Genomic DNA, 57,671 nt, shown 5'->3' on the forward strand with positions numbered 1-57,671 from the left:
GTAGGTAAACCCGGTCAATTGGCCGTCGTAGTCGTTCATGGCGCGTTCGACGAGCTCGGAAAGCGAGAGACGAGCCGTTCCGGATACGTACAGGAGGTCGTTGACGGTCTCCACCTCCGGCATGACCTCTGAAAGGTCGATGACCTGGTCGTCCTGGAAGATGCCCACGCCGGACTCCTGGCCGGGTTCGTAGAATTGAACCAGTTTCATTCGAGATTCCCCGTATTCAAGGAGTGTTTTACCGGATTCATAGATGAAAAAAGCACAGGTAAAGATAGGATTCCAGCGCCTTGTGTAAAGGGAAATCTGTCCCGCGTCCGGGGGTGTCGTTTGCGGTTAGTGCTTGATCGCAGGCCTGGCGAACATTACCATTGGAAGAGCTTTTTTGTTGAAGTGGGAAATGCTGTATGGTGTATACTATTCCGTTTGCAGTGTCGTATCTACAGTTGGTCGTAAACCACAACCCAGAAAGCACGCCGAGTGTCCTTTTTACTCCGGACCGCCGCCGTTCTGATCATGCTGACCTTCGTGCTTGGCGTGATTCTGCCCACGGCCCGCGGGCAACGCACCCCCGATTTTCAACGCACCCCCGATTCTCCCGTTACGAGTTGGCAGAAGCTTGAGACGCGGATGACCGACAACTGCGCCCTGTGCCACCAGCGTCTGGGTGAACCCCTCGCCAGGCAGGTCGCCGAGTGGCAGGGCAGCATACATGCCTGGCGCGGCGTCTTCTGCGACACGTGCCACGGGGGCGATCCCACCAGCACCATACTCACCGTGGCCATGGGCGAGCAGAACGGGTTCATGGACGCACCGCTGCCCGAAGCCATCCCGGAAGACTGCGGACGCTGCCACCCCGAGGCCCTGGAGAGCTTCTGGGAAAGTGCCCACGGGGATCTGTTCGAAGCCAATGACTTCGAACCCGAATGCGTCACCTGCCACAACAGCCACGACGTGACGGAAGTGCACATCGACATGGTGTCCATCACCGCGCCCTGCGGCGAATGCCACGACCAGGACTACATCGACGAGGTCCGCAATCCCCTGATCGACACGGACGGGAGAATCGAAAGGCTCTACGAAGAGATCCTGGCCATGCCCGGCGACAACCCCAATGTGCCTTATCTCCGCAACCGTCTCGTCCGCGTCCGCAAGGAGTTCCGCGGCCTGGCGCACTACCTGGCCACCAACACCATCGTCACCAAGCGGCAAGCCATCGACCGGGAACTCGACTACATCGAATTCATGCTGCATTTCGATGACAGCACGGTCGAAGGCAAGTAGCCGGAAGACCGTGTTCAGCCCCTCGGTTTCCCCCGAAGTTTCCCCCAAAACCGCCACACCGGATTTTCGCTTTTCCAGGGTTATTTCTGTTGACTTTCCCCGTGGTCGCCGCTAATTTTGACTGGCTTTGCCCGAGACGATTGCCGAGGTAGCTCAGGCGGTAGAGCAGTGGACTGAAAATCCATGTGTCGACAGTTCGACTCTGTCCCTCGGCATTTTCCAGAATACAACGAATATCCCGCTTCGAAACGGGCCTACTGGCTGGCGTGGCCCGCACCGGCATGGCCCGCGCCGGTGAGCCCCGTCCAGACCTGGACCGCGCCGGCGTGGTTCGTACTGGCCGGGTCCACAGACCACATCATCCAGCGTGCCGTACCCGGTGCGCTCCCCTGGCGGGACCGGCAAACCCCAGTTGCCACGCTCGCAAGCCCCGGATCCTGTTTCCACTGCAACCTTTCTTGAGCCGAACGAGTCGAAACGATCGACATCAGTCCGCATTAACGGCCGATCGAGTCGAAACGATCGACATCAGTCCGTATGAACGGCCGATCAAGCACGTCGAATGCGTACCGAAGCCGCGCTAACGCGCCGATTCACCCGAGTTCCCGCTCGAGACAGGATACCACGCGATCATGTTCCGCAACTACCTCACGATTGCCTATCGTAACGCCCTGCGCCACAAAGGATACGCCTTAATCAACGTCATGGGCCTCGCGGTCGGGATGACCTGTTGCATCCTGATCCTGCTATACGTCCAAAACGAACTCGGTTATGACCGGTACGCGTCCCGGCACGACCGCATCTACCGGCTCACCATGGCGATCGAGACGCCGGACAGGGCGGAAACCCGCACCGCGCGAAGTCCGACGGCCTGGGGGTGGATGCTGACCGACGCCTTCCCCGAAGTCGAAGGATTCACTCGCATCAAGGCGCCGCTGGTCTCCTGGCAGGTCACGTACGTGGAAGGCAACAGACGGTTCAATGAACCCGGTTTCTACTTCGCGGATCCCGGCATCCTGGATCTGTTCGACTTCAACCTGGTGCGCGGCGACGCGAACACGGCCCTGAACGCCCCCAATACGGTGGTCATGACCGAATCCACGGCGGCCAGGTACTTCGGAGACGAGGATGCCCTGGGCAAGGTGATCCGGATCGACAACACGTACGACCTGACCGTTACTGGCGTTATGGAGGACGTGCCGCGCAATTCCCATATGACCTTCGGCTTCCTGGGATCCTTCGAAACCCTGAACGTCAACCCCATCTACGGGGGAACGGATTACGGCAGGAATACGCAGAACTTCGGTCCGGACCTGTATACCTACCTTCTACTCGCCGAAGGTATCCCGCCCGAATCCCTCGATCCGAAACTGGCGGAGTTCATCGAATCGCGCTACGGACCGGCCCTGAACCAGTTCAACGCGCAGATCGAAGCCGAACTCCAACCGCTGACCAGCATACATTTGCATTCGAATCTAGACGGGGAACTCGGCGCTAACAGCGATATCGCCTACATCTACATCTTCTCGGCCGTTGCGTTCTTTCTCCTGTTGATCGCCTGCATCAACTTCATGAACCTGGCGACGGCCCGATCTGCCGGCCGCGCCCGGGAAGTCGGCATCCGCAAGGTGCTGGGGGCGTTCCGCGTTCAGTTGATCGGCCAGTTCATGGGCGAATCCACGATCATGGCGGTAATTTCACTGTTCCTTGCCGTGGGTCTGGTCTACGCGTTTCTTCCCGCGTTCAACGCCCTGGCCGGCAAGGTCCTGGTCTTTGCCTTCGACGATATGAGCATGGCATTCGGCCTGATCGGCATCGTGGTACTGGCCGGTGCGCTGGCCGGAAGCTACCCGGCGCTGTTCCTGTCGTCGTTCCAACCCGTCTCCGTGCTGAAGGGCTCCTCCAGGGCGGGTACGGTGAACACGAACCTGCGGAAGATACTGGTCGTGCTGCAATTCGTGATCTCCGTCGTGTTCATCATCGGCACGGGCGCGGTAGCGGACCAGATGCGGTTCGTGCAGGACAAACACCTGGGATTCGACAAAGAACAACTGGTGGTCATGCCGCTCGGAGATCCCAGACAGCGCCTGATATACAATGCCTACAAGGATCAAATCAGCAGTTATCCCAACGTATTGGGCGTTACGGTGGCAAACGAAATGCCGGGCGGCCTGGTGAACGACATCCTCTTCACGCCGGACGGCGCGCCGGAAGAGGAACTGGTCCGCATCAACAACATGTGGATCGATCACGATTTCATCCGCACGATGAACATCGAACTCACGGCGGGACGCGATTTTTCCAGATCCTTCCCCACGGATACGCTGCAGGCGTTCGTGATCAACGAGGCCGCCGTGAAATGGCTGGGTTGGGAAGGCGCTCCGCTCGACAAGAAAATCCGCCTGGGGAACTTCAAGGACGGCCGGGTCATCGGCGTCGTGCGGGACTTCCACGTGCGGTCGCTGCACAGCGGCATCGAACCGATGATGCTGCAGCTGGCGCCCGGCCCGGATCCGCTCCACTATCTCGCGATCAGGATCGCGCCGGATGACGTGGCCGAAACGATGGGATTCCTGGAAAACAGCTGGCGCGAGATCTATCCGGACGATTCGTTCACGTATTCGTTTCTCGACGAGGACTTCAACCGGCTGTACCAGAATGAAGTACGGCAGGGAAGCATCTTCCGCAGCTTTTCCTTACTGGCCGTCTTCATCGCGTGCCTGGGTCTGCTGGGACTCGCTTCCTTCACGGCGGAACAGCGAACCCGGGAAATCGGGGTGCGGAAAGTGCTGGGGGCATCCGCGTCCGGCATCGTCGCGCTGCTTTCGAAAGAATACGTCCGGCTGGTCGTATATGCCAACCTCATTGCCTGGCCCATCGCTTACTTCGTGATGAACGACTGGCTCGACGGCTTCGCGTACCGTACGGACCTTTCTCCCTGGATATTCGTGCTCGCCGCGGCACTGGCCATCGCCGTTACCATGCTTACCGTAAGCTACAGAGCCGTCAGCGTCGCCCATACCGATCCCGTGGACGCCCTGCAGCACGAGTGAACCGTGGACGCCCTGCAGCACGAGTGAACTGTCTGCGCCCCTGCGTCAATTTCAGGTTTGACGACCTCCCCGTTCGAATGTAGATTCCTTCGACCATGCGCTGGCCCTGCCGAGGCCCTGCCGAGCCCTACCGAGGCCCTGCCGAGGCCCTGCCAACGTGGCGCCCAGACTGGCGTTCAGGCAAGCACTATGGCAAGCGCTCCGGTATCAGGATCGCCCCAGGGCCTGTGCCTTCGGATCACCATGCGAACATGACGTCGCGCATCGCGGTACATCGCGCGAGCATGCCAAGCCGACCGGGAAAGACAGCGCTGATCGTGGCTACGAAAACCTATGATTCGCTGCCTTACACCGAACCGAACCACCTCGTCCGGGATTTCGCCAGCCGCGGCATCGTCGCCCTGCCGCCTGAAAGCCTCGGCATCCCCGAAGAGATCCACCAACGCATATACACGCTGGAGAAGCAGGCCTACCTGGCAAGAAAACCGGTGACGCCAGGCGGCATACCTGAAGTCCTTGAAGTCATCAATGCGCCGGGTGTCGTCGATGCCTGCAACCGGATCGTGGGCCGGAACTGGGCCATAGTCCCCTTTACTCACAATGCCTCCTTCGCGAGCGGCGCCCGGGACCAGCACTGGCACAAGGACGACAACGGCCCGTACAACGGCCGCAAGCAGCGCCATCACCAGGCTGTACAGATCGAGATGCTCTACTATCCCCAGGACGTGACCGAAGTCATGGGCCCTACGGCCACCGTTCCCTACTCGCACTACTGGACGTTCAACCACGAAGAAAACCACGACAATTTCGCGGGTGCCGACCACCTCGATTTCGAATATCAGATCAGCGGGATGGAGGGTGTCCCGGTGAGCGGTCCCGATTCCAAATACGACTGGGAGGACGTCGTTCACCGGCGCACGGCCCACGACGTCCGGATGCGGGAAGCCGTGTCGAACACGGGATGGCCCCTCGTGAAACCCCTCGAGGCGGCGCCGCTGCGGGCGGGAAGCGTGCTGCTTTATTCACACAACACGTTCCACAGGGGGAACCACCGGAGAGACGACTGGCGCCTGTGGGACGCCCATCCCCGTTTCATGTGGCGTTTCTGGATCTATCGGACGACGGAACCGGACGGCGATGACCGCGATGAGCCCGGCGAAATTGCCTGGCGCGATATCGGCGTAGATCCCCTGACCGCGGTCGATCTGCGGGAGGCGAACGACGACACGACCGTGGTCTGGAGACACCATGATCACTGGATGCGGACGGGGCGGACGCCGCCACCGCGACCCGAAGCCCGTGCACTGCCCCAAGCGGGACGCGAAGCGGAGGCCGCTGAACTGTACGAACAGCTGCACGCCATGGGCGACGAAGCGGAGCCCCAGCGTATCGGCGCGGCCTACCGACTGGCCTCGATCGGAGACGACGCACTGGCCGTCCAGCACCTCGGCGCAGCGCTCTACAGCCACCGGGAGAGTGTCCGCCGCGCCGCAACCTACGGCCTGATCGCCGTCGGGGAGCAGGCCACGAAGACCTTCGTCGAAGCGACGAAGTCGCCGGTCAAATGGGTCAGGAAGGCCGGTGTGTACGGATTAGGCGACTGTGCCCCACTCACCGGCGAAGTACTGGCAGCCGCCGCTTCGCTGCTGCATCACGACCCTTCCGTGTACGTTCGTGCCGTCGCCGCGGGAACGATGGGCTGCCTGGGTCGCCGCGCCGCCGGGACGGGCGTTGGACGGTCCCTGGCGCCCCGGTGCCTCGAAGCGCTGGTCCGCAGTCTCGAACGGGAAGAAAACCGGTTGAGCATGGACCTGGCCCAGCAGCGGAGCATCAAGTTCGCACGGCCCACCGACGAGTGCGACGTCTGCGAAGGCAACGGCGTCGACATGGGCCTCGAGCGATTCGAACCGGTGCGCTCCGCGGTGCGGGAGAACGCCCTGTGGTCCATGGTCATCCTCTGTTCCCACGGGGCCAGCCTGGCGGGCGATGCGCTGGATTCCACCATCGATGCCCTGACCGAGGTGGTGCACAGCGACCGCAACGTCATCTGCGTGGGGTTCGCCATGGACGCCCTCAGTCGCCTGGCCAACCTGGAATCCGGCGGGCCGGAAACGGATGAGCCCTCGCCGGCTGCTCTCGACCGGCTGCGCGCGGATCTTCTCGCGTTGCTTGGCGAGCCCCCTATCCGGTGCTGGGAAGCGCTCGTACGCGGCGGCCTGAGCACGGAACATCTTTCCACATTTTCCGATACCGGCTAGCCCGGCCTTACCCTTCCATTCCGCTATTCACGCAGCGCATCGTACGCCCCGGGCTGTACCGCGCCTAACACCATGTTTCCAGGTGACTGCCGTGCCCCACATCCTCGTCGACAACATCGTCAAGACCTTCCGGATCGCCCAGCGGCGCCCCGGCCTCTGGGGCGCGCTACACGGGGTAGTGCGCCGTGAATACCGGACGATCAAGGCCCTGGACCGCGTCTCCTTCGAACTGGATCCGGGAGAACTGGTGGGCTACATCGGTCCCAACGGGGCGGGCAAGTCCACGACCGTAAAAGTCCTCTCCGGCATCCTGGTGCCCGATTCGGGATGGTGCGAGATCGACGGCCGCATCCCGTGGCGCAACCGGATCTCCAACGCGGCCAACATCGGCGTGGTGTTCGGCCAGCGGACCCAGTTGTGGTGGGATTTGCCCGTTATCGAGTCCTTCGATCTGCTGAGGGATATCTACCGGATCGGGGGTGATGAATACCTCCGGGCCAGGAACGAGCTCGCGGCGCTCATGGACCTGGAACCGCTGTACGACGTCCCGGTGCGCCAGCTCAGTCTCGGCCAACGCATGCGGTGCGACCTGGCGGCGGCCCTGCTGCACGCGCCTTCGGTGCTCTTCCTGGACGAACCCACCATCGGACTGGACGCCGTTTCCAAGCTTGCCGTGCGGGATTTCATCAAGCGGCTGAACCGGGAACGGGGCGTCACCGTCGTGCTGACCACCCATGACATGGACGACATCGAGGCCCTGTGCGACCGGGTGATGGTGATCGGACACGGGAGGATCCTGTCCGACAGCACGCTGGACGACCTGCGCACCCGCGTCACCCGGGAGCGCCGCCTCATCATTGACCTGCTCGACGAAGGCCAGGCGATCGAGGATCCGGACGTTACCTTCATCTCGCGCAGCGGCAACCGTGTCCACCTGCAGTTCGATCCGGACCGCGTCCGGACGGCCGCCCTGATCAGCCGGATCACGGCGAAGTACGCCATCAAGGACCTGTTCGTCGAGAACCCGCCCATCGAAGAGATCATTTCACGGCTTTACGACGAACACGAACTCCGTTAAACCCGGACAGGCAGGATGCAATCGTTCGTTCTCCCCTACACCGCCGTGCTGTCCGCCCGGTTCCGGATGATCCTCCAGTACCGGGCCGCCGCCATTGCCGGGTTCGTCACCCAGATCGGCTGGGGCGCGATCCGCGTCATGGCCATGGAGGCGTTCTACCGGTCCACGAGCGCCCCCCAGCCCATGCACCTCGAGGACGTCGTGACCTACATCTGGCTGGGCCAGGCGCTGCTCGGCCTGCTTCCGTGGAATCCCGATACGGAAATCCGCGCCATGGTGCGGTCGGGCACCGTGGCCTATGAACTCGTCCGGCCCGTGAACCTCTATACCTACTGGTTTTCCCGGTCGATGGCATTCCGGCTCGCGCCGACCTTCATGCGTTCCATCCCGCTGGCGATCCTTGCGTTGCTGTTTTTCGGGATGGAGGCGCCCGCCTCGCCCGAAGCCCTCGTATTCTGGCTGGCGGCGACCCTCGGCGCGGTGCTGCTCAGTACAGCCCTCACCGTGATCCTGTCCATCACGCTGATGTGGACGATTTCCGGGGAGGGCGTGTCCTTTCTGGTCTCACCGGTCATCTATTTCCTGGCGGGGATGGTCATCCCCCTGCCCCTCTTCCCCGACTGGGCGCAACGCGTACTCGATCTCCTGCCGTTCCGCGGCATCTGCGACGCGCCGTTCAGGCTGTACATGGGCCATATCCCGGCCACGGAAGCCTGGGCCGTGCTGTTTCACCAGCTGATCTGGATCGTCATCCTGGTCGCCTTCGGCGCGTGGCTGCTCTCGAGAGCTACCCGCCGGCTCGTTGTACAAGGGGGTTGAAGGATGGCGGGCCCGCTTGCACTGTATACCCATTACGTGAGCATCTCCCTGCGAAGCCAGATGCAGTACAGGGTCTCGTTCCTGCTCGGTACCCTGGGCCAACTGTTCAGCACGGGGGTGGAATTCATAGGCATCCTCGCCCTGTTCGACCGCTTCGGCAGCCTGAACCAGTGGACGCTCGCCGAGGTCGCCTTCTTCTACGGAATCGTCAACGTGGCGTTCGCCGTGACCGACATGTTGTCCCGCGGCTTCGACCACGTGGGCCAACTGGTACGCACCGGCGAGTTCGACCGCATGCTGCTCCGGCCCCGGAGTACCGTGCTCCAGCTGATCGGGCAGGAATTCACCCTGAGGCGGCTTGGGCGTTTTGGCCAGGGCGCCGGCGTGCTGCTATGGGCGACGTTTTACCTGGACGTCGACTGGTCTCCATCGGTCGCGGTCCTTACCGTGGTCACCGTATGCTGCGGCGCCTGCTTCTTTCTGGGACTGTTCATCAATATCGGCACGGTGTCCTTCTGGACCACGGAAACGCTCGAGCTCATGAACGTGTTGACCTACGGCGGCATCGAGGCTTCGAAATACCCGCTGGCCATATACCGAACCTGGTTCCGCCGGTTCTTTACCATGGTGATCCCCATGGGATGTGTGACCTATTTTCCGGTCGTGGCTATCCTCGGCCGGTCCGATCCGCTGGGCACGTCTCTCGCGTTTCAGTACGCGGCTCCCTTGTTCGGCCTGCTCTATTTCGTCCTGTCACTGTTCATCTGGCGGCTCGGGCTCCGGCACTATCGTTCGACGGGCAGCTAGCGCGCGCCGTTCAGCGGGCAGCTAACGCGCACCGTTCGACGGCCCGATCGGCGCGCCGTCCTTCTTGACGATGTTCCGGAGCGCCTGTTTATTGGTCCGGTATGGCGAACAACAGGCAGTACCGATCCAGAACGATGTTCGTGGGTACACGCGGCGTCAAGGAGTACCGGGCCAGCATACCCCGCTGGGTGAACGGCTCCGATACCGTGCTCGAAATCGGCTGCGAATGGGGCACGACCACCACGATCATCGCCGAACACGCCGCGGCCGTCATCGGCACGGACGTCAGCCCGGTGGTCATCGAAAGGGCCCGGGAACGCCACCCCCACATCCGGTTTGAAACGCTGGACGCTTTCGACGTGCGGGCCGCGCTCGAATTGAACGAGGACTTCACCAAGATCTATATCGACATGTCGGGGATATCAGGATACCGGTCGCTGCTGGACCTGATCGCCCTGCTGAACAGCTACGCCGCCGTATTGCGACCGGAAGCGATCGTGGTCAAAAGCGGCGCCCTGAAGCACTTCGCCTCCCGTTGCATTCCCTTCGGAGATGATGGAGCCTGGCGTGAGCGAGGACATGACAACCCGTGAGTCCCGCGGTGCCCATCGACGAAAGACGGGCATCCTCGTCCACGGATACAATCTGCATGCCGGCCAGTGGGAGGACGTGACCTGGGGCACACCGCCGGAACGGATCGGCCGCGTGCCCATGGGCGTGCTTGTGGCCCAGAGCGAGCAGGCGGACGTGATGGTCTTCGGTTCGGGCGCTTCGGAAAAGGACGGGTTGCTCGAATCCGAGGCGGCAACCCGGTTGTTGTGGGAGCGGTTCGACGAACTCGCCGGATTCGCGGTTTTCAAGGGTTGGGAGACCGAATTGACCCGTCCTCCCGCGGCCAGCCGGTTCAGGCAGCGGATCGAATCCATACTGCACCTGGACCGGACGTCGAAGAACACCCGTGACGAAATCGCCCATGCCGGCCGGGTTTTTATCGATCGGGACGTGGAGCGGGTCATCCTGGTCTCTAGCCCGACCCATCTGCCGCGGTGCCTGAGGGACGCCTGTGCCATCTACGGGGAAGACGGGGACCTGTCGGGCCTGCTGCGGGAACTTTACGCCGCACCGAGCATCACCGGATACCCGGGGTACACGGCGGAGGACGTAGCCATATTCGAACCGCCCCATCGTCCGGACAGGCCGGGCGGCGTGGACAGCCGAGTCGGTGCGAACCGACGGACCGTGAAGGACCACCCGGACCGCCCGGTCCGCCCGGACCGCCCGGACCATCCTGGGGCTGACCTAAGCCGGGTGGTTGCCCGGGCGCACGATATTCCGGAGAACCAGCGGGAGCGTTTCATCCGGCGCCTGGATGACCTGCTGCAGGAGTTCGAGGCGTAAACGCCGGTCCGGCAATCACCGGTCGGGCAAACAGCGGCCCCTCGGCTGGATCAGTAAAGCGAGCGGTCCATAACGAGGAACCAGACATGATGACCCCGGAACAACGGTACCTGTTCGACGTGTTCGGCTACCTGCACATCGAGAACGCGCTGTCGAAGCAGGAGCTCGAGGCCTGCCAGCGCGCGTCGGCCCGGTACATGAACACGCCGGAGGACAAACTGCCGCCGGGATTCGGGTTCGACGGCAAGCGCCACCTCCACGGCTTCGCCTTCGACAAGTCGCTCGAGGCCCTGACCCGCCATCCGTCGATCTGGTCCATCGTGCGGGAACTCACCAACGACAAGCCCCGGCTGATCAGCGGCACGCTCCAGGTGGACCGCCCCGGGGAATCGGCCGTAGGGGGCCTGCATTGCGCCCGGGAGGGTTTCGGCTGGGAGAGCACCCGCTACGAGACCCATCATGGACGGGTCTACTGCGACGACATTATCGTGTTTCCCTACCTGGACGACGTTTTTCCCGGCGACGGCGGCCTTATCGTGCTGCCCGGATCCCACAAGGCGAATTTCCCCCGGCCGGACAGCCTGTTCAACGACGGACTCATGCACGGTGTGGAGGACCTCGCACCGGGCGTGGTCAACATCACGCCCCGGGCGGGCGACATCATCGTGACTTCCGAGCTCATGACCCACGGCATCCTCGAATGGCGGCCCGGTGACCGGATCCGGCGCATCCTGGTGCTGCGGTACAAGCCCCAGCACGCCGGACTGGCCATGCCGTTCCCGGATGAGATCAAGGCCGTACTGTCCCCCGAAACGCTGGAACTCATCGAGACCGCCCACTACAACCACGTCAAGGACATTGTCAAGGACGACATGGCCGGCGGCCCGGAGAGCGGCCCGGAGGACGACCAGGTGGGCGACCCGGAGGACGGACGGCAAGGGGCAGCCCCATGAATATCCGGAATATCCACGCCTTCACCGTGGATCTGTCCAAGGCCAGGAAGGCGGTAAAGACATCGCTGCAACGAAAGGGACGGCAGCCGTCAGGACCCATGGACCGGTACCCGGAGTACCGGGGTCGGCGCGGAGACGCGGGAGCCGCCTGGCCTTCGGCGGCGTGTATCGTGGAATCGGACGACGGTACTTTCGGCCTGGGACTGACCCAGCATAGCGGTCCCGTCCTCCCCATAGTCAACGAGCATTTCAGGCCGCTTTTGACGGGGCAGTCCGTCGTGGCCACGGAAAAGTGCTACGATCTCATGGTTCGAGCGAGCGCGGCCTACGGAAGTCTTGGCGCGACGAGCTACGCCATCAGCGCCGTGGACCTGGCCCTGTGGGATTTGAAAGGAAAGCTGCTGGGCCGGCCCGTGTACGAACTGCTTGGCGGTCCGCAGAAGGACCGCATCGTCTGCTACGCCACGGGGTTCGATTTCGACTGGTACCTCGAACTGGGGTTCAGGGCGGTGAAACTGCCCATGCCCTATGGACCGGAAGATGGTATCGACGGATTGAACAAAGCGGTGGAGATGGTGGAGGAGACCAGGTCCGCGATCGGAAACGATGTCGAGTTGATGCTGGACTGCTGGATGGCGCTGGACGTGGAATACGCCGTGCGCCTCGGCGAATCGCTGAAGCCCTACCAGCTGAAGTGGCTGGAAGACTACCTGATGCCCCACGACCTGGACGGGTTCGCCGCCGTCCGCCGGCGCTTGCCCGGGCAGGGCCTCGCGACCGGAGAACACTGGTACCTGGCCGAACCGTTCCTGTATGCCGCGGAGCACCGGCTAGTGGATATCTTCCAACCGGACGTCAAGTGGTGCGGTGGGCTCTCCGCCGCAGTCCGCATCTGCCACATCGCCGAAGCCGCGGGCCTGACCGTCGCCCCGCACGGCGCCATGAACGATCCCTACGGCCAGCACCTGGTCTTCGCCATGCCCGCGGCCCGTTGGGGAGAACGTTCCAGCGGGGTCTCTCCGCCCGGAGTACCCTTGTCGGATATGGTTGAATTGCCGGGAACGGCCGTGATCGAAGGCGGTTGCCTGGTCCCCAGCGATGCCCCCGGTTTCGGCATCGAAGCGGACCGGGCCTGGCTGGACCGCGTGGCCGTCTGAGCCCTAATCCCCGGTCTCCAGGTCTTCGGAGTCCGGCGAGAGATGAATTGTCCGGGTGGGGAAGGCCATCTCGAGACCGAGCGATTCGACGATCTCCATGATCTTCAGGTTGACGTCCTCCCTGATCCGCAGATAATCCGCCCATACCGTAGTCGCGGTAAAGTAGTAGACCATGATGTCGAGCGAGTTCTCGGAAATCTCGTTGAACCGCACGAGCATGGTCGATTCCTGGCTGACCTCGGGATGGGTGCGCAGCAGTTTTTCTATCCTTGAAACCGCCTCTCTCATCGAGTCGGACGGCGTATCGTAGGTGAGTCCCACCGTGATCCATACCCTCCGGTATGGACGGGACGAGATATTGTCGATCACGAATTCAGCCAGCCGGTTGTTGGGGATGGAGACGAGGGTCTGTTCAAAGGTCCGGATCCGGGTGCTGCGGAATCCAATGCTCTCCACCACGCCTTCGATTTCCCGGTCCGGCGAAACGATCCAGTCTCCCGCCACAAAGGGCCGGTCGACCAGCAGCATGATGGACCCGAAGACGTCGGCCAGGGTCTTCTGGGCGGCGAGGGCCACGGCCAGTCCGCCGATCCCCAGGCCGGCCAGCAGACCGGACACCGAGTAGCCCAGGTTCTGCAGGATCATGAGTGCGGCGAGGATCCATACCATGATCTGCAACGCCCGTTCTACGAGGGGCACGAGGTGGTCGTCCAGGGCCGTATCCGTCTTGCGCGCCCACTCCTTGAGCATCGACGTAAAGACATTGACGCATCGAAAGATCATCCAGGCCGTCAAGAGGGAAAAGGGCACCCAGAACCCGGCCCGCAACACTCCCATGACCATCTCGGGCGGACGCAGCGTATAGACAGTGAGATATAGCCCCAGCACGAGGATCACCCATTCGAGGGGTTTCTCGACCGCCATGATCAGCAGGTCGTCCAGGTGGGTCGTGGTGACGCGGGCCAGCCGTTTGGCGACGCGGGTCATCAGGTGCTTGAACACCCATTTTACGACAAAGGTTCCCAGGAGAATCGCGAAGGCGATGCCGATTTCCTGGCCCGACCACTGCCACGACAGCTCAAGGAGGTTGATGAGGGTATCCATAGTCCATTCCTTCCCGCCAGGGCCGGTACTTCCGGCATTTTTTTGTCGCATCGCCGGCGCCGATGCATATATTCAAGGGCTGTTATCTTAACGTATGGCCCGTGGACTGTCAAGTTGAGGTCCCCTGGCAGGGATGCCGGGAACGGGGAACATCAAGAAGGAGGAAGGGTGTGTCGACGCGCGCCATAGTCCTGTTTTTAACGGTCGTATTCATCGGTTTGACCGCTGTGCTTTGCGACGGCTCCGGTATTCCGGAACCGCCCAAATACACGGGGGATCTTTCGGAGCTTCAATCGCGCGGCGTCGTCCGCGTCATCGTCCGTCCGGACGCAGTCGACCATTTGCCCCGAAACGCGGAACCGGTCGAGCTCGACCATGACATCGCTCGGAGCATAGCCGAATCGCTGAACCTGAAGTTGCGGCTTGTCACTGTCGAGGACCATCAATCCATGGTCGACAAGCTTCTGCTGGGCGAAGGAGACCTCATCGCCGCGAATCTCACGGATACGCCGGATCGGATGGCAAAAACGGCCTTTTCCGTGCCCTATCATTTTGTCGATGAATACCTGATCGTCCCCGCAGGCGAGAGCGTCCCGGACAGTCTCGGTGATCTGAACGGTATGGCGATCAGCGTTCGTGCGTCCAGCTCGTACTACCAGACGCTGATGGAATTGCAGAAACAGGTGCCCGGCCTGCGTATAAACACCGTACCTGAAACCATGCTGACGGAAAGTATCATCGACGGGGTCGCCCGCGGCGAGTACGAGGCGACGGTCTGCGACAACAACCTGTGGTACGCCGTGGCGAGCGAGTACTACGAGCTGACCGCCCCGCTTGCGCTGTCGGTAAACCGCGAGGTCGTCCTGCTGATGCGACCCGGGGACGATGAGCTTAAAGAGAAAGTCGACGAGATCCTGCTTGCCCGGCAGATATCGCCCACCCGCGAGCGCGTTTACACCGATGACCTGGACGGATTGAAGAAACGCGGCCGGCTGCGCATGATCACGCGAAACAACGCGCTTACCTACTTCATTCACCGCGGTATGCAGGTCGGCTACGAATATGAACTCCTGAGAGAATTCGCCGGGCGGAACGACCTGCGGCTGGAAATCGTCATACCGGACGACCACGCCAAGCTGCTCGACTACCTGAACGAGGGCAAGGGAGACGTCGTCGCCGCGGCCATGACGATCAGTGATGAAAGGGCGGCCGCTGCATCATTCACGACGCCGTACAACGACGTGGACGAAGTGGTGGTCGTCCGCTCCGATGAAGAGGGCATTTCAGGCTTCGGGGATCTCGCCGGCCGAACGGTGCACGTCCGCGGCAGTTCATCGTTTCTCGTACCGCTCCGCGCCGCCGCCGATTCCGTGGAAGGCCTGGAGATCGTCGAGCTGCCCGGCGACGTCGAGACGGAGGAAATCATGTTCGGTGTCGAGGACGGCACCTACGACGTGACCCTGGCGGACTCGAACTTGCTGGAAGTGGAACAGGCGTACGGACACGATCTGAAGGCCGCGTTCAGCATCGGGCCCGCGTCCCTGGGATGGGCCGTGCGCAAGGATAATTCGGGACTACTCGCAGCCCTCGACCAGTACATCCGCCAGGAGAAGCGGGGACTGTTCTTCAACCTGATGCGCAAGAAGTACTTCGAGAACATCCGCACCATCGCCAAGTCCAAGGACTCGCTGCGGGTCGACCTGAGCGGACAGCTGTCGCCATTCGACGACCAAGTAAAGAAGTTCGCCGGCTATTACGGCCAGGACTGGCGCCTTGTCACCGCGCAGATGTACCAGGAATCCAGGTTCGATCCTGACGCCGTGAGCTGGGTAGGCGCCCAGGGACTCATGCAGGTGATGCCGGCCACGGGCGAGCAGATGGGATTCACCGAGTTGCATGACCCGGAAGTAGGTATCCATGCCGGCGTCAAGTACATGGACCATCTTCTCGGACGGTTCGACCCGAAGTTGCCGATGGAGACACGGGTGCACTTCGCGCTCGCGTCCTACAATGTCGGATACGGCCATCTCCTCGACGCCCGCCGCCTGGCCAGGGAGAAGGGGTGGGACAGCAACCGGTGGTTCGGAAACGTCGAAGAAGCCATGCTGCTCCTTTCCAGGCCCGAGTATTACAGCCGGGCCCGGTACGGTTTCTGCCGGGGAGGACAGCCGGTACACTACGTCGAGAACATCCAGCAGTACTACGACGCCTACCTGGAAGTACTCGCCTCGGCCGACCCTGTCCAGGTCAAGGCCGACGAACCAACCCGCCCGGAACCGCTCGCGCTCGACGGTCCGCTTAGACCGGACCGCCCGGTCCTCTACGACACCACGACCGAACTCGCCATCCCGAAATAGCCCACAGTCGGAGCTTTCCATGAATTCCGACGTCCGAGACCCAACCCGCCAGGAACCCTGGCAGCATCTCCAGGCGCTCATACAGGCCGAATCGCGGTACGTGCTGCCTTCCTACATCGGTTCGCTTACGTCCACCGAACTGGCACGGACCGTCTCGCGCCTGAGCCAGGAAGAACACACCCGGCTGCTCGGCCTCCTGTCGCCCCAGGATGCGGCGGAGTTGATCGATCGCATCGGGGACGTGCAGGCGGTCGACCTGATCGAGGATCTTCCACCTGCCGAGGCCGCGGCGATCGTGGACGAAATGTACAGCGACGCCCAGGCCGATCTGCTCGGTGGTCTCAAGGACGAGGAAGCGGAAGCCATTCTCGAGGCGATGCCGGACGAAAGGGCCGCGGAAGTCCGGCAGCTACTGCAATATCCGGACGAAACGGCCGGCGGGATCATGCTGACCGAGTTCGTATCCTATCCCGTCGACTTTTCCGTGCAGGACGTGATCGAGGACCTGCGTAACCGCCACGACGAATACGTCGGTTACGACGTGCAGTACCTGTACGTATCGGACGGGGCGAAGCTGTCGGGTGTTCTGCGGCTGCGTGACGTGCTGATGGCCCTGCCCGGCCAGCAACTCACTGAAGTCATGGTGGAAGATCCCGTGCGCGTCAACGTGCTTACGCCGCTCGAGCAGATGCGCGACCTCTTCGAAACCTACACCTACCTGGGGTTGCCGGTCACGAACGAAGAAGGCAGGCTGGTCGGCGTGGTACGTGCCGCGGACGTGAAGGAAAAACTGACGGAACAGACCGAAAGCGAGTTCCTCAAGACAAGCGGCATCGTAGGCGGCGAGGAACTGCGCAGTATGCCCGTCCTGACGAGGTCCTCGCGACGGTTGTCCTGGCTCAGCGTAAACGTCGTCCTGAACATCCTGGCCGCGAGCGTCATCGTCTTGTACCAGGACACGCTGGAAGCGGCGATCATCCTGGCGGTCTTTCTTCCCATTATTTCGGACATGAGTGGGTGCTCGGGCAACCAGGCGGTCGCGGTGAGCATCCGGGAACTGGCCCTGGGGCTCGTACGGCCCGGGGAGATCCTGCGCGTCCTCGCCAGGGAGGCCTCCGTCGGCCTCATGAACGGCGTGGTCCTCGGCGCATTGCTCGCCGGCGCCGCCCTGTTCTGGCAGGGGAATCCCTACCTGGGCCTCGTCGTCGGAACCGCCCTGGCGGCCAACACGCTGCTGGCGGCTTGTCTGGGAGGGTGCATTCCCCTGGCGCTTCGGGCGATGAAGGCCGATCCCGCTCTGGCGTCCGGTCCCATGCTCACGACGGTAACGGACATGTGCGGCTTCTTTCTTTTGCTGAGCCTGGCACAGTTCATGTTGCCGAAACTGGTCTGAAAAGGATTTTAACGTGCGTCCAGGTATTACCCGCGTCATAAGCAGCCTGCGCAAAGCGAGCCGGTTCATCGGAAGCGAGATCTGGCATATCAACACCCGGGGACTGTCCAGGCTGCACGCGCTCCTCGTGCGCGTCGCCAAGTCTGTCATCTTCCTGTATCACCAGTTCTGGGAGGACCGCCTGCTGACCCGGGCCTCGGCCCTGACCTTCTCGAGCCTGCTGGCCCTGGTCCCATTGCTCGCCATCGTATTCACCGTGTACCAGAGCCTGGGACTCTACGTGGACTTCGAACCTACCCTGAGAGAATGGTTGAGTCCCCTGGGCAGTGACGGCGACGTCGTGGCCACGCAGATCATGGATTTCCTGGCCAACGCACAGACCGGCACGCTGGGATACATCGGGTTGGTGGTGCTCCTGTTCGCCGTGCTGGGCATCCTGGCGAATATCGAGGAATCCTACAACGACATCTGGCACGTGCGGCGCATGCGAAGCTGGAGACAGCGGCTGGTGAGCTACCTGGCGCTGCTGCTCATCGGACCGCTGATCATTATAGGCGTCGTGACTTTCATAGGATCGTCGAACAGCATTGCCTTGCTGGCCAACTTCGAAAGGATCGCGGGCTTCTCGCCCCTGTCCGTCCTGCTGATCGGACTCTTCTTTTCCCTCATCATCTGGTCGGTACCCAACACCCGGGTTTCCATACGGGCCGCCCTGGTCGGCGGTATGATATCGGGATGCGGCTGGATTCTGCTTAACCGGTTATTCGCCCAGTTGATTGCGGACACCACGCAGGCGGGGGCGCGGGAGATTCTGTTCGCGGGTTTCGCCGCCCTGCCGATCTTTCTGATCTGGCTCTACCTCGGCTGGGTGATCCTGCTGCTCGGAGCGATCCTGGCCTATTCCATCCAGAACGTGGGTATCATGGAGTGGCGGCAATCGGAGCGGGTCCACGGGACGGCGCTGCGAAGCTATATCAACGTCCTCGCCTTCCTCTACATCATCCGCAATTTCGTGGAAGAAAACAGGCCGACCAGGCTGGACCGGCTTTCCGGGCAGACCGGGGCGCCGGAGAACGTGCTCGACGAGATGCTCTCGGCCTACGTGGATTCAGGACTGCTTACGCGCAAATCGGGGTACCACATCACCTTCACGCCCGCCGCATCGCCGGAGGACATACCCCTGCGTTCCCTCCTGAACGTACTGTACCATCCGGGACCGCTCCCCGACCGCTTCCAGAGCGTGGATCCGCTGAACGCCCTGGCCCGGGACCTCCTGCAATACTACCGGACGTCCTACCGCTATCCGCTCGACCAGTCCCTCACGGACACGGTGCTCTCTCTTACGCCGCCGCGGAAGACATCCGGCGAGCACACCGAGGGCGAGCCCCAGGCATCTTGATCTCCCGAGACATCCGGATCTCCACCGGTACACGGATCTCCCGAGGCATCCGGATCTCCACAGGAATTCAGATTTTCAGTAGGAAATCCCGGACCGGCGTAATGCGTCCAGGCTGCATCCTTGCGGCAGGTCGTGGCCCATGACCGTGCGGAAGAAATCCTCCATCCCGAGCAGGAAGGGTTCGATGTACTCCCGCGAACCGGCCTTTCCCATGTGTCCCACGCGCAGCGAATCCCGGGCGAACTCGCCCATGGCCTGCGCCGCCAGGAACCCGTGGCTGCGGAGCAGGTAGGTGCGCAGTTCCGCGGCCTCGGACACGTCCGGATGGACCCGGAATGTGGTCACGGTACAGGACGCGGCGGCATCGGCCACGATGGGCATGCACCCCACCGCGCGCAACCCGGCGCGGACCACGGACCGGGCCCACGCGTACCGGGCCCAGTGGCCTTCCAGCGTCTCCCGGTGCAGGATCCTCTTCAGGCTGGCATGCAGGGAGACGATCAGGCTGCTGGCCTGGGTCGTGGGATAGGGATGCTCGCCCGAGGATTCGGACGCCCGCTTCCACACGGCGAGGTCGTAGTACCAGCCCCGGTGCGCACTATCCCTGGCGCGAATGATGTCCCACGCCCGGTCGCTGACCGCCAGGATGCCCAGTCCGGGCGCGGTCTCCAGGGCCTTGTTGGAGGAGGTCACGGCCACGTCGATGCCCAGATCGTCCACTGGGATGTCATAGCCCCCCAGGGCCGACACGCCGTCCACGAAAAAGGGCAGGTCGAAATCGCGGGCCAGGCCGGCGTAGGCCTTCAGCGGATTCCGCACACCCGTGCCGGTGTCGTTGGCGACCACGACCAGGCCGGCGGTCCGGGGGTGGCGTTCGAGGGCGCTACGCATTTTGTCCGGATCGCCGGGCTCGCCCCAGGGGTCGTCCACGGCGATGACCTCGCTACGGAAGGCCTTCAGTATTTCGACGAGGCGATTGGCGAACGGTCCGTTGGTCACCACCGCAACCTGTTCCCCGGGCTGGAAGAGACTGCTGAGCCCCGCATCGAGCGCGCCCGAACCGGGGGCCGTCATGATGATCACGTCGTTGCGGGTCTGGAATATGGTCCGGAGCATCGATACGGTTTCTTCGTAGATGGGACCGAAGTCTTCACCGTAGTGGGGCAGCACCTGCCGGCTGAGCGCCTCCAGGGTTTCCTCCCAGATATCGATGGGACCGGGCAGCAACAATTTGGGACGGGGCATGGGCACGCTCAATCCAGGTGGACGTCGGAATACTTCGCGATGATTTCGTTGATCGCGCTGATGAACCGGTCAATGTCGTCGTAGGAATCGTAGAAATGGGTGGACACCCTGAAAAACGACTGGCCATCCACCCCGAGGGCGGTGACCTCGATCTTGTAGTCGCTCCAGAGATACTGGCATACCTTCGACAGGTCGATGCCTTCGATCGAGAAACCTGAAATGAACCCGGACATGGATTCATCCATCGGGATCGTGAGGCGGGCTCCCCGTATCCGCTCGACCGCCTGGGCCTTCAGATACCGCGCAAGTCCGAGGCAATAAGGCCGGATCCTGCTTTCCCAGCCGATTTCCTCCTGGTAGTCGATGGCGTCTCCCAGGCCGGCGTGGTGAGTCAGGTCCCGGGTCCCGTTCACGTCGTAACGGCTGGCCGAATCGGTTTCGCGCATGTTGTGGCCGATGATCACGGGCCTGATCCGGTTCTGGTACTTCTCGTCCATGTAGAGGAACCCCACGCCCTTCGGCGCCAGCAGCCACTTGTGGCAACTGCTGGCGTAGAAGTCGCATCCGACTTCGGACAGGTCCAGGGGGACCATCCCCACGGCGTGTGCGCCGTCCACCATGGCCACGGCCCCGTGGGCGTGGGCCAGGCGGGTCAGTTCCGTGATGGGCGCCACCAGTCCGGTCGTGAAGTACACGTGGCTGAAGATCACGACGCTGGTGTTCTCCGTGATGCCCGCCGCGTAGGCGTCCACGATGTCCTGTGGCGAGGACGGCGGAATGGGCAGCGAAATGTAGTTCAGGTTCAGTCCGTCCCGCTCGGCCAGCCACGTCCACAGGGCGCGGACGGCGGGGTATTCCTGGTCGCTGAGCAGTACGTCGCTGCCCCGCTCCCAGATCAGGCCCTGGCCGGGTATGTTCATGCCCATCGTCGTGTTCAGCACGAGGGCGATCCGGTCCGGGGTCGTGCCCACGAACCTGGCCAGCTTCTCCCTGGATGCCTCCACCAGGGGCCTGAGCAGGTCTCCGTGCCGGCGGTGGAGCGGATCCGCCTCGAATTCCCGCATCAGGTCGATGATACGTTCGATGACCGGCCTGGCGGAGGGACCCACCGTTCCGCCCTGCAGGTAGGTCACCTCGTCCATCAGGTAGAACTGTTTACGGATCTCCGACCAGTAGGCCGCTTCTTCGGCGGATATGGGATGCCTGGATGGGGTGGTCATGGGTAGTCCTGGATAACGTGAATGGGCGGGTTGCCGACCGATACAAGACAACCCGTCTATTCTAAGGACGCCCTCCAATGGTGTCAAGACGATACGACCCGTTTCACCGGCAGAAAAGCCTTGTCAATGCGGGGTTACCGCCTAACTTGTCCAGGTTGGTCATCTACCTTGGAGAATAAGCATGCCGGATCGTTGGCGGAAGTCCGTTGCTGTCCGGTTTATGAAAAGGAGAATCAAGGCCGATGCGAGGAAACAGGGTGCTGGAAAAACTGCGGGCCGGCGAAGTCGCCCACGTGGTCGGCGGCCACAGCCATACGGCGAATTCCATCGATTTCATGGGGCAGTTCGGTTTCGACGGCTACTGGATCGAGGGAGAACACGGGGACATCACCTTCGACCGGATCGGAGACGTATCCCGGGCCTGCGACCTGTGGAACATGGCGTCGGTGATGCGGGTGCACGCCAACGAGACCGGGTTGATCGGCCGCACGCTGGACTGCGGAGTGAGCGGGCTGGTCGTCCCCCACGTGAGCAGCGCCGAGGCGGCGGTACGTGTGGTACGGGCCAGCCGGTTCGCCCCGGCCGGCATGCGGGGCATGTACTTCAACCGGCGGGGTTACGGCACCGAGAACAGCGAATTCATCGCGAAGGTGAACGATGAGATCCTCGTCATCGTCCTCATCGAAGAAATCGAGGCCGTGGAGAACCTGGACGAGATCCTCGCCGTGGACCACATCGACGTGTTCTTCGTCGCCCCGGGGGACCTGGCCCAGACCATGGGCTATCCCGGAGAGATGTACCGCCCCGAGGTGAAGAAGGTGGTGTCCGATACCCTGTCGCGGATCGTCGCGGCCGGCCGGAACGCGGGGTCGCTCGTAGGCGACGAGACGTTCGAAGCGCACGCCGAAATCGGCGTCCGGTTCTTCTTCACCGTGTACGACCACTGGCTTCGCGCCGGCGCCAAAGCCTACTGGGACAGGGTCGCGGCGTTGAAGTAACCGCGGGCCGAATGAAGTGACCGCGGGCCGGCGGGACGCACCGTCACACGATCTGCGGTCACCCGCCCGGTGATCACTTGTCCGGCGATCACCCTACCCGCTGACCCACACCTTCGGCTTTCGCCCGCTCGTAAACGACCGCGGCCACGGCCACGTCCTCCACGGCCAGGCCCTGGGATTCGAAGAGCGTAATGTCGGCGGGCTCGATACGGCCGGGCACGTGGCCGGCGACCACGTCGGCCAGTTCGTGTACGCGGTCCCAGTGGAGGATCCCCTGCTCCACCGGTTCGAGCAGGTCTCCGCACTCTACCTTCGCCTGCTCCCTGGAATCGACGGCCACCACCCTGGCCCGCCGGACCGTCTCCGCGTCGATCTCGCTGCGAACGAGCGCGTTGGAACCGGCGGCGTTCACGTGAGCGCCGGGCGCCAGCCACGCGCCTTCCAGCACAGGCTTCGCCGAACTGGTGATCGTGATGACCACGTCCGCTTCCTCCACGCAGGCACGGGCCGAATCGACCGGCTGTACCCGCACCCCGAGGGCCTCACTCATCTCGCTGCAGTAGGCCTCCCTGCGTGCCCGGTCCCGCCCGTAGGCCTTAACGGAGGTCACCGCGCGTACGCCGCAGACCGCCGCAAGCTGGCTTCGGGCCTGCCACCCCGTGCCGATGACGCCCACGATTTCCGCGTCTTGCCGGGCCATGTACTTCGTCGCCACGCCGCTCGCCGCGCCCGTTCGCATCTGCCCGAGGCGGTCGGCCTCGATCGCGGCCAGCGGTTCCCCCGTGTCCTCCTGGAAGAGCAGCACGACGAACTTCGCGCCGTTCCGCGTGGTCGTATAGGCTTTCAACCCGGTGAGATTCAACGCCGGAATCCCCCCGGACATGACGTGAAGCGTATGGTCCGGCAGCCGGACCCTGGAACGGGGGATGTTCACCGCCTTCCCCGTACCGAGCCCGCTGAAGGCCTGCTCGACCGCACGCAGCGCGTCGTCCATGGACAGCAAGCAGCCAACCTGGTCTTCGTTGATGTACAGCATGTTATACCTTCCGTTCGGATGTATGCAAGCCGGCGCCCGGAAGCTGGCGCCCGGAAGCCATGATATCCGGTATGTCGACGAGGTGTCAAGACCAATGTCCCGGCGGCGGTTCACGGGACGCGTGCCCTGTTAGGACACGTACCACGCAGAGCCCGGCCTCCTTGACAGCCGCTGCGCGCCTTGACAGCTACTGACCACATGGTATCTTCAGTTTCGTCATGCCGCTGACCCTCCAAGCCGTACGAAACCGGTTTCCCGCACTCCAATACCGCGATTTCCAGCTGTTGTGGTCCGGCCAGGTCGTTTCACTCACCGGATCCCGCATGCAGCAGACCGCCGTGCTGTGGCACATGTATCAGTTGACCGAATCCGCGTATGCTCTTGGCGCGATGGCGGTTATACGACTCATTCCTATCCTGGTCCTTTCCCCGCTGGCCGGGGTCATCGCAGACACCCACGACCGCCGGCGCGTTCTGCTCATCGCCCAATGCGGCCTCGCCCTGATCAGTACCACGCTGGCATGGATTACGTGGTCACGACAGGATTCCGCAACGGCACTCTACGTGATCACCGCCATCAGCGCGGGGATCGGATGCTTCAGCAGTCCGGCCAAGAACGCCATGGTGCCCAACCTCGTGGCCCGGCGGCATCTCGCCAACGCCATGAGCATCAATATCACCGCGTCCCACGTGGCCTCGGTGACAGGACCGGGCGTGGCCGGCCTGATCCTGGCCACGGGTTCCATCGCGACCGTCTACTGGATCAACACCGTTTCCTTTGCCTTCATGATCGTGCCGATCCTGATGATGCGCACCGTACACCGGAGCATCGGGAGCGTGACGCGGGTCAGCTTCGCCGCGGCCCTCGACGGACTCCGGTTCATCAAGCGTTCGCCTATCATCCGTTCGGCGATGGTGCTGGATTTCACCGCCACCTTCTTCGCTTCCGCCACCTCGCTGCTGCCCATCTTCGCCACGGAGGTGCTGGGCGTGGGGGAACGGGGATACGGACTGCTCGCGGCGGCACCGGCGATCGGCGCCGTGCTGACCGGTGCGCTCATGTCCACCTTCCCAGTGATCTCCGGCCAGGGCCGGCTGCTATTCAAAGCGGTGGGCTGCTACGCGCTGGCCACCGTGGTCTTCGGCATTTCATCCAGCTTCTGGCTCACCTTCGCGGCGCTGCTGCTGACCGGCGCCTTCGACACGATAAGCATGGTGCTGCGCCATACCATCATGCAGCTTTCGACCCCGGACGAACTGCGCGGCCGCATGACCTCGGTAAACATGATGTTCGTCATGGGAGGACCCCGGCTCGGCGAGGCCGAAGCCGGACTGGTGGCGGGACTCGCCGGCGCGCCGTTCTCGGTCGTCACGGGCGGGATCGGCTGCCTTGCGGCCGTCGCCGTCATCGCCTGGCGGTCGCCCGCGCTGAGACGGTACGACGGCCAGCGATAGCCCGGAAACAGGAGGAGGTTTCATGATCTACGACGTGCATTCCCATGCCTGGAGGTATCCCGACCACTTCAACGACACCTTCCGGGCGCAGGCCTTCCGCATGCGAGGCTACGAACTGGACCTGACGCCATCGTACGAAGGGTATCTGTCGTCTGCGCAGACTGCCGACGCGCCCGTGAAGACCGTGGTCTTCGGTGGCAAGGCGAGGTTGTCCGGGCTGTGGACGCCCGACCGCTACGTGGTGGAGTACTGCGCGGCGTACCCCGATCAGACGATTCCCTTCATGTCGCTGGACCCCACCCAGGACGGTTGGAGAGAGGAAATGACCGAAGGCCGGGAGCACCTGGACATGCGGGGCATCAAGCTGCTGCCCATGTACGCCGGGTTCTATCCCCAGGACCCCGAACTCGACGACCTGTGGCGCTATGCCTCTCGGAACGGACTGCCCGTCCTGCTGCACACCGGCACCACGTTCGTGGACCAGGCGCCGCTGGACTGCACCCTGCCCCGCCACCTGGACGCCGTCGCCATCAAGTATCCCGACTGCAGGATCATCATGGCCCACCTCGGCCATCCTTACGAAGGGGAAACGGTGGCAGTCATACGCAAGCATCCCAACGTATACGCCGACATCTCGGGGCTGCACTACCGTCCCTTCCAACTTTATCACAGTCTCATGCTCGTTCAGGAATACGGGGTATGGAACAAGCTCCTCTTCGGTACCGATTACCCGGTCACGACGGTGGACGACACGCTCCGCGACCTGCGCGGCCTGAACGCCATGCTCGAGGGCACGAGCCTGCCCCGCCTGGACGAAGAGGAAATGGAAGGGATGATTCACCGGGACGCGGGGGAGATACTGGGCAAAGGTTGACCGGCCGAGACGAGGCCGACTCGCGCGCGGCGCGCATCAGTCCTCGCCGGTCAGCCACCGCCAGAACCGGAAGGGCTCCGGTTCGTTCTTCGTGGGATCCTTCAATATGTCTTCCGTTATGTAAAGCTCGGTCTGCAGATTGGACATGAGCTCGCCCCGCCAGGCCCGGTAACCCCACTTGTTGGGCTCCAGGGCATCTCCCCGGATGAAGGGCTTCCACATCTGGTTGATCCGGATGTACCACAGGAAAATCCCCCCGGCTTCATCGACGAGGATACGCTCGGCGTTCCTGTACATGGCCATGCGCCGTTCGGGATCGCCCACCAGTTCATTGGCCTGCCGCACGAGGCTTTCGAAACGATCGTCGTGCCAGGCGTGGCGCCCGTTGGAAAGCCAGATGGTCAGCAGGTTGCCCGCGTCGATGAAGTCGTACTGGTAGGGGACCATGCCGAGGGTCAGTTCCCGGGCGCTCATGGCGTCCAGGTAGACCTTGCGTTCCACATTGCGGACACCCACGTCCAGGCCCAGGTGCTGATTCAGCATGGCCTGCACCGCCTCCGCGGCGGTCCGGATGTTGGCGGCTTCCCCGCGCAGCCAGATATTCACCTCTGGAAAACCGCGGCCGCCGGGGTAACCGGCTTCGGCTAGATAGCGTCGTGCCTGTTCGGGGTCGAACCGTTGCAGCGGGGCCAGTTCCTCCGAGCTGGAACCCGGGAACCCGGGCGGCAGCATGGAGGCAGCCGGTATACCCACGTCGCGCATGGCCGATTTCATGATGGCGTCGACATCGATGGCATGGGCAAAGGCCTTACGCACGCGGACGTCGTCGAAGGGCGGGTTATAGGTGTCCAGCATCAGGTAATACGTGGCGAAATCCGTGTAGGCATTGAGTTGTTCGCGCAGGACCGGGTCCGCCTTGATCCGGTTGATCTCGGCCTGGTTGGTCAGGGGGACATAGTCCACCTCGCCGGCTTCGTAGGCCGATAGGAACTGGGGCGGTACGGCGAGGTTGTACAGTCGGGCCACGACGCGTTCCAGCATGGGCTTGATGGGACCCCGGTAGTTGTGGTTGATGCCCAGCACGATGCGGTCGCCCTTGATCCACTCGACCAGGCGGTAGGGTCCGCTGCCGAAATGGGTTTCGGGCCGCGTCGCCCATTCGGGGCCGTACTTGTCGAACAGGTGGGTCGGGGATACCCAGCTTTTGGCGAGCAGGAGCGGCAGATAGGGCGTGGGACGTTCCGTCGTGAAGGCCACGGTGTGCTCGTCCAGCGCCTTGACGCCCAGGGAATCGAGGGGCTGGCGTCCACCGACGACGTCGGTCCAGTTCTTGATCGAGCGGAAGTACCACTCGAAGTCGAAGCCCGTCTCGGGATTCGCCCATCGGCGGAAGGTGGCCTCGTAGTCACGGGCCGTAAGCGGATGGCCGTCCGCGAAGATCATCCCCTCCCGTATCCGGTAGGTCCAGGTCAGCCCGTCTTCAGACAGTTCCCACGAAGTGGCTCCGGCCGGAAGCAGGTTGAAGTCCCGGTCCACGCGGGCGAGCGGCTCGGCCACCAGGCCCACGCCCCAGGCCTGCTTATAGGTGGATGTACCACGGTCGAGGTAACGGTTGTCGGGAGAAAACTGGGTGAGAACCTGCAGTGCCGGCGGCGCCGCGTCCGGAGGCAGTGTCACACCGAAGGAGTTGACATGCCGTGCCGTCCCACCGGATTCCTTCTGGCCGTCGACCGGCAGCGCGAGGACGGTGAGGGTGATGAGGACGACGGACGCGCCGGCCAGAGCCATGGGAACTACTGGACGCATTCGCGCTGCGTTTCGCAGCCTGGCCGCGGTTTGATCGAGTCGGAACAACTGGCGTGTCCCTTGGACGACGGGTTGGAAATCGTAATGGAGCCGCTCGTGCATCTTACGGAAACAGCGTGGGGCTTGTCAACGGTTTCGTCCCGGTACGGCCGCCATAAAACAGGTGACACGAAGCACCTGAGCAATTACCCTATACGGGATCCGAAGAGATGTAACCGCCTCCCGCTTCGGAGGAAAGCGAAGCCTGAACGGCGGATTCCACAGAAAGGAAAACAGCATGCCAATCGGCTCGAGACAACTGGGAACCACGGATGCCTACGTGACCGAACTGGGATTCGGCAGCGCGCCGCTGGGAGACCTGTTCCAGCCCGTCACGGACGCGAAGTCGCGCGCCACGCTGCGTACGGCCTGGAGGGCCGGTATCCGCTACTTCGACACGTCGCCCTGGTACGGTTACGGCAAGAGCGAATTGAGGCTGGGTGAACTGCTCCGCCAGAAAAGCCACGGCTCCTACGTGGTGTCCACCAAGGTCGGCCGAGTTTTCAAGGCGACGCGGGACCTGAGGAACTTCGATCAGGGTTTCTGGTGCGGCGGGCTGCCCTTCGACCATGTCTACGACTACAGCTACGACGGGATCATGCGGTCCTACGAGGACAGCCTGATCCGCTTCGGGATCCACCGCATCGACCTGCTGCTGATCCACGACCTCGACCCCTTCTACCACAACGAGCCGCAGATCCAGGCCTACCTGCACCAGCTGTTCACCAGCGGCTGGCGCGCGCTGGCGGAACTCAAGGCCTCGGGGGATATCAAGGGCGTGGGCGCCGGCCTGAACAAGACCGGGATGATGCTGCGCTTCCTGGACCTGATGCCCCTGGATTTCTTTATCGTCGCCATGCCGTACACGCTGCTGGACCAGGACGCGCTGGACCTGGAACTGCCCCGGTGCGTGGAGGACGGCATCGGCATCGTGATCGGCGCCGTCTTCGCCTCGGGCATCCTGGTCACTGGCCCCACGGAGAATTCGACCTACGGTTACTACCCCGCGACGCCGGAAATCATGGAGAAGACCCGTCGCATACAGGCAGTTTGCGAGCGGCACGGCGTGCCCCTGGCCGCGGCCGCCCTCCAGTTCCCGCTGTTTCACCCGGCGGTCGCATCCGTCATCCCCGGCGCGATCAGGCCCGAGTACGTCGAATCGAACCTGGCCAACTACCAGCATCCCATACCTGCCGACCTCTGGGCTGAGCTCAAATCGGACGGGCTGATTCGCGACGACGCTCCGGTTCCGGGTTAGGCGCCCATGGAATTCGAACTCTGGCAGCTGTTCCTGCTCGCCGGCGTTGGCGTCCTTTCGGGCTTCCTGAACGTCATGGCGGGCGGGGGTTCGCTGCTGGCCCTCCCCGTGCTTATCTTCCTGGGCCTGCCCGGAAACGTGGCCAACGGCACCAACCGCGTGGCCATCGTCGCCCAGAACGTATCGGCCGTCACCAGCTTCTTCAAGCAGGGGTATTCGGAGCTGCGCACCATGCTGACCCTCGCGCTCTGCGCCGTGCCGGGGGCGGCGCTGGGGGCGTATCTGGGGACCCAGGTCAGCGGCGAGCTCTTCAACAGGATCCTCGGCGGCCTGATGATCGTGCTGCTGATCCTCATGAGCAGGAAACCGCGTGACGCGGAGACCACCGAGAAGCCGAAGCGACTCGTCCTGGGGCACCTCCTGATGGTCGCGGTGGGGTTCTACGGCGGGTTCATCCAGGCCGGGGTCGGGTTCTTTCTCATGGCGGTGCTCTACCGGGTCGTCGGCCTCGACCTCGTCCGAGTCAATGCCTTCAAGGTATTCATCGTCGGCATCTACACCCTGGTCGCGCTGGCCATCTTCGCGGACAAGGGACAGGTGCTCTGGCTGCTCGGGGCCGCCCTGGCCGTGGGCACGACGGCCGGCGGATGGATCGGCGCCCATTACACCGTCAAGCGGGGCGAGGGACTGATCCGCGTGATCCTGAACGTGGTACTGGTCGTCATGGCGATCCGGCTCCTGCTCTGACCCTTACGCAACGGAGTTCATCGTGACCGGCTCCGCAAGCCCCTCCCGTCCGAACGTCATCCTCTGCATCTGCGACCAGTTGCGCGCATTCGAAGTGGGATGCTACGGAAACAAGGTCGTCCGGACGCCCCACCTGGACCGGCTCGCGGCGGAAGGCGTGCGATTCGAAACGGCGGTGAGCAACAACCCCGTCTGCATGCCCGCCCGGTCCAGTCTCCTGTCGGGCCAGTACAGCCGGACATGCATGGGCGCGCTGGGTAATTTCTCGAAGCGTCAGGCGGATGGATCCACGACGATGCCCGAGTATCCGGCGGACGGGCGGCCCCACCTGCCTGCTCCGTCACTGCCCGAGATGTTCAGGACCCTGGGATACGATACGGCTCTGATCGGGAAATGGCACATCCATTCCGCACCCGGACCGCTGGGATTCGACTACAGCCTGTACCCGCGGGTCCACCACCGGCACAGCGGTCAGTCTTTCGTGGAGAACGACGGTGAGGAGTTCCAGGTAGAGGGATTCAGCGTCCGCTTCGAATCGGACCAGGTCGGCGGCTATCTGAGGGACCGCGAGAATCGGGCGAATCCCTTTTTTCTCTACTACAGCATTTCCCCACCCCACATGCCCCTCATGGACGCGCCCGAATCGTACCTGGACATGTACGACCCCGCCGATATCCCCCTGCGGCCCAATGTCTACCGGGACGGCCGGCTGCCATACGACGAACACTGGTTCAAGGTTTATCTGTGGGACTTTCTCTTCTACGAAAGGGACCTGCCGTTCACGCGCATGCTGCCGCCCGGATTCGATCTGCGGCACCTGATCGCCCTGTACTACGGCATGACGACCTGGGTGGACGACATGGTCGGACGCCTCATGCACTTCCTCAAGGCGTACCAACTCGCGGAAAATACCATCGTCGTCTTCCTCTCCGATCACGGCGACAACCTGGGCAGCCACCACCTGTTCAACAAGGGCCGCCTGATCGAAGAGTCCATACGCATCCCGCTGGTCTTTCACGCACCAGGCCGCTTGAAACCGCGGGTCGATACGGCCACGACGGCCCAGCTCATCGACGTCATGCCCACCCTGCTTTCCCTCTGCGGCGGTTCCGTACCCGCCCACGTCCAGGGGCGGGACCTCTCGTCGGCGTTTCCGGGTGGGACCGGGCCGAAGGAAGACGAAGGCGTATTCGTGGAGACTTCCCAGGGACAGATCGGATTGCGCACGCCGACCCACACCTACGGGATCCGCGTCGATCCGGAAAACGGAAAAGTGCTGGATGACCGGGAATGCTTCTACGATCTGCGGTCTGACCCCTATCAGTTGTCCAACCTGAGGGACGCCCGCCACGACAAGGGGCTGGCGGCCGGTCTCCGGGACCGGGTGCTCGCCTGGCACCACGCAACGCCGTGGATGCACAGCGGCGCATACCCGTGATGCATCTCAGCAGGAACCCCTGATGACCGAGGTAAGCCGGGAAGGAAACAACCGTCTGATCGTGGTGTTGTTCGGCCTCATGTTCGTGGCCGTCGCCGACAACCAGATGATCTCCCCGCTCCTGCCCGACCTGATGGCCGCCTTCGGCATGGGCGCGGGCCGGGCCGGGTTGCTGGTCTCGGTCTATGCCATCGCCGCGGCCGTGGTCTCCTTCGCGATCGGACCGTTGTCGGACCGGATCGGACGCAGGAAAATGCTCATCGCCGCGCTGATCGTATTCACCGCTGCGACCCTGTTGTGCGGCCTGGCGTGGGACTATGCTTCGCTGGTGGCCTTCCGGGCCGTCACCGGCGCGGCCGCGGGCGCCCTTTCCCTCAATATCACGGCCTGCATTGGGGATCACTTTCCCTACAGGCGGCGGGGCGCCGCCATGGGACTGGTCATGTCCGGCTACTTCGCGGCCATGATCCTGGGCGTGCCGGCCGGGGCCTTTGTCGCGGAGGCCTGGTCCTGGCGGTGGGCCTTCGGCGCTTTTGCCGGGGCCGGATTGCTGCTGTGGGCGCCGGCGCTGGCCTTCCTGCCATCCCGCGATCCGGCGGCCAGTACGGGCGGCGCGGGCGTTACGGGCGGCGTGGGCGGCGCGGTCAGCGCGGTCTCCATCACCAACCTGGCAAGAAGTTACCGTCGATTCCTCACGCGCACCGGACCCCTGGCGGTGATCGCGGCGTCCTTTCTCGTATCCGCTTCCACGGTCGGATTCATCACCTACGTGGGGACGTGGCTGCGGGATGCCTACGGACTCTCGACCGACTGGATTGGCATGGTGTTCCTCTTCAGCGGACTGGGCGCGCTGCTGGGCAGCCCACTGGCCGGATACCTCTCGGACCGCGCGGGGAAAAGGGGCGTCGTGGTGGTAAGCGGGCTGGTGATGGCCGGCCTGCTGGCATCCATACCCTGGATAACCGGCCTGCTGGCGGTGGTCTTCGCCGGATTCATCCTCACCGGCATCGCCGGGGCCTTCCGCCACGCGCCGCTTCAGGCGCTCGTGACGGCCATGGCATCCGACGAGGAACGCGGCACCCTCATCGCGCTCAAGAACACCGTGGCGGAATTCGGCATCGCCGGGGGTACGGCGCTTTGCGGCGTGCTCTACGTCGCCTTCGGATATCCTTCCGTCGGAGCGGCCTGCGGCGTCATGGCCGCGGCCGCATCCTTCGTCATCCTGATCTGGGTACGCGAACCAGGCGGACCGGACGAACCCGGGCAGACCTGACGGATCAGGATGCGTCTTAGGCGGTAAGACGTCTCATCCAGATGTTACGGAACCGGACCGGATCGCCGTGATCCTGCAGTTGCAGGGGGCCCGTGTCGGCGTGGGGAGTGTCGTAGTTCGCCAGGTCCCTGTGCCCGGTGGGACCGACGGCACGCTGGCGGTGGTGCACCACGATCCCGTTGTGAATGACCGTCAGATGCGCGCCCTTCACCAGCCTGTCGCCGTCCCACGATGGCGATTCGAAGATGATATCGTAGGTCTGCCATTCGCCCGGCCCCCTGCTGGCATTGACCAGGGGCGGGTACTGGCCGTAAATGGACGAGGCGGAACCGTCGGCATAGGTCCGGTTGTCGAAGCTGTCCAGCACCTGGATCTCGTAGAGCCCCAGCAGGAACACGCCGCTGTTGCCCCGGCCCTGGCTGTCTCCGACCACCTCTTCGGGCGTGGCCCATTCGAGATGAAGCTGGCAGTCGCTGAAATGCGCGCGGGTCGAGATGTCTCCCGTGCCATTGACCTCCATGTAGCCGCTTTCCACCTTCCACGCGGCGTCGCCTCCATCCCGTCCGACCCACTGGGCGAGGTCCGATCCGTCGAAGAGCACGACCGCGTCTGAAGGAGGGCTCCCGCAGGCGCCGCCCGGCGTGACCACGCGGGGCTGGGGCCGGTCGCCGTCGTGGACGCGCCATTTGCTGCCGGGTATTACGGAGGTATCGGTGTATCCTATGGAATCCGCCATGGATCGACTCCTATAAGCAAACTTCGTGAATCATGCGTGCGTAGATGTCCACCGCTTCGTAAAGCTGCGGTATTTCCACGTATTCGCCCACCGTGTGGGCCTGCTCGATACTGCCGGGTCCCAGGACCACCATCTGCAGCTGCTCCCTGAAATGGGGGGCGTCGGTCCCGTAGGGCACGGTCTCCGGCCGCTTGCCGCCGGTGACGTCGGAGGCCAGTTGCACGATGGGGTTCGAAGGATCGGCGTAGAAGGGACTGGATATGCTGCTCGAAACCTCGAAGCCGTAGCTTTTGGCCCGGGAAACCAGTTCGTCCACGAGTTCCTCGCTGTGATCGTCCGGCATCGTGCGGAAGCAGATGTGACAGGTCGACCGCGCCGCGGAGACGTTCTGCTTCGTATCGTAGTCGGTGATCACCATATTGAACCCGTTGGAAGGCGGGCTGAACTCCGCGTTCAGGAACCGTTCATCCGTTTTGATCCGCTCCGCCATTTCGGCCATTTCGGCCAGGAGTGGGGCGATCTTGAAATTCGCGGATTCCCCAAGGCCCGTGCTGGTGTGCGCCGCCCTGCCGTGGGCCGTCACCACGATGTGGGCCGCACCCTTGTGGGCGTACACCGGCGTCAGGCTGGTCGGCTCGGCCACCACGCCGTAGGTGGGACGAACGGCGCTCATGACGCGGGATTCCGTGGCGACCTGGTGCGCGCCGCCTCCACCCACTTCCTCGTCGGCCGTCGCCACCACGATCAGCGGCTTCTTCAGGCGTTCCGCGTCCACCTGGGCGGCGGCGATCATGGTGCATGCCAGGGGGCCCTTCATGTCGCAGCTGCCCCGGCCCAGCAGCCGGTCGCCTTCCACCACACCGTGATAGGCGTCCCAGTCCTGCTCCTGCCCCGGCACCGTATCCGTGTGGGACAGGAAGGCCAGACCGCCCTCGCCTTCGCCCTTGCGCCCGACGAGACTGACCTTAAGTTCACCGTTCTCATCCTCGTAGGACAGCCGTTCCACATCGAGTCCGCATGCCTTCATCCGGTCTTCGACGAGATCGGATACCGCCGCGTTGCTCCACCGGCTGACGGACTTCACATCCACGAATTCCTTTGTCATTTCAACTGGATCCAACCCCACGTAATCCCCCTCTCGAGATCGTCGTTATCGCGCCGTTGCGCGTTGCGCTCAGTCCGTCAGCCAACTCGACAATTCATCACGCAGTTCCGTGTCCGCCTTCAAAGCGAGGGCGCCGAAGGCGTTGTCCAGGTGGCCGGTATGGCGGGCGCCGACGAGGACCGACGTGATATCGGGATGTCCCATGGCCCAGGCCATGGCCATGCGCACCATGGGAAGTCCCCTGTTATCCGCCAGGGCCCGCAGCCGCTCCACGTTGCGGAAGTTCCGGTCGTTGAAGTAGATGTCCGCATGCCCGGGGATCACGTCGAAGCGCGAGCCTTGCGGGAAGTCGTTACGGTCCGGCGTGTATTTGCCCGCCAGGAAACCCGCGGCGAGCGGACTGTAGGACGTAATGGCCACTTCCTCCCGCCGGCACAGGGGAAACAGTTCGTCCTGGGCGCCGGGATCGGCCAGGTTGTAGGGCGGCTGGACCACCTCGAACCGGGCATAGCCCTCCCTGGCGCTGGCGTCCAGGGCCTCCCGGAGCTGCGCGGCGTTGAAGTTGCTGCAGCCCACGGTCCCGATCCTTCCCGCCGAAACCTCCTCGTCCAGTGCGGCCAGGCTTTCGGCAATGGGAACCGTTTCATCGGGAGAATGCAGTTCGTAGATGTCCACGCAGTCCACCTGCAGTCGCTCGAGACTGACCCGGAGCGCCCGGGCGATATTCTCCGGCCGGTTGCCGCTGCTCACCTTGGAGCAGATCACCACGTCGTCCCTGCAGCCTCGCGCTTTCATCCACTTTCCGATGATGATCTCCGAAGAGCCCATGACATCCGAGGTCTCGCGCACATCATCGACTTTCAGCACGTCCCGCCGGTAGGTCCGGGCATTGCCGCCGCCGTACGCCTCCGCCGTATCGAGCCAGTTTATCCCTCTATCGACCGCATCGTCCAGTATGGCTGCCGATGCGTCCTCGTCGATCTCACGGCCGAAAGTCACACAACCCAGACCGATGAAGCTGAGCGACGTGTCGGTGCGGCCGAGTTTTCGGTGTTCCATGCACACTCCCCTGGTGGAATCCTGCGGATACCGCGGATGCCGCGGATGCCTGACGCATACCGCGAAGGTCTAACGCATATCGCAAAGCGCGGGTGGAAAAGGTGTGGTGTGAATGTATACCGGTGTGGATCGGACAGGCAAGGGATGTTTGGCCTGGAGCACGTGGCGGTCCCGGCGAATCGATCGCTCAGAATCCATCGTCTCCGGACCGGACCGGGGAACGCTGACCGATCAGCCGCATGCGTTCATCCAGCAGCCGCTTGAGCTGGTTCAACTTGATCCGGTGGGCTGCGAGTTCCCTTTCGTGTTCCAGGATCATCTGCTGGATGAGACGGGGATCCTCACCGGACCGGGGATCGTCCGGACCCTCTTCGGTGAGCAGGGGAGAAGCGGGCGCGGCGAGTGTTTTCGGCTGCGCCGCGAGCACCGTGTGCGCGGTATGTTCCACATCCCCTCGAAGGAACTTGATTTCGATCCGGGTGCCCACGGGAAGCGTGGTCACGAACTCGGCCAGGACGATGGGATGGTTCATGGTGACGCCGTTCACGGCATGAAGCACGTCGCCCTTGCGCAGACCGACCTGCATGGCGGGACTGTCGGAATATACATCCGAGACAACCATGCCTTCCACGGCGCCCAGCATGATATCGCGGTCGCCGCCTACGGTCACGCTTTCCCAGATTTTCTCCACGTGAACGCCCAGCCAGCTCCTGCGGATCTCACCGAATTCGATAAGCTGCCGGGCAAAGGTCTTCACCCGGTTAATGGGTATAACCGCGATCAGGCCCCTGCCTTCACCTGCCCCGGAATCGACCGAGCCGGGCGCCTGGACCCGATGGGGATCGGCTACGAGACCGAGCAGGCGGCCGTTCGTGGAGAACACCGCGCCGCCCGAGTAGGCGGAACCGACCACGGCACTGACCTGGATCATGACGTCCTCTTCCCGCAGCCCGTTCACGATCCCCGTCGTCATCGAGGATGGAAAGCCGTGGGCGTTGTTCAGCACCAGCACCCAGGACCCCGGACGGACGTCATCGGAATTACCCAGGCGCGCGGTAGGGGTTTCCAGGCTGTCGACGCGGATCACGGCAATATCGGAAAGCTGGTCCACCCCGACGAGATGGCCGCGGCGGTACCGGCCGTTCCGAAAGTTGACCAGGATATCGTGGGCATGATCCACGACGCCGGCCGTCGTAATGATAAATCCGTTCCGGTGAAGGACCACGCCGGTCCCGATGGAGCGTTCCCAGTCCGTAAACGTCTGCCCGTTCACCGTATTGATGAACTTGCGCTGCACGATCACGCTGGCCACCGTCGGTTCCACGCGTTCGACGAGACTGACGATCTCCCGCTCGAGGCTATGCAGGTAGGGGGTGGTCTGAGCATGGACGCGTTGATCGCCGCCCGCATGCCAGAGGCAGGCCAGTAGCGCGGCCCAGATCATAGGCCGGAGGTGGCCGGACCAGAATTGGGGGTTGGAGTGAGAACCGTGCATGGTCGATCAGAACGAAATGCGGACACGCTTGAGAGGAGCGGTCGGGCCCGACGACGGCGGCGCGTCGGGCGCGCCAGGTGCGCCGGTTGTGCCAACCGCACCCTGGGAATCGCGAAGTCCATCGGTGCCAACGGTTTGCAGCAGGTCTTCAGGTGCAGGTCGATCCGGATCGCCGCCGGCCATCAGGTCCCGGCCGAAAGCCTCGTCGAACAGCGATGGATCGAGGCGCATGCCCGTACCCGCCGTAACGAACCGGATCCCATGGGTCATCGGTTCCATGGTCCTGACGGTGAGGATGCCCGGTCTGTCGCCGGTAATGCGGTTTGTGGTATATGGGAGACTGGTTGCAGCGGGAGTGGGGGGATTTATTGCCTGTTCCGTGTTTATGGCCGGTTCTATCGCCATGTGCGGCGCGAGTTCCCGTTCCAGGGGAAAGGGCGAAATGGGATCGGGCGACGCAAGTTCGGGTTCGATGGGCGTCGGCAGGGAAAAAGCCATCGCAGGACCCGAAGACGAATCGGACCTTTCCGCCGGGCCGGCCATTTCGGCGAAACCGCCGATCACGGTTATGGTCAGGATCAGGCTGGTCGCGAATACCAGTTGAACAGGCCGCTGGCGGCTGAGTTCGCCCAGTTCGGAAAAGGCTGCCGAAACGCGTCTCAACCAGGAGGAGGCGTACAGCTCGCGGGCAACTTCCCGGTTCAGCAGGTTGCCGAGCTGTTGTTCGAACATCGGCCGGGGGGATACGGCGGGAAGACTCTTCACGGCCCGCATGGCGCTTTCCATGTCCTGAATCCTGAGCCGGCACCGGGGACATCCGTTCAGGTGAAAACGAAGCTCATCTTCAGTCGCTTTCGACAACTGACCGTCCAGGTAGTCCGACATCTGCCGCTCGTATCCACTGCAATTCAAAACGCCCATCCTCCTCAAAGAATCTCCACCTGCCACTGCCTCAACATTTCCTGCAGTCTCAGCCGTCCCCGGTTGACCCGCGACTTGACGGTTCCCGTCGGACAGCGGAGGATCTCGCCGATCTCCTCGTAAGAAAGCTCCTCTATGTCGCGCAGCACGATCACGGACTTGTATTTGTCCGGCAACTGATCGATCGCGTGCTGTATCGCCCGGCCCAGTTCGTTCTGCTCCAGGTGATCGCCGGGACCCGCGTTCGTGTCCGGCAGATCGATGCTTTCCCGCGTGCTGTTCTCGTGAGGCGAAGCGTTCAGGGAGAAGAACTGGCGGCGTTTCCGCTTACGCAACTCGCTTCGGGCCAGATTGAGCGCGATGGTGTAGATCCAGGTGGAGAGATTGGAGATCGCCTTGTAGTTGTGGCGGTTTCGGTAGACCCGCAGGAACGTCTCCTGCACCAGGTCTTCCGCGCATTCCGTATTGTGGACCATACGGTAGACGCAGTTGTACAGCCTGGTGCGGTATCTTCCGACAATCACCTCGAAAGCGCGTATATCGTCCCGCTGGACACGGACGAACAGCACTTCGTCCGACAGGGTCAGTTCGTCCAGGACGCCGGACTCGACATCGGTGACCTGCACCGCGTTTATGGAGGTATTGTCGGCCATTTCAAGTCTACCCATACCGCGTTATACGCCGCGCGTGGGAGTTCGGTTTCAAAAAAACGCCTCGGCGTCAGGACGCCAGCCGTGCTGCACCTTTCCGGCTGCACCGTACCAGACGCCTGCCGGGCCGGTCATGTCAATCCAAAGTCTCTTGAATGAAATATAGAATTCCGCCGCGTCCGTGTCAACCGGACCGTCATGCCCGCACTTCACTCACGTCGTGGATGGTATATTGGTAGCCCTGTTCCGTCAGAAAGAGCTGACGGTTCACGGCATAGTCCTGGTCAAGGGTGTTCCGCGTGATGAGCGAATAGAATATGGCGGCGGAGCCGTCCGCCTTGGGACGGAGGATCCTGCCCAGCCGCTGGGCTTCCTCCTGGCGGGACCCGAAGGTGCCCGAAATCTGTATCGCCACGTTGGCGTCCGGCAGGTCGATGGCGAAATTCGCGACCTTGGACACTACGAGACGCTTGAGCTCACCGTTTCTGAACCGGGTATACAGATCTAGGCGGGCCGGAAGCGGTGTGCTACCGGTGATCAGGGGAAAATCGAACAGTGCGGCGATCTGCTTGAGCTGCCTCACGTACAGTCCGATGATCAGGACCTGGTCCGATGGATGCTGTTCCAGCAAGGCGCGGATGATCTCGGTCTTGCGGCTGTTCTCCGAGGCGATCCTGAACTTGTCGCGGCGATTCGCCACGGCGTAGGACATGCGCCGCGCTTCGGGCAGATCGATCCGAATTTCACGGCAGTACGCCTCCGCGATCCAGCCCTGGCGCTCGAGGAGCTTCCACGGCATGTCGTATCTCCGGGGGCCGATCAGGCTGAAGACGTCGTCCTCCCGGCCGTCTTCACGAACAAGCGTCGCGGTGAGCCCGAGGCGACGGCGGGCCTGGATCTCGGCCGTGTACCGGAACACGGGGGCGGGGAGCAGATGGACCTCGTCGTAGATGATGAGGCCCCAGCCTTTCTGGTCGAAGAGGCCGAAATGCTCGAATTCGTCCCCTTTGCTCTTCCGGTAGGTCAGAATCTGGTAGGTGGCCAGAGTTACGGGCCGGATCTGTTTCGTTTCACCCGAATACTCGCCGATATGCTCTTCCGACAGCGAGGTCTTCTCGATCAACTCCTCCCGCCACTGGCGCAGGGCCACCGTGTTGGCCGTCAGCACGAGAGTGTGGCACTTCAGTACGGCCATCGCGCCGAGGGCCACGATGGTCTTCCCGGCACCGCAGGGCAAGACGATGACCCCGTTGCCTCCCTGCGGCTCGCCGTTCATGTGAAACGCGCCGACCGCGTCCTGCTGGTAGTCCCGCATGCTAAAGGACTTCCGGTCTCCGGCCGCGGTGCGCAGGTTGATTTCCAGCGGGGCGCCTTCGACGTATCCCGCCAGGTCTTCCACGGGAAATCCGACTTTGATCAGCGCCTGCTTGATGTGGCCCCGGAACCGGTCTCCTACCTGCACCCTGCGCTCGTCCAGGGGCTGCGCGAGGAACTGCTTGACCGAGGGCAGTCCGGAAACCTCCGCGATCAGGGCGGGGTCATCGGACTCGAGGACCAGCCTGCCGTCTTCCTTGTGCAGCCGCAACTGCCCGTACCGGTCGATGAAATCGCATATCTCTCGGCGGATGTTCTGCGGGATCTCGTACTTGCTCAGGCCTTCGAGCGATTCGAGGACGCCGTCGGCGTTCATGCCGGCCGAGGCGGCGTTCCACAGGGACAGCGGGCTCAGCCGGTAGACGTGGATGTGCTCCGGGGATTTTTCCAATTCCGCGAACCGGGCAAGCGCGTCCCTGGCATCCTCGTAGCGCGGATGGTCGACTTCGACGAGGATGGTGCGGTCGCTCTGTACGATCAATGGGTTACTCAGGTCAGGCAAGGAATCCCCCGGAGTTCCGTCCTGCATGGCGTCCGGCGCCGCTTAATGGCGTCCGGCGCAGTACAATGGCATCCGGCGCCGCTCAATGGCGCCAGGCGTCTTCGACCCGGTTATAGGGTGTACCTCCCGCGCGGATCAGGCGCGGCGTACCCGTGGATACGTCCACCACCGTCGAAGGCTGGTCCGAAGGCGATCGGCCGCCATCGAGAATCAGGTCGACCCGGTCTCCCAGCTGGGCGGCCACGTCCTCTGCCGTTAGGGGTTCCGGCTCACCGGAGCGGTTGGCGCTGGGCGCGGTCACGGGTCCGCCCGCAGCACGGCACAGGGCCCCTGCGATCACCGCGCCGCTGTGCCTGACCCCGATCGTGGCACCCCCGCCCAGCAATTCCCGCGGCACGCTGTCCAGCGCGGGAAAGACCAGCGTCAATGGTCCGGGCCAGCAGGCGTCCATCACCGCATGGACACCTGCGGGGATGCACCGGACCAGGCGGACCAGGTCCTTCCTGTGGGATACGAGTACCAGGATCGGCTTCGTTTCCTCACGGCCCTTGGCTTCATAGACCCGCCGGATCGCGGCGGGATTGGTTCCGTCCGCGCCCAATCCGTAGACTGTTTCGGTCGGAAAAGCCACGAGTCCCCCGTCGCGCACTATGCCCGCGGCCTCCTGCAGTACGGTACGGTCCGGCCGCACCGGATCGACCGTCAGTACCTTCATGGTTTCGTATCCGATCGATCGATCCTGCGCAGGCCCTTTTGACCGATGTCCCTGCGGAAATACCGGTTTTCGAACCGAACCCGGTCCACCGCCTCGTAGGCCCTGTCGATGGAGCCCGCGAGATCGTCGGCCAGGGCCGTCACGCCCACGATCCTGCCGCCGTTGGTTATCAGTTTTCCGTCCCATATGGCCGTATCGGCGTGAAAGGCGTAAACATCGTCCACTCCGTCCAGTCGATCCAGCCCGCTTATTTCCATCCCTTTCTCGTAATCGCCGGGATATCCACCGGAAGCCACCACCACGCAGGTCGCGGCCTTCCGCTTCCAGGTCAGGGGCCTGTCGGGCATCCTGCCCTCGCTGATCCCGACCGCCAATTCCGCGAAATCGTCTTCGAGGAGCGGCAGGATGACCTGGGCCTCGGGATCGCCGAACCGGCTGTTGAATTCCACCACCATCGGACCCTGGCCGGTCATCATGATTCCGCAGTACAACACCCCTCTGAAAGGCCGTCCACGTTTCCTCATGCCGAGGACCGCGGGTTCGATGATCCGTTCCATGATGTCCCTCATCGCGCCGTCATCGATGACCGGCGCCGGTGCGTAAGCGCCCATGCCCCCGGTGTTGGGCCCCGTATCTCCGTCGTGGATGGGCTTGTGGTCCTGCGACGGGACCAGCGGAAGAACCCGTTCGCCATCGGTCAACGCGAATACGGACGCCTCCTCGCCTTCCATGAAGGCCTCCACGACCACGTTCCGGCCCGCATCGCCGAACATTCTGTCGGTCATCACCACGTCGAGGGCCTGCATGGCCTCCTCGACGGTCCGGCACACCAGCGCGCCCTTCCCGGCGGCCAGGCCGTCGGCTTTGATCACGATCGGCGCACCCTGTTCATTCACGTAGTCTCGTGCCGCGTCCACGTCTGAAAACACCGCGAACGCGGCCGTGGGAATGCCCTCCTCCAGCATCATCTGCTTGGAGAACACCTTGCTCCATTCGATTTCGGCGGCCGCCCGTGTCGGACCGAAGGCCCGCATGCCCAGACTTTCCACCGCGTCGACCACGCCGGCTTCCAGTGCGCCGTCGGGTCCGACCACCACCAGGTCCACCTTGTTTTCGCGGGCAAAGCCGGCGATCCCGCGCGCGTCTTCCGGTTCGATGGCGACGCATTTTCCGAGCTCGGCGATGCCCGGATTGCCCGGAGCGGCGTACAGGTCACTCACGAGGGCCGACCTGCGAAGCGCCCAGGCCAGCGTGTGCTCTCTTCCTCCCTTGCCGACGACAAGTACGTTCATGGTGTCCCCGTTTTATGGGGCAGCGAGCCCGTGAATATCAAATCCATACCACTCCACAAGCGCGATTGAATATGAACCTCTCGCGTCCGTCTGCGTTCCGAAGGGGTGGACGGTGAAACCAATGAAATGGCGTGGGCGTTCATATTGTATAATGAATACGCTGTGCCTGATTCGTCGAAATCGGGGATAACCGCGGGACCGCATGGAATCCACCCGGACCCTCGATAAGGTGATGATCAGCGAGATCGGAAAAGTTAAAGAAACACATGGGGAATGTCAAGGCGTGAACACGAAAAATACCATCGCCGCGCGGCTCGAAAACCGTTGACATGGTACATCCCTGCTTTAGTATTACTTAGTTACTTTAAATATCGAATGGCGACCTCCCCAGGCATGCAAGCTGAAGGTCGTTTCCTGCGCGAACCTGGTCGAATCCCGGGCGGAAGACCGGGACGAAGGAGTCTGGCCATATGTCGACCCTGAAGAAACCGAAATACGCCATCCTGCTGGTCTTCGTCGCGGTAGGTTCGTTCATGCTCGGCAGTGCGGCCGACAGGACGATCCATGCGGCGGACAACATCTTCTCGAGCACCAGGCTGCTGATGGGTGTGCTCAACCTGGTCAACGACAACTATGTGGAGGAGGTAGAGCCCGGCGAGTTGATCTACGCCGCGATCGACGGTATGCTCGAAGTGCTCGACCCCCATTCCAGCTTCCTGAGCAAGGAGAGCTTCGCCGAAATGGGCGAGCGCTTCAGCGGTAAGTTCTACGGAATCGGAATCGAGTTCGACGTTCTGGACGGATTCCTATACGTGATTTCCGTGATCGACGAATCGCCGTCGGAAGCCGTCGGCCTGCAGTCCGGAGACCGAATCGTCCGGATCGACGGTGAATCGGCGATCGGCATCAAGCACGACGAGGTGAGGCAGAAATTGCGCGGGGAGAAAGGGACCAGGGTGGACGTAACCATCGAACGGCCCGGTGTCGAGGAGCGGTTCGACGTGACGATTACCCGGGACAGTATCCCCATTCGCAGCGTCAGAACTTCCTTCATGCTGGATGACCAAACGGGATACATCCAGTTGATCCGGTTCGCCAAGACCACTTCCCGTGAACTGGAGATCGCCCTGGACAGGCTTCATCAGGCCGGCATGGAGCGGCTGATTCTCGACCTGAGAGGCAATTCGGGTGGATACCTGGACCAGGCGGTCGAAGTATCCAGCAAGTTCATTCCCGAAGGCCGCGTAATCGTCAAGACCATGGGAAGGAACCGAAGTTCCAACCAGACGTTCAAATCGATAAGTGGCGTAATCCACCGTGAAATGCCCCTGGTGATCCTGCTTGACCACCGCTCCGCCTCCGCTTCCGAAATCGTGGCGGGCGCCGTTCAGGACTGGGACCGGGGCGTTATCGCCGGAACCCGCAGCTTCGGCAAGGGCCTCGTTCAGACCCTCTTCGCGGAGCCTCACCTGACGGACGGTTCCGCGCTCAAGCTGACAACGGCCAGGTACTACACCCCGAGCGGCCGGATGATCCAGCGGGACTATAAGAACAAGTCCTTCCAGGAATACGTCGAAGGATCGTTCAGCGAGACCGGAGAGACCGGAGAGACCGGGCAGGAATCGGAATCCGGTACGGATGAGGACCATTCGGACCAGGCAGACGATGCGGACCAGGCGGACGATGCGGGCCAGGCAGACATGCCGGAGCGCACGGAGTTCACCACCGCCGCCGGGCGTACGGTCTTTGGAGACGGCGGCATTTCTCCCGACGTCGTGATCCCGGCTCCGAAGCGTACGTACCCCTTCGTAATCGGCAAGTACAGGGGATGGGTGCCTTTCGACCGGGCCTGTTTCGAATTCGCCAACGCCTACGGCGTGTCCCAGGCGGACCGGCAGGACCTCAGGAATGACTTCGAAGTCTTTCTGCGGGAGTTCCGGGTCGACGAAGCGATGCTGGAAGCGTTCAAGGTCCAGGTCCGGGACTCGGGGATATCTTTCACCGACGAGGAGTTCAACGACGACCGGGACGTCATCGAACTCCAGTTGAAGCGGTCGCTCGCCCGGAATCTCTGGGGTGACGAGGAAGCCAGCCGCGTAGCCGCGGCCGGTGACGAGCAGCTCCAGCAGGCCCGCCAGCTGTTTTACTCTCACGAAATGCTGGTACGGCAATAGCGTAAGTCGACAGAAGCTCGAGGACTGACCGTGCCGAGTAAAACCACCCTTTCCACCTGGCACGCGCTGCGAAACCGGCTTCACGCGCTACGCATCCGTAGCCGGTGGATCGTCATCGTCGAAGGGCTGTTCACCGCCGGCGCACTGATCTGCGTCCTCGCGCTTTTCCTTGCCGCGCTCGAATCCTACCTGTATCTCGACCGGGCGGTTCGCCTGGGCCTGATCGCGGCGGGGATCCTCCTCCTCGCGGCCTGGCCGGTCCGGCGCTGTCTGGACCGCCTGCGTAACGGTTTGTCCGACGAGGACCTCGCGCGGCGGGTCGATCGCCAGAATCCCGACCTGAACGACCGGGTCACCGTGGCCCTGCAACTCGCCGAGCAGCGGCAGGCGGGTTCCAGCGCTTACAGGACCTCCCCCGCGCTTCTGGACGCGGCGGTTTCGGACACCGCAAGGCACACCGAATCGGTGGATTTCAAAGAAGCGGATCAGCGGCACCGCATCGCCCGGTCCGCCAGGGGATTCGGTATCGCCGCGCTGCTGGCGCTGGTCGCGATGGCCGCCGATGGCGCGCCGCTTTCGAGCGCGCTGAACCGCCTGGCAAGCCCCCTGACCCATTTCCAGCCTCCGCAACGCACGTTTCTGAGCGTTGCGCCGGGCGACGTGGAAGTCACATCGGGCGGACAGGTCACGATCATGGCCGAAGCGTCCGGGGAGCGACCCGACCGGGCCGTTCTGCAACTGGTCTCCGACGACGGATTGCGGAATGCCGTGGAGATGAGGGTCACGGCGCCTGCATCCTACAGCCACACCGTGCGTGAAATCCGGGAGAGCATGACCTACGTCATCGAGGCCGGAGACGCCGTCACCCCTCCCTTCCGAATCAGCGCCATAGACCGCCCGTTTCTCGGCGCGCTGCACCTGACCTATCACTATCCGGCCTACACCAGGCTGTCGCCCAGAACTACCACGGAAGGCGGAGACATCGTCGCGCTGAAAGGAACGAAGGTGGACCTGGCCGCCGTGAACGCGGGCCGGGACCTGTCGGAAGCGGCGATTTACTTCGAGCACGAGGACAGGCCGGTAACCATGGCGGTGGTGGACGACACGGCCGCGGCGCCGCTGACCGTACGGACCGACGGACGGTACCGCATCTCGCTGCGCAACGCGGACGGTCACGAAAACGTGCATCCCGCCTGGTACCGGATCATCGCTCTGCCGGACCGCATGCCGTCCTTGCGGATCCTGTCTCCGGGCCGGGACACCGACCTCACGGAGAACATGGTCGTTCCGTTCCTGGTATCGGCCACGGACGACTTCGGATTCTCCGCCATGAACCTCATCCATCGCAAGGAACCCGAAGGCGAAGAACGGGTCAGGCCCATCCCCGTGGACACGGAGTCCACGATGATGACGCAGCCCTTCGTATGGGACCTTTCCTCAGAAAACCTGTTTCCCGGGGACGTGGTCTCCTACCGGATCGAACTATATGACAACGACACGGTGTCCGGTCCCAAACGGGCGGTAAGCCGAACCTACACGGTCCGGTTTCCAACGATTGAAGAGATCTACGAACAGATCGACCATACGCAGGAGCAGCAGGTAACCGAAATGGAAGACCTGCTGGAAGAGCAGGAAGAGTCAAAAAAGAAGATCGAAGCGCTGAACCGGACGCTCAAACAGAAAACGCGGCAGGAGGCGGAAGGGGTTCAGACGGAGGAACTGTCCTGGGAGCAGAAGAAGGAAATCGAGTCCGTCCTGGCCGGCCAGGAAGAGGCGACCGACGAACTTCTCAAGGCGGCCGAAGCGGTGAAGGCGGCTATGGAGACCCTCGAAGACCACGATTCGATGAGCCAGGAACTCATCGACAAGATGGACCAGTTGAGAAAGCTGTTCCAGGAGATTGCCACGCCCGAATTGCTGGAGGCCATGCGGGACCTGAAACAAGCCCTTCAGAACATCGACGACGAACAGTTGAAAGCGTCGATGGAAGCGTTCGAGTTCGAGCAGGAGGAGTTCCTGAAACGCCTGGAACGCAGTCTCTCCATTCTGAAGCGAATCCGGACGGAGCAACAGTTGATGGCCGCCGTTCGCCAGACACAGGACCTCGCCACCCGGCAGGACGAACTGCGCTACGCCACGGAGAATACGTCGGACGGCAGGGAAGGGATGGAACTGGCGGATAAGCAGGAGCAACTGGGCAAGGATACGGGTTCGCTGCAACGCGGTCTCGAGCAGCTGGCCAACGAAATGGAAGCGTTCCGGGACATGCCCGCTGAGCGCGTTCGGGACGCGTCCAGGGAAATGGAACGCCGGGCAATGACGGATTCCATGGAACGGATCGCTTCGCAGCTCAGACAGGGCAGGATGCGGCAGGCGATGGAAGGCCAGACTGAAGTGTCACAGTCGCTATCCGCCCTGGGCCAGCAACTGGAAGAGATCCAGGAACAGCTTCAGGAAGACCGGATGCAGGAAATCGCCGAGGGCATGCGGCGCGCGATGCACCAACTCGTCGATCTCTCCGTCGGCCAGGAGAGCCTCAACGAACGTACGCGTCAGCCGGGCGGATCCGTCACCCGGATCGATATCCTTTCCGAGGACCAGCAGGGGCTTTCGGATGGCGCATCGCTCGTAACCAACGACCTCGTATCCATCGCCCGTAAGACGATGTTCATCTCGCCAGCCATCGGACGAGCGCTGGGAGAAACACTGAACAGCATGGATCGCGCGGAGGGCCACCTGGCCGAACAGGAACGCGATTCCGCCGCCGAGGAGCAACTGGCCGCCATGGAGGCGCTGAACGAGACCGTGCTCGCCCTGCAGCGGGCCATGCGCAACATGGCGAATTCCGGTTCGTCCTCCGGCATGATGGATCTCATCTCACGGCTGCAGGGCATGGCGAGGCAACAGACTGGGATCAACGATCAGATGAACCAGATGATGGACGAGGCGGAGGGGCAAATGGATCTGCAGACCCAGGCGCAGGTCTCCAGGCTGGCGGCCCGGCAGGAAGCTTTGCGGAAGAGCCTCGAACAACTGCGCCGGGAACAGCAGGTCAACCAGGGCCAGGTCCTCGGACGATTGCAGGAAATCGAAAGAGAGATGGAAGACACGGTACGGGAATTGCATCAGTTCCAGATCGACCCCGGGCTGGTGGAGCGCCAGCAACGGATCCTGTCCAGGCTGCTGGACGCTTCAAGGTCCATACGCGGCCAGCGACGCGAGGAAAGGCGTCGGGCCGCCCCGGGGGAGGACCTGGCGACCCGCCCGTCGCCCGGCGATCTGTCCGAAGACCTGACCCGGTTCGAACGCACTTTGCGTGACGACGTCCTGGGCCGTATTGACGAAGGCGCATATCCACAGGAATACGAAGCGCTCATTCGTGCCTATTTCCGTGCCCTCTCCCACGTTCCGGTCGTGAACTAGGCGGTGATCGTGAAACGCATTCCCGAAGCGCTTTACGGCATTGCCATACCGCGACGCACACATCTCGATGGCGGTCTGCTTAGCTTACCGCGACGCACGGTTCTCGCAAGCGGTCTGCTCGCTCTATTGCTGGCGGTTCAGTTTTCCCTGCCCTCGAGCGTCGAGGGACAACTCAACCGGGCCGCCGACCTGAACCGGCGGATCGAACAGGCCAGGAGCCTGGAACGCCTCCGGCAGTATGACCGGGCCGCTGTCCTCTTCGAGCGGGTGCTGCAGGACGACCCGGATAACCGGTCCGCCCTTAACGGCGCCCTCAGGCTGTACTTCCGGCTGGAAGCGTTCGACAAGTTGATCCCTCTGCTCGAAACGCATATTGCGAAGTCTCCCGACGATTCAAGATTGCGCGGCAGGCTTGCCGAAGCGCTATTCGGCGCCGGACGGGCCGGCGAGGCGGAGGAACAGATCCGTAACATGCTGGAACGCTTTCCGCAGAGCGAATCGGCCGTGAGCCAGATCGCTAATCTGCACCTCAGAAGAGAAGCGTACGACCGGGCCATTCAGACCTACCTTGACGGCCGGAAGCGACTGGGCGATCCGGAGGCTTTCGCCCTGGCACTCGCCAGTGTCTACACCAGTGCATACGAAGTACCGGGCGCCGTCCGGGAATTCACGCGCTGGCTGACACAGCAACCCGGCCAGTCACGTATCGTCAACGACCGGATCGACCTGCTCGCGGCGATCGGAAGCCGGGAACTCGTGGAAGGAGCGCTACGATCGGCGGTGGCTGAACACCGGGACAGCAAGGACGCCCACGATCTGCTCGGAAGTTTCTATCTGCGGTCCGGCAAGACGGAGGAGGCACTGGCAGCGTACCGTGAAGCGGACCGGCTGGACGGGGACAGCGGGAAATACCTGGTCCGGTATGCCGATTGGGCGTTGCGGGAGGGGCATCACCAGGACGCCATCGATACGTACCGGGAGTTGATCGGGGCGAATGGGTCGGAGGCCCTGCGCGCCGAAGCGTATACCGGGCTTGCCCTGGCGTACCGGAAGCGCGGCGCCATGGACGATGCCGCCGAGACCTACCGGCAGATCATCGCGCAGTATCCGAATACGGGGTTCCGGGACGAGGCCATGTCCGACCTGGCGGGCCTGCTCCTGGTCCATTACCGGGACGCGCCGCGGGCGCTCGCCATGTTCCGTTCATTGCTGGCGGACGCTTCCGCGCCGGAGTACCGGGAGAAAGCCCGATTCGGCATGGCGGAGTGTTACGTCGCCCTGGGCAGCCTGGAGGACGCGATCGTCCAGTACAACGCCATCCTCGACCCGGAGGGCAAAGCCACCGAAGCTGAGACCCGGGCGCGGACGCAATACCACCTGGGTGAATTGGCGCTGTTCCAGAACCGCCTGGATGATGCACTTGGCCGTTTTCAGGATACGGCGGACCGCTTTACGGGCAGCCCCTATGCCAACGACGCGCTGGCGTGGACCATACTGATTGCGGAAGGCCGCCAGGGAGGAGACGGCCCGCTTTCCGATTACATCCGGTCGGTGCTGCTGCGGCGTCAGTACCGGGACCGGGAAGCCCTGGAAGCCTGCAAGTCGTTTATCGAAGAAAACGCGGATAGCCCCATCGCCGACACCGTAATCCTGGACATCGGGATGTTGCTCGACCGGATGGGCAAGCCGTTCCAGGCCGTCGCAGCCCTGCAGAACCTGATCAAGCGGCACCCGAAGAGCCGCCGCGTCGCCGCCGCCCGCTGGCGGATCGCGGAGATCTACGAAGTGAAGATCGGCGACATCCCCCGGGCGCTCACCGAGTACGAGACCCTGCTCCTCGCCCACCCCGACCACTTCAGGAACGACGCCGCCCGCCGCAAGATCCGGGAACTGACCGAAAACCATCCCCCCATGCCGTGACCATGTCCCGACCGCTTCACATTCACCTGGTGGCCGTCTGCGGCACGGGCATGGGTGCGCTCGCGGTGATGCTCAAGTCCCTTGGACACCGTGTCACCGGAAGCGACGAGAACGTATATCCCCCGATGAGCACGGTGCTTTCGGAGCAGCAGATACCGGTGTTCGAGGGTTTCTCTGCCGCCAACCTGGATCCTCGGCCGGACCTCGTGGTCATTGGAAACGCCGTTTCCCGGGGCAATCCCGAGGCCGAAGCCGTCCTGGAACTGAAGATCCGGTACGCTTCCATGCCGGAGACGCTCAAGTCCTTCTTCCTGTGGGAACGCAAGTCGATCATAGTCGCGGGTACACACGGTAAAACGACGACGACGGCGATGCTCGCCTGGGTGCTCACAGAGGCCGGCCTGGATCCCAGCTACATCGTCGGCGGCGTGCCTGTCGGCTGGCAATCCGGCGCGCGGCTGGGATCGGGCGACCTGTTCATCCTGGAAGGCGACGAATACGACAGCGCCTTCTTCGACAAGCGGGCGAAGTTCCTTCATTACCTGCCCGACACGGTGATCATCAACAACGTCGAGTTCGATCACGCGGACATCTACGATTCGATCGACGAGATCGCGCTTTCCTTCAGGAGGCTGGTCAACATCATTCCTAAAAACGGGTTGTTGATCGGACCGGAGGACGACGAGCGCGTCCTGACGCTCGCTTCCCACGCACACTGTGCGGTCCATACCCTGGGCATGTCGTCAAGCGCCCGGTGGTCGGCGCGCAACGTGTCCTTCGATCCCGGGGGCACGTCCTTCGACCTGTATGAGCGGGACGAGCACCGCGCCCGGCTGTCGACGGATCAGCTCGGCGACCACAATGTCAGGAACGCCCTGGCCGTAATCGCCGCCGCACGCCATTACGGGGTATCGTGGCCGGACCTGGCCCGGGGTCTCGCGTCCTTCCCCGGCGTGAAACGACGTCTCGAAGTGCGGGGCGAGGTAAACGGCATCACGGTCTACGACGACTTCGCCCACCACCCCACGGCCGTCCGGGCCACGCTGGACGCACTCAGCAAGGTCGCGCCCTGCCGGCGGACCTGGGCGGTGTTCGAACCCCGTTCGGCGACGACCATCCGACGGACCTTCCAGGACGCCTATGCCACCGCGTTCGACCAGGCGGACCGAGTGCTGATCGCGCCGGTTTACCTGCCCGAGAAGGCGCCTCCAGGAAACAGGTTTTCGGTGGAAGAACTAGTGGCGGGGCTGCGTGAACGCGGCGTGGATGCCGAAGCACCGGGCAACGTGGAACAGATCGTTTGGCGACTGGCTGGACAGGCGGAACCAGGCGACCGGATCGTGTTCATGAGCAACGGGGGTTTCGGCGGCATTCACGAAAAGACCATGAACATGCTGGAGCGAGGGCGCGCGGCGGAGCCTGGCTAGTCAGGCGGCCGTCGCGGAAAGGCGGTGGTCGTGGTCAGGCGGCCGGAGTCAGGCGTATCGTGCGTATACTTCGACGTCCAGCACGTTGCCGGCGGCCTTGAACTGCTGCCGGAGCGTAGCCTCGCGGACGAATCCCGCGTCTTCCAATGCAGCGGTCTTCGTGCCGTCGCCCGGTTCGACGTGGCAGAGTGCCTTGCGTCCGGCAGGCAAGAGAAAAGACTCGAGCAGCGGCTTCAGTTGTGCCTTGAAGGCGGAATGAACGGTCAGGTCGAGGAGCAAGGTCTCGCCGCGCCACCTGGTGTCCGGCACCAGAGTCGCGTAGCCCGCGACCGCGCCGTGCTCAGTGACCACCAGCCGGACCTGGACATCCTCCTCTTCCCGCGTTTGCTTCATCAGTCCCAGGTAGGCCCCCTCGAACATGCGCGGCCCCATATGTCCCAGTCCCACGTTGCGCAGGTGTGGCGGACCGTCCTGGGCGCAGAGCACGTTCAGCGAAGGCCAGTGCTTCCAGTCCCCCGGGATTACTCGGGCTTTGCCGGTCCCGTCCACCCGAAGATGCTCCACCTCGAAGGCGGCGTTCCCCATGTACTTCATATGGCCTGATTCCGGCACGACGCTTCGGAAGCCGAAGCCGTGGTAGAGGTAGTAGGGATGGGTGCCGTAACCGGTGGACAGCGTCAGGTACCGGTCGCACCGGTCCTTGAAATCGGCCATCTGTTCGGTCATGACGAGGCGGGCGATGCCCTTGCGGCGGTGTTCAGGCGCGGTATACACGTGGCTCAGGATGCCGATGCCGTCGTGCTCACTGACCATGATGTTGCAGACTGACCGGTTGTTCAAGCGGCCGAGGTAGAACCGGGTTTCAAGCGGGCCGACCCGGCCGGCGAAGACCTCGTCGAGGTGCCACTGTTCGTTGCTCGACTTGTGGGCCAGGATGGGCCGGACGAGCGGCGCATGGTTGTCCGGCGCCTCATCGTCGTCCGGTGCGTGGTCGCCTGACGCAAGAACGACGCCGATCTCCAGCGTTTCGCCTGTGCGGAGGGTCTTGTCAGCGATTGGTGTGTACATAGGGAGATGGTGAATGGTGCGGACTGGCGTACGGGCTTGAGTACGTGCCAAGGTGCAGAATCAAGAAAGGCTTGTGTACGGGCCAGCCCTGGGGCGTCGGCTGACTATGGTTCAGGGTCGGATCTAGTTCTGCCCGGTACAGCCCAGCACGTAGCCGACGGCCATCCCAGCCAACGCCACCTGAACCGTATCGATGACGACCTTGACCAGTGTACCGGTAAGACTCAGCATAGTGGTCATGCCGAACAGGCTCAAGCCGAGGAACAGATGGAGGAGCAACCCGAAGACCGCACTGGTCCCGAGGGCCTTTTTAGCGCCGGTATGGTCCGTCCAGCAGCCGAGGAGGACGGTCAGCAACGCCCCCATGGCCACGGCGCCCAGCACGATCGTCCACACGTTCGGGCTGGACTTCATGATCAGTTCGGGGGCTGTCACTGCGAAACCTGTGAAAAGACCGCCAAACAAGGTCCCGGTGACCAGGCCTAGTATCAGTACCGCAGCGGCTCCGGTCACGGTCGCCATGGCGAATCGTCGCACGGACATAGACTCCTCTTCCCGGGCAGGCTCAATCGGTGTTCAAGCGCTTGCCTCAGCCCGGCTCAACTGGTGACCGCAGCGGGGGATCCGGCCGAAGATCCGGCGGGCTGCTTCCTGCGCAGCACCATCCCGATCACGGCGCCCGCCACGGCAACGCGCACCGTCGTCAGGACGACGTCGAACAACGTCGCCTGCAGATTCATGTAGTTCACCGTGCCATAGAATATCATGCTGATCGCGAGACTCATCAGGAAACCGAAAACCGCACCGGTCCTGAGTCCCGCAACCGCGCCGGATACGCCCGCCCAGCAGCCGATTACGAGACACAGAAGGACGGCCAGAATCAACTCGCTCAGGTAAATGAACAGCATTTCGGGCGGGTCTTTGGCCACGGAGGCCGCGCCGGGTTCGGCATTCGCCGCGAAGTATCCGGTGAATACCATCGCGTAGAGGATGAATCCCAGGACGAGCAGGACCAGCGTGCCGACGATTATGGCGATCGCAATACGTACAATGCTCATAGTGGCTCCGGGAATTTGTAATCTACACAACCCTCAGTCTGTCCGGGATCTTAACTCTCCGCGAGACCTGCGACCCGGTCGATCAGCGTATCCACCTGGTCGGCCGTATCCATGACGTGCAGCGTGGCGCGTACCCCGCTGAAACCGCCGGCGGCGCCGACAGTACGGATATAGATGTTCGGGCTGCGGTACCAGAGACGCCCGACGATGAAGGATGGGTCGAGGTCCTTTACGGAAAAGGATATGAGGGCGCAGGACATACTTGGGTCGTCCGATGCGTACACCGTGACACCGTCGATGGCCTTCAGGCCCTGGATCAGGCGCCGGGACAGGTAACGGAGCCGGGCTTCCGTAGCCTCGACGGTAAGCCGGTTGTGGAAATCGAGGGCCGCGCCGATCGAGACGCGGTCTGAATAGCTCGTGGAACCCCGCTGTTCCAGTTTCCTCGCCCCAGTGATAGCCCATTCAGGATTCGAAGAACCCGTGTAGACCAGCGGATGCACTCTGTCCCCAATGTCGTTCCGTACGAAGAGAAACCCGGTATGCTGGGCCGCCAGCATGTACTTGTGGCCCGGTCCCGCATACATGTCGCATCCGAGTTCGTTCATGTCCATCTTCATCATGCCCGGCGGCTGGGCGCCGTCGATCAGCGTGATGATACCCCGGTCGCGGGCGATCTCGCAGATCTCCCTGACCGGCATGACGAACCCGTCGGTGTAATTGACGTGGCAGATTGTGAGAAATTTGGTCTTCGGCGTGATGCCCGCCGCCACGGCGTCGATGACCTTCTGCGGACTGTCCGGCGTGCGGAAACTGGGATCCGAGATGTCCACCATCTTGAACTCCAGGCCGTCCCGTTTCGCGCGGTAAGCCATCATGTTCTTCACCCAGCCATAATCATAGTTCGTGGTCAGGATCTCATCGCCGGGATCCAGCCGTAATCCCATGAATCCGAGGCCCATCCCGTCGGTGGTGCTGTTGGTAAAAGCGATTTCGTCGACCTCGGAACCTATGAACGCGGCCATCTTCTCACGGATCTCGTCCATCCCCGCGAAGAAGTAGGTCGACCAGCACATGTTGGGATCCGAATTCACTGCTTCCACGGCGTCGACCTGCGCCTTGTGCACGCTCACGGGCGAAATGCCCCGGGTGCCCGAATTCATGTAGATGACATTGTTGCGTAGCAGGAACTGGTTCGCCACGCCTTCCCAGTATGCCTCGTCGTCCGGGGCCGCTCCGCCGGGCGGGATGTCGGCGATGTCGGGCAGAGGCTCCGCTTCGGCTTCAGTGACCGAGGACAGCAGGGTCGACGCACCGGCCACCCCGGCCGCGCCGGCCATCACGCTGCCCATGAATCCGCGGCGGGACAGGTTCTGGATCCTCTCGGAATCCTGGATTCGGGAATCGATCTTGATCGAGCCTTCGTTGTCAGACATGGAAAACCTCCGTCAGGGATCGAAATTCTCCCAGAATTCAACTGTGTGGGGAAGGTTAGAGTTCAGTATAAACCGGTACAAAGATGTAAACAAGTATATACGTAATTAGTATCTTTGTAGCCCCGATTCATCGACTTTCTTGGAGGTTTTTCTGGAGTTCCGGGTGCAGGTTACTTACCAGCTTGTTGAAGTGATTACGCATCCAGAAAACAGCGTTTCTGAATTCCTCACTTTCACTATCTCTTAAAAAAGATGTGTCGCAATTTAAGGTAAAACCGAGTCTGGGTCTGCCATTTGCGTTTTCCCAGCAGTCCAGGTCATTCCCGATTTTGATCCTGTATACATCAAGTGATGAAGTGATTTCCTCAAATATCCGTTCCTCCCTGGTATGGTTCTTACGTACAGACAGATAGCAGCCCATAGTGCCCTGGCGTCGATATAGAAATGCGACAAAGGTCAACGCCCAGCCGTTGAATGACGAATTTCTAACTGGTATATGCAGGGTTGAGCCACGGGGAATCTCCGGCCATGTGTCTGCTGGCACATTAACCGTAGAATCAGAAAACTTTAAATCACTTAGAACGTCTGTCCAGAATCGCTGGTTCTCCTGTTCGCTTTCAGAAATTGTACTCGTACCACTACCTTCATCAGTCTCATCGGGATCAACTGGCATGAGCGACCCAAAGTCCCCCTCGAAAGTGAATCGCTGCACAATCTCGGTGCGCGCCAGGACGCGTGGATGAACGAAAAGTTGATCGGAAGCGTCTCTAAAAAGAATCGATTCTACCAGCGCCAAGTTGAAGTGCAACCCACTGTACCTCTGAACGAAGTCGACTATGTTTTCTACGCCCTCCTGAATTCCATCACCTACGATAAGCAGTAGAAACTCCCCTCGTCTCAGGTGACGGCTTACATTGTCTACAAAGTCATTCTCGTTCACAGCATTGTTTTCGTTCCTGACCAAATTGAAAAGAACATTCCCTGTATTTCCCGTGTTGAGTGATACTTCGCGTAGCAAATCTTCATATCCCCATGAAGCCAGGTCCTTGGCATAATCGAGAATCTGACCAATAACCTCGCGTCGCGCTTCCGGATTACGCCATAGCTTGAATTCTGCAAGTACCAGTCGCCCATGGGGGTTGACATACAAAGCATCTACTTTACCAGATGGAGTTCTCAATTCAGTACATACTGGTAAGATTCCCATGTATGCTGGATCGATTGCTGAAATCGGAAGCGTCTCGGGATGTCGATACAGAAGGTTCTGAAGGGTTGACTCGCTCATACTTCCTTCGGATACGTTGGCTCCGAGGCGCAGTCGTTCATAGATCTCCACTTCATTGTTATGGGCTGTGTCGATTTTGATTAGTCTGTCTTGCATAGGTAGCGCTCCAGCTTCATATCTAGAACGGTCGTGGCACTGTCCTGGCAGCTGAACAGTGGGTGAATCCATTGTTGGACGTTACGACTTCAGTTGAACGATACAGCATTAGTGGTGTGAACAGTCTCTATGAGATAGCAGTACCCTTAGTTACTTTAACACCACCTCTAACCTCGGTTAATCGTGCTTCTCCAGATACGCCCTCGTGCGCCTGTATTCCTCTTCTGCGGCAGGATCCAACTCGATCTGATTCATGCGTGCGCGGACATTGTATATATCCATCTCGTCCGGCGATTCCTGGTGATCTGTGATTTCCCGTATCCTGGCACTAAAATAGCCGCCCCAATCCGGCTGGCGTCCGTCCACGTCCGTAAAACCATACTCCTTCGCGAGCGTCCAGCTTCCGTACAACCCGCCGTGCTTCGACACGACGTCCGGATCGGCGGCCAGGGCCGCTACGCCCCTGCCCATGTAACACGGCGTTTCCGATTCCTCGAAAAACGAGTCATGCTTGATCCCATCCCGCCAGTTTTCCTCCGTGATCCCCATGCCGTCGAGCATCGCTTCGGACCGCAGAAAGCCGGGTGTAACGGTCAGCGCGGTGATGTTGTGTGCGTGGAGGTCGCGGGACATGGCGTAGCCCAGCCGGATCGTGGCGTTTTTGGCGAAATCGTAGAATAAGTTGCCCCGGTAGCCCATCGTGTCGCCGTCGGTGACTTCCACGATCAGTCCGGCGTTCCGCTCGATCATCATGGGTACCCCGTACCGGCTCGTGATGATATGGGTGTGCACCGCTCCTTCGAGCATTTTCAACCCCTTGGCCGTATCGAGTTCCCAGAAAGGCGAACCCCATTCGATCAATTCATCGCCGCCCCAGATGTCGTTGACCAGGAGGTCGAGCCGGCCCTGCTCGTCCCTGACGCGCGCGAATAACCGCTCCACTTCGGCTTCAACGGTGTGGTCGGTCCTCGCCGCAATACCGCGGCCGCCTTCGGCCGTGACCATTTCGGCGGTTTCTTCGATCGTCTCGGGCCGGCCCGGTGTGGCGGGATGGCCTTTCACGCTTCGCCCGGAGCAGTAGACCGTGGCACCCACCGCACCGAGCATGCGGGCGATCCCCCGTCCGGTACCGCGCGTCGCGCCCGCAACGACCGCCACGCGATCATGTAATGGTTTCGTTGTCATCTCATATCCCGGCAGTGGGTCCGACCGTAAATCGGCACATGACGTTGTAAGAAACGAAGTAAAGAAAGCGTTGAAGAATAAGTGTTGAAACAGATCAAAAGGTACATGCCGCGGCAGCGCATGTCAAAGTGATCGGCGGGGTGATCGGATAGCGGTTGTTTTGCCGTCCGGGTCCCATTATGGTATGGTTTCAAAGAAAGGTATACACGGGACGACTTTGACCCCGGAGGCATGTATGGCCATCATCCCGGTCGACTACACCAATCCACGCTACGACGCGAAGGTCCTGCACCGCTTTGCCG

The 57,671-nt window shown here is 62.4% G+C and carries 46 protein-coding genes and 1 tRNA gene (2 of these 47 cut by a window edge); 26 read left to right on the forward strand and 21 right to left on the reverse strand.

The window, feature by feature from the left end; translation table 11 throughout:
• Positions 1-210 carry the beginning of a hypothetical protein gene (locus F4Y38_15685; protein ID MXY50721.1) on the reverse strand. It extends 696 nt beyond the left edge of the window, so the window shows 210 of its 906 coding nt (coding positions 1-210); it begins with the start codon at positions 208-210; its stop codon lies off the left edge, out of view.
• Between the two features lie 270 nt (positions 211-480).
• Between F4Y38_15685 and F4Y38_15690 the strand changes: the two genes are divergently transcribed.
• From F4Y38_15690 to F4Y38_15740, 11 genes are all read left to right on the forward strand, one after another.
• Positions 481-1,284 (forward strand): hypothetical protein, encoded by an 804-nt coding sequence (locus F4Y38_15690; protein ID MXY50722.1) that lies wholly within the window; start codon positions 481-483, stop codon positions 1,282-1,284.
• A 142-nt stretch (positions 1,285-1,426) separates the two neighbouring features.
• Positions 1,427-1,499 (forward strand) — tRNA-Phe (locus tag F4Y38_15695).
• Positions 1,500-1,916: 417 nt separating this feature from the next.
• Positions 1,917-4,337, forward strand: coding sequence for an FtsX-like permease family protein (locus F4Y38_15700; protein MXY50723.1), 2,421 nt, complete (start codon positions 1,917-1,919; stop codon positions 4,335-4,337).
• 95 nt (positions 4,338-4,432) lie between these two features.
• Entirely contained in the window at positions 4,433-6,595 is a 2,163-nt protein-coding gene (locus F4Y38_15705) for a HEAT repeat domain-containing protein (GenBank protein MXY50724.1), read from the forward strand.
• 91 nt (positions 6,596-6,686) lie between these two features.
• The gene (locus tag F4Y38_15710; protein MXY50725.1) at positions 6,687-7,673 is read left to right on the forward strand and encodes an ATP-binding cassette domain-containing protein; all 987 of its coding nucleotides are present in this window, start codon (positions 6,687-6,689) and stop codon (positions 7,671-7,673) included.
• A gap of 15 nt (positions 7,674-7,688) precedes the next feature.
• Complete coding sequence (locus F4Y38_15715; GenBank protein MXY50726.1) at positions 7,689-8,492, forward strand: hypothetical protein; 804 nt, start codon at positions 7,689-7,691, stop codon at positions 8,490-8,492.
• 3 nt (positions 8,493-8,495) lie between these two features.
• On the forward strand, positions 8,496-9,299 hold the full coding sequence (locus F4Y38_15720; protein ID MXY50727.1) for an ABC transporter permease: 804 nt from the start codon (positions 8,496-8,498) through the stop codon (positions 9,297-9,299).
• 101 nt (positions 9,300-9,400) lie between these two features.
• A complete protein-coding gene (locus F4Y38_15725; GenBank protein MXY50728.1) occupies positions 9,401-9,892 on the forward strand; it encodes a class I SAM-dependent methyltransferase in 492 nt (163 codons plus the stop codon).
• Positions 9,852-10,697: a hypothetical protein gene (locus F4Y38_15730; GenBank protein MXY50729.1), complete on the forward strand. Its 846-nt coding sequence runs from the start codon at positions 9,852-9,854 to the stop codon at positions 10,695-10,697. Before F4Y38_15725 ends, F4Y38_15730 begins: the two co-directional genes overlap by 41 nt.
• Positions 10,698-10,783: 86 nt before the next feature.
• A complete protein-coding gene (locus F4Y38_15735) occupies positions 10,784-11,650 on the forward strand; it encodes a phytanoyl-CoA dioxygenase family protein (GenBank protein MXY50730.1) in 867 nt (288 codons plus the stop codon).
• The gene (locus F4Y38_15740; protein ID MXY50731.1) at positions 11,647-12,807 is read left to right on the forward strand and encodes an L-rhamnonate dehydratase; all 1,161 of its coding nucleotides are present in this window, start codon (positions 11,647-11,649) and stop codon (positions 12,805-12,807) included. The genes F4Y38_15735 and F4Y38_15740 overlap by 4 nt, the downstream gene beginning before the upstream one ends.
• Positions 12,808-12,810: 3 nt before the next feature.
• On the opposite strand, the gene F4Y38_15745 is transcribed toward F4Y38_15740, so the two are convergent.
• Positions 12,811-13,962, reverse strand: a complete 1,152-nt coding sequence (locus F4Y38_15745; protein ID MXY50732.1) for a mechanosensitive ion channel family protein — start codon at positions 13,960-13,962, stop codon at positions 12,811-12,813.
• A gap of 11 nt (positions 13,963-13,973) precedes the next feature.
• Here F4Y38_15745 and F4Y38_15750 point away from each other — a divergent pair, with 11 nt between their 5' ends.
• From F4Y38_15750 to F4Y38_15760, 3 genes are read left to right on the forward strand one after another with little or no spacing between them, the layout of a single operon-like run.
• The gene (locus F4Y38_15750; GenBank protein ID MXY50733.1) at positions 13,974-16,268 is read left to right on the forward strand and encodes a transporter substrate-binding domain-containing protein; all 2,295 of its coding nucleotides are present in this window, start codon (positions 13,974-13,976) and stop codon (positions 16,266-16,268) included.
• Positions 16,269-16,287: 19 nt separating this feature from the next.
• A complete protein-coding gene (gene mgtE, locus F4Y38_15755; protein MXY50734.1) occupies positions 16,288-17,661 on the forward strand; it encodes a magnesium transporter in 1,374 nt (457 codons plus the stop codon).
• A 13-nt stretch (positions 17,662-17,674) separates the two neighbouring features.
• Complete coding sequence (locus F4Y38_15760) at positions 17,675-19,060, forward strand: YihY/virulence factor BrkB family protein (protein MXY50735.1); 1,386 nt, start codon at positions 17,675-17,677, stop codon at positions 19,058-19,060.
• Between the two features lie 75 nt (positions 19,061-19,135).
• Here the strand turns inward: F4Y38_15760 and F4Y38_15765 are convergent, their stop codons facing one another.
• The gene (locus tag F4Y38_15765) at positions 19,136-20,305 is read right to left on the reverse strand and encodes an alanine--glyoxylate aminotransferase family protein (protein ID MXY50736.1); all 1,170 of its coding nucleotides are present in this window, start codon (positions 20,303-20,305) and stop codon (positions 19,136-19,138) included.
• Between the two features lie 8 nt (positions 20,306-20,313).
• The gene (locus tag F4Y38_15770) at positions 20,314-21,525 is read right to left on the reverse strand and encodes an aminotransferase class V-fold PLP-dependent enzyme (protein MXY50737.1); all 1,212 of its coding nucleotides are present in this window, start codon (positions 21,523-21,525) and stop codon (positions 20,314-20,316) included.
• 242 nt (positions 21,526-21,767) lie between these two features.
• On the opposite strand from F4Y38_15770, the gene F4Y38_15775 reads away from it, so the two are divergent.
• Entirely contained in the window at positions 21,768-22,523 is a 756-nt protein-coding gene (locus F4Y38_15775; protein MXY50738.1) for a hypothetical protein, read from the forward strand.
• 88 nt (positions 22,524-22,611) lie between these two features.
• Here F4Y38_15775 and F4Y38_15780 read toward each other — a convergent pair whose 3' ends face one another.
• Positions 22,612-23,559: an ornithine cyclodeaminase family protein gene (locus F4Y38_15780; GenBank protein MXY50739.1), complete on the reverse strand. Its 948-nt coding sequence runs from the start codon at positions 23,557-23,559 to the stop codon at positions 22,612-22,614.
• Positions 23,560-23,777: 218 nt separating this feature from the next.
• Between F4Y38_15780 and F4Y38_15785 the strand changes: the two genes are divergently transcribed.
• The gene (locus F4Y38_15785; GenBank protein MXY50740.1) at positions 23,778-25,013 is read left to right on the forward strand and encodes an MFS transporter; all 1,236 of its coding nucleotides are present in this window, start codon (positions 23,778-23,780) and stop codon (positions 25,011-25,013) included.
• 22 nt (positions 25,014-25,035) lie between these two features.
• Positions 25,036-25,887: an amidohydrolase gene (locus tag F4Y38_15790; GenBank protein MXY50741.1), complete on the forward strand. Its 852-nt coding sequence runs from the start codon at positions 25,036-25,038 to the stop codon at positions 25,885-25,887.
• Positions 25,888-25,923: 36 nt separating this feature from the next.
• On the opposite strand, the gene F4Y38_15795 is transcribed toward F4Y38_15790, so the two are convergent.
• Positions 25,924-27,795 carry a peptide ABC transporter substrate-binding protein gene (locus F4Y38_15795; protein ID MXY50742.1) on the reverse strand — a complete coding sequence of 624 codons (1,872 nt, stop codon included), beginning with the start codon at positions 27,793-27,795 and terminating at the stop codon, positions 25,924-25,926.
• Between the two features lie 175 nt (positions 27,796-27,970).
• Between F4Y38_15795 and F4Y38_15800 the strand changes: the two genes are divergently transcribed.
• The 4 genes from F4Y38_15800 to F4Y38_15815 are packed head-to-tail and all read left to right on the forward strand — an operon-like array spanning position 27,971 to position 32,448.
• Positions 27,971-28,990 (forward strand): aldo/keto reductase, encoded by a 1,020-nt coding sequence (locus F4Y38_15800; protein MXY50743.1) that lies wholly within the window; start codon positions 27,971-27,973, stop codon positions 28,988-28,990.
• Between the two features lie 6 nt (positions 28,991-28,996).
• A complete protein-coding gene (locus tag F4Y38_15805; protein ID MXY50744.1) occupies positions 28,997-29,737 on the forward strand; it encodes a sulfite exporter TauE/SafE family protein in 741 nt (246 codons plus the stop codon).
• A gap of 19 nt (positions 29,738-29,756) precedes the next feature.
• Positions 29,757-31,175 carry a sulfatase-like hydrolase/transferase gene (locus F4Y38_15810; GenBank protein MXY50745.1) on the forward strand — a complete coding sequence of 473 codons (1,419 nt, stop codon included), beginning with the start codon at positions 29,757-29,759 and terminating at the stop codon, positions 31,173-31,175.
• A gap of 22 nt (positions 31,176-31,197) precedes the next feature.
• Positions 31,198-32,448 (forward strand): MFS transporter, encoded by a 1,251-nt coding sequence (locus F4Y38_15815; GenBank protein MXY50746.1) that lies wholly within the window; start codon positions 31,198-31,200, stop codon positions 32,446-32,448.
• 16 nt (positions 32,449-32,464) lie between these two features.
• On the opposite strand, the gene F4Y38_15820 is transcribed toward F4Y38_15815, so the two are convergent.
• The 9 genes from F4Y38_15820 to purD all read right to left on the reverse strand — a co-directional run bounded on the left by F4Y38_15820 (position 32,465) and on the right by purD (position 42,297).
• Positions 32,465-33,184: a DUF1080 domain-containing protein gene (locus F4Y38_15820; GenBank protein ID MXY50747.1), complete on the reverse strand. Its 720-nt coding sequence runs from the start codon at positions 33,182-33,184 to the stop codon at positions 32,465-32,467.
• 10 nt (positions 33,185-33,194) lie between these two features.
• Entirely contained in the window at positions 33,195-34,289 is a 1,095-nt protein-coding gene (locus F4Y38_15825; GenBank protein ID MXY50748.1) for a M20 family metallopeptidase, read from the reverse strand.
• A 69-nt stretch (positions 34,290-34,358) separates the two neighbouring features.
• Positions 34,359-35,348 (reverse strand): aldo/keto reductase, encoded by a 990-nt coding sequence (locus F4Y38_15830; protein ID MXY50749.1) that lies wholly within the window; start codon positions 35,346-35,348, stop codon positions 34,359-34,361.
• A 187-nt stretch (positions 35,349-35,535) separates the two neighbouring features.
• A complete protein-coding gene (locus F4Y38_15835; GenBank protein ID MXY50750.1) occupies positions 35,536-36,843 on the reverse strand; it encodes a PDZ domain-containing protein in 1,308 nt (435 codons plus the stop codon).
• A gap of 6 nt (positions 36,844-36,849) precedes the next feature.
• Positions 36,850-37,764 (reverse strand): hypothetical protein, encoded by a 915-nt coding sequence (locus F4Y38_15840; protein MXY50751.1) that lies wholly within the window; start codon positions 37,762-37,764, stop codon positions 36,850-36,852.
• Positions 37,765-37,769: 5 nt separating this feature from the next.
• Positions 37,770-38,432 (reverse strand): sigma-70 family RNA polymerase sigma factor, encoded by a 663-nt coding sequence (locus F4Y38_15845; protein ID MXY50752.1) that lies wholly within the window; start codon positions 38,430-38,432, stop codon positions 37,770-37,772.
• A 178-nt stretch (positions 38,433-38,610) separates the two neighbouring features.
• The gene (locus F4Y38_15850) at positions 38,611-40,281 is read right to left on the reverse strand and encodes a DEAD/DEAH box helicase (protein MXY50753.1); all 1,671 of its coding nucleotides are present in this window, start codon (positions 40,279-40,281) and stop codon (positions 38,611-38,613) included.
• A gap of 91 nt (positions 40,282-40,372) precedes the next feature.
• Positions 40,373-41,005 carry a threonylcarbamoyl-AMP synthase gene (locus tag F4Y38_15855; protein ID MXY50754.1) on the reverse strand — a complete coding sequence of 211 codons (633 nt, stop codon included), beginning with the start codon at positions 41,003-41,005 and terminating at the stop codon, positions 40,373-40,375.
• Positions 41,002-42,297 carry a phosphoribosylamine--glycine ligase gene (gene purD / locus F4Y38_15860; GenBank protein ID MXY50755.1) on the reverse strand — a complete coding sequence of 432 codons (1,296 nt, stop codon included), beginning with the start codon at positions 42,295-42,297 and terminating at the stop codon, positions 41,002-41,004. Before purD ends, F4Y38_15855 begins: the two co-directional genes overlap by 4 nt.
• 470 nt (positions 42,298-42,767) lie before the next feature.
• Here purD and F4Y38_15865 point away from each other — a divergent pair, with 470 nt between their 5' ends.
• Genes F4Y38_15865 through mpl form a run of 4 tightly spaced genes read left to right on the forward strand, consistent with a single transcriptional unit; the run spans position 42,768 to position 51,241 of the window.
• Complete coding sequence (locus F4Y38_15865) at positions 42,768-44,471, forward strand: S41 family peptidase (protein ID MXY50756.1); 1,704 nt, start codon at positions 42,768-42,770, stop codon at positions 44,469-44,471.
• Between the two features lie 30 nt (positions 44,472-44,501).
• Complete coding sequence (locus F4Y38_15870) at positions 44,502-47,894, forward strand: hypothetical protein (protein MXY50757.1); 3,393 nt, start codon at positions 44,502-44,504, stop codon at positions 47,892-47,894.
• A gap of 3 nt (positions 47,895-47,897) precedes the next feature.
• Positions 47,898-49,814 (forward strand): tetratricopeptide repeat protein, encoded by a 1,917-nt coding sequence (locus tag F4Y38_15875; protein MXY50758.1) that lies wholly within the window; start codon positions 47,898-47,900, stop codon positions 49,812-49,814.
• Positions 49,815-49,816: 2 nt separating this feature from the next.
• Positions 49,817-51,241, forward strand: a complete 1,425-nt coding sequence (mpl, locus tag F4Y38_15880; GenBank protein ID MXY50759.1) for a UDP-N-acetylmuramate:L-alanyl-gamma-D-glutamyl-meso-diaminopimelate ligase — start codon at positions 49,817-49,819, stop codon at positions 51,239-51,241.
• 48 nt (positions 51,242-51,289) lie between these two features.
• Here the strand turns inward: mpl and F4Y38_15885 are convergent, their stop codons facing one another.
• From F4Y38_15885 to F4Y38_15910, 6 genes are all read right to left on the reverse strand, one after another.
• Entirely contained in the window at positions 51,290-52,309 is a 1,020-nt protein-coding gene (locus tag F4Y38_15885; GenBank protein ID MXY50760.1) for a GNAT family N-acetyltransferase, read from the reverse strand.
• Positions 52,310-52,432: 123 nt separating this feature from the next.
• On the reverse strand, positions 52,433-52,852 hold the full coding sequence (locus F4Y38_15890) for a hypothetical protein (GenBank protein ID MXY50761.1): 420 nt from the start codon (positions 52,850-52,852) through the stop codon (positions 52,433-52,435).
• A gap of 56 nt (positions 52,853-52,908) precedes the next feature.
• Positions 52,909-53,367: a hypothetical protein gene (locus tag F4Y38_15895; GenBank protein ID MXY50762.1), complete on the reverse strand. Its 459-nt coding sequence runs from the start codon at positions 53,365-53,367 to the stop codon at positions 52,909-52,911.
• A gap of 50 nt (positions 53,368-53,417) precedes the next feature.
• The gene (locus F4Y38_15900; GenBank protein ID MXY50763.1) at positions 53,418-54,803 is read right to left on the reverse strand and encodes an aminotransferase class V-fold PLP-dependent enzyme; all 1,386 of its coding nucleotides are present in this window, start codon (positions 54,801-54,803) and stop codon (positions 53,418-53,420) included.
• A 127-nt stretch (positions 54,804-54,930) separates the two neighbouring features.
• A complete protein-coding gene (locus F4Y38_15905; protein MXY50764.1) occupies positions 54,931-56,184 on the reverse strand; it encodes a hypothetical protein in 1,254 nt (417 codons plus the stop codon).
• A 177-nt stretch (positions 56,185-56,361) separates the two neighbouring features.
• Positions 56,362-57,369 (reverse strand): SDR family NAD(P)-dependent oxidoreductase, encoded by a 1,008-nt coding sequence (locus F4Y38_15910; GenBank protein ID MXY50765.1) that lies wholly within the window; start codon positions 57,367-57,369, stop codon positions 56,362-56,364.
• 184 nt (positions 57,370-57,553) lie between these two features.
• On the opposite strand from F4Y38_15910, the gene F4Y38_15915 reads away from it, so the two are divergent.
• A protein-coding gene (locus F4Y38_15915; protein MXY50766.1) for an Ldh family oxidoreductase crosses the window boundary here: on the forward strand, positions 57,554-57,671 show its 5' end (the start). The gene runs 920 nt beyond the window's last position; the window shows 118 of its 1,038 coding nt (coding positions 1-118); its start codon is at positions 57,554-57,556; the stop codon falls past the right edge of the window.

The organism is Gemmatimonadota bacterium, from assembly GCA_009838645.1.
Taxonomy (GTDB): domain Bacteria; phylum JAAXHH01; class JAAXHH01; order JAAXHH01; family JAAXHH01; genus JAAXHH01.

Bases quoted from the DNA above. Each gene is read 5' to 3' on its own strand.
- F4Y38_15700 (MXY50723.1), top strand. From the start codon at position 1,917: ATGTTCCGCAACTACCTCACGATTGCCTATCGTAACGCCCTGCGCCAC.
- F4Y38_15705 (MXY50724.1), top strand. From the start codon at position 4,433: ATGCGCTGGCCCTGCCGAGGCCCTGCCGAGCCCTACCGAGGCCCTGCC.
- F4Y38_15715 (MXY50726.1), top strand. From the start codon at position 7,689: ATGCAATCGTTCGTTCTCCCCTACACCGCCGTGCTGTCCGCCCGGTTC.
- F4Y38_15720 (MXY50727.1), top strand. From the start codon at position 8,496: ATGGCGGGCCCGCTTGCACTGTATACCCATTACGTGAGCATCTCCCTG.
- F4Y38_15725 (MXY50728.1), top strand. From the start codon at position 9,401: ATGGCGAACAACAGGCAGTACCGATCCAGAACGATGTTCGTGGGTACA.
- F4Y38_15730 (MXY50729.1), top strand. From the start codon at position 9,852: ATGATGGAGCCTGGCGTGAGCGAGGACATGACAACCCGTGAGTCCCGC.
- F4Y38_15735 (MXY50730.1), top strand. From the start codon at position 10,784: ATGATGACCCCGGAACAACGGTACCTGTTCGACGTGTTCGGCTACCTG.
- F4Y38_15740 (MXY50731.1), top strand. From the start codon at position 11,647: ATGAATATCCGGAATATCCACGCCTTCACCGTGGATCTGTCCAAGGCC.
- F4Y38_15745 (MXY50732.1), bottom strand. From the start codon at position 13,962: ATGCGACAAAAAAATGCCGGAAGTACCGGCCCTGGCGGGAAGGAATGG.
- F4Y38_15750 (MXY50733.1), top strand. From the start codon at position 13,974: ATGCATATATTCAAGGGCTGTTATCTTAACGTATGGCCCGTGGACTGT.
- mgtE (MXY50734.1), top strand. From the start codon at position 16,288: ATGAATTCCGACGTCCGAGACCCAACCCGCCAGGAACCCTGGCAGCAT.
- F4Y38_15765 (MXY50736.1), bottom strand. From the start codon at position 20,305: ATGCCCCGTCCCAAATTGTTGCTGCCCGGTCCCATCGATATCTGGGAG.
- F4Y38_15770 (MXY50737.1), bottom strand. From the start codon at position 21,525: ATGACCACCCCATCCAGGCATCCCATATCCGCCGAAGAAGCGGCCTAC.
- F4Y38_15775 (MXY50738.1), top strand. From the start codon at position 21,768: ATGCGAGGAAACAGGGTGCTGGAAAAACTGCGGGCCGGCGAAGTCGCC.
- F4Y38_15780 (MXY50739.1), bottom strand. From the start codon at position 23,559: ATGCTGTACATCAACGAAGACCAGGTTGGCTGCTTGCTGTCCATGGAC.
- F4Y38_15785 (MXY50740.1), top strand. From the start codon at position 23,778: ATGCCGCTGACCCTCCAAGCCGTACGAAACCGGTTTCCCGCACTCCAA.
- F4Y38_15790 (MXY50741.1), top strand. From the start codon at position 25,036: ATGATCTACGACGTGCATTCCCATGCCTGGAGGTATCCCGACCACTTC.
- F4Y38_15795 (MXY50742.1), bottom strand. From the start codon at position 27,795: ATGCACGAGCGGCTCCATTACGATTTCCAACCCGTCGTCCAAGGGACA.
- F4Y38_15800 (MXY50743.1), top strand. From the start codon at position 27,971: ATGCCAATCGGCTCGAGACAACTGGGAACCACGGATGCCTACGTGACC.
- F4Y38_15805 (MXY50744.1), top strand. From the start codon at position 28,997: ATGGAATTCGAACTCTGGCAGCTGTTCCTGCTCGCCGGCGTTGGCGTC.
- F4Y38_15815 (MXY50746.1), top strand. From the start codon at position 31,198: ATGACCGAGGTAAGCCGGGAAGGAAACAACCGTCTGATCGTGGTGTTG.
- F4Y38_15820 (MXY50747.1), bottom strand. From the start codon at position 33,184: ATGGCGGATTCCATAGGATACACCGATACCTCCGTAATACCCGGCAGC.
- F4Y38_15825 (MXY50748.1), bottom strand. From the start codon at position 34,289: ATGACAAAGGAATTCGTGGATGTGAAGTCCGTCAGCCGGTGGAGCAAC.
- F4Y38_15830 (MXY50749.1), bottom strand. From the start codon at position 35,348: ATGGAACACCGAAAACTCGGCCGCACCGACACGTCGCTCAGCTTCATC.
- F4Y38_15835 (MXY50750.1), bottom strand. From the start codon at position 36,843: ATGCACGGTTCTCACTCCAACCCCCAATTCTGGTCCGGCCACCTCCGG.
- F4Y38_15840 (MXY50751.1), bottom strand. From the start codon at position 37,764: ATGGGCGTTTTGAATTGCAGTGGATACGAGCGGCAGATGTCGGACTAC.
- F4Y38_15845 (MXY50752.1), bottom strand. From the start codon at position 38,432: ATGGGTAGACTTGAAATGGCCGACAATACCTCCATAAACGCGGTGCAG.
- F4Y38_15855 (MXY50754.1), bottom strand. From the start codon at position 41,005: ATGAAGGTACTGACGGTCGATCCGGTGCGGCCGGACCGTACCGTACTG.
- purD (MXY50755.1), bottom strand. From the start codon at position 42,297: ATGAACGTACTTGTCGTCGGCAAGGGAGGAAGAGAGCACACGCTGGCC.
- F4Y38_15865 (MXY50756.1), top strand. From the start codon at position 42,768: ATGTCGACCCTGAAGAAACCGAAATACGCCATCCTGCTGGTCTTCGTC.
- mpl (MXY50759.1), top strand. From the start codon at position 49,817: ATGTCCCGACCGCTTCACATTCACCTGGTGGCCGTCTGCGGCACGGGC.
- F4Y38_15885 (MXY50760.1), bottom strand. From the start codon at position 52,309: ATGTACACACCAATCGCTGACAAGACCCTCCGCACAGGCGAAACGCTG.
- F4Y38_15890 (MXY50761.1), bottom strand. From the start codon at position 52,852: ATGTCCGTGCGACGATTCGCCATGGCGACCGTGACCGGAGCCGCTGCG.
- F4Y38_15895 (MXY50762.1), bottom strand. From the start codon at position 53,367: ATGAGCATTGTACGTATTGCGATCGCCATAATCGTCGGCACGCTGGTC.
- F4Y38_15900 (MXY50763.1), bottom strand. From the start codon at position 54,803: ATGTCTGACAACGAAGGCTCGATCAAGATCGATTCCCGAATCCAGGAT.
- F4Y38_15905 (MXY50764.1), bottom strand. From the start codon at position 56,184: ATGCAAGACAGACTAATCAAAATCGACACAGCCCATAACAATGAAGTG.
- F4Y38_15910 (MXY50765.1), bottom strand. From the start codon at position 57,369: ATGACAACGAAACCATTACATGATCGCGTGGCGGTCGTTGCGGGCGCG.